This is a genomic window from Candidatus Tisiphia endosymbiont of Nedyus quadrimaculatus, from assembly GCF_964059235.1.
GTDB lineage: Bacteria > Pseudomonadota > Alphaproteobacteria > Rickettsiales > Rickettsiaceae > Tisiphia.
This window is the reverse complement of the sequence record NZ_OZ060452.1, coordinates 807,401-865,071: the sequence shown is the minus strand read 5'-3', so window position 1 is coordinate 865,071 and position 57,671 is coordinate 807,401. Positions and strand designations below refer to the sequence as shown.

General features: G+C 33.1%; 51 protein-coding genes, 2 tRNA genes and 3 pseudogenes (2 of these 56 running past the window's edge). 26 read left to right on the top strand and 30 right to left on the bottom strand.

Features of this window, described 5'->3' with window-relative positions; genetic code table 11:
• The 4 genes and pseudogenes from tgt to AB3211_RS04095 all read right to left on the bottom strand — a co-directional run.
• Positions 1 to 1,011: the 5' portion of a tRNA guanosine(34) transglycosylase Tgt gene (tgt, locus tag AB3211_RS04110; RefSeq protein ID WP_367363675.1), read on the bottom strand. 75 nt of this gene lie to the left of the window's left edge; the window shows 1,011 of its 1,086 coding nt (coding positions 1–1,011); the start codon lies at positions 1,009 to 1,011; the stop codon falls past the left edge of the window.
• Between the two features lie 2 nt (positions 1,012 to 1,013).
• Entirely contained in the window at positions 1,014 to 1,265 is a 252-nt protein-coding gene (locus AB3211_RS07885) for a hypothetical protein (protein WP_410521588.1), read from the bottom strand.
• A 112-nt stretch (positions 1,266 to 1,377) separates the two neighbouring features.
• Positions 1,378 to 2,415: pseudogene (locus tag AB3211_RS04100) on the bottom strand (acetyl-CoA C-acyltransferase); the annotation flags it as partial.
• Between the two features lie 162 nt (positions 2,416 to 2,577).
• Complete coding sequence (locus tag AB3211_RS04095; protein WP_367363674.1) at positions 2,578 to 3,564, bottom strand: hypothetical protein; 987 nt, start codon at positions 3,562 to 3,564, stop codon at positions 2,578 to 2,580.
• A gap of 171 nt (positions 3,565 to 3,735) precedes the next feature.
• On the opposite strand from AB3211_RS04095, the gene AB3211_RS04090 reads away from it, so the two are divergent.
• The 6 genes from AB3211_RS04090 (at position 3,736) to AB3211_RS04065 (ending at position 10,895) form a co-directional block, all read left to right on the top strand.
• Positions 3,736 to 5,235 (top strand): Npt1/Npt2 family nucleotide transporter, encoded by a 1,500-nt coding sequence (locus AB3211_RS04090; protein WP_410521587.1) that lies wholly within the window; start codon positions 3,736 to 3,738, stop codon positions 5,233 to 5,235.
• A 200-nt stretch (positions 5,236 to 5,435) separates the two neighbouring features.
• Complete coding sequence (locus tag AB3211_RS04085; protein ID WP_367363673.1) at positions 5,436 to 5,687, top strand: CopG family antitoxin; 252 nt, start codon at positions 5,436 to 5,438, stop codon at positions 5,685 to 5,687.
• Between the two features lie 17 nt (positions 5,688 to 5,704).
• Entirely contained in the window at positions 5,705 to 5,977 is a 273-nt protein-coding gene (locus AB3211_RS04080; protein WP_367363672.1) for a hypothetical protein, read from the top strand.
• A gap of 359 nt (positions 5,978 to 6,336) precedes the next feature.
• Positions 6,337 to 7,848, top strand: a complete 1,512-nt coding sequence (locus tag AB3211_RS04075) for a leucyl aminopeptidase (protein ID WP_367363671.1) — start codon at positions 6,337 to 6,339, stop codon at positions 7,846 to 7,848.
• A complete protein-coding gene (locus AB3211_RS04070) occupies positions 7,838 to 8,647 on the top strand; it encodes a division plane positioning ATPase MipZ (RefSeq protein WP_367363670.1) in 810 nt (269 codons plus the stop codon). Before AB3211_RS04075 ends, AB3211_RS04070 begins: the two co-directional genes overlap by 11 nt.
• A gap of 31 nt (positions 8,648 to 8,678) precedes the next feature.
• Positions 8,679 to 10,895: a Sca4 family protein gene (locus AB3211_RS04065; protein ID WP_367363669.1), complete on the top strand. Its 2,217-nt coding sequence runs from the start codon at positions 8,679 to 8,681 to the stop codon at positions 10,893 to 10,895.
• Here the strand turns inward: AB3211_RS04065 and AB3211_RS04060 are convergent.
• On the bottom strand, positions 10,892 to 12,136 hold the full coding sequence (locus AB3211_RS04060; protein WP_367363668.1) for an AmpG family muropeptide MFS transporter: 1,245 nt from the start codon (positions 12,134 to 12,136) through the stop codon (positions 10,892 to 10,894). The two genes, AB3211_RS04065 and AB3211_RS04060, sit on opposite strands and share 4 nt — an antisense overlap.
• 439 nt (positions 12,137 to 12,575) lie before the next feature.
• Here AB3211_RS04060 and AB3211_RS04055 point away from each other — a divergent pair, with 439 nt between their 5' ends.
• Both AB3211_RS04055 and ykgO read left to right on the top strand, forming a co-directional pair.
• Positions 12,576 to 13,604: an IS110 family transposase gene (locus AB3211_RS04055; RefSeq protein ID WP_367363657.1), complete on the top strand. Its 1,029-nt coding sequence runs from the start codon at positions 12,576 to 12,578 to the stop codon at positions 13,602 to 13,604.
• A gap of 526 nt (positions 13,605 to 14,130) precedes the next feature.
• A complete protein-coding gene (gene ykgO / locus AB3211_RS04050; protein WP_094648811.1) occupies positions 14,131 to 14,256 on the top strand; it encodes a type B 50S ribosomal protein L36 in 126 nt (41 codons plus the stop codon).
• Positions 14,257 to 14,331: 75 nt separating this feature from the next.
• On the opposite strand, the gene AB3211_RS04045 is transcribed toward ykgO, so the two are convergent.
• Complete coding sequence (locus tag AB3211_RS04045; protein ID WP_367363667.1) at positions 14,332 to 15,018, bottom strand: hypothetical protein; 687 nt, start codon at positions 15,016 to 15,018, stop codon at positions 14,332 to 14,334.
• A 20-nt stretch (positions 15,019 to 15,038) separates the two neighbouring features.
• Positions 15,039 to 15,764 carry a ribonuclease PH gene (gene rph, locus AB3211_RS04040; protein WP_367363666.1) on the bottom strand — a complete coding sequence of 242 codons (726 nt, stop codon included), beginning with the start codon at positions 15,762 to 15,764 and terminating at the stop codon, positions 15,039 to 15,041.
• 93 nt (positions 15,765 to 15,857) lie between these two features.
• Here rph and grpE point away from each other — a divergent pair, with 93 nt between their 5' ends.
• The 7 genes from grpE (at position 15,858) to AB3211_RS04005 (ending at position 24,224) form a co-directional block, all read left to right on the top strand.
• Entirely contained in the window at positions 15,858 to 16,439 is a 582-nt protein-coding gene (grpE, locus tag AB3211_RS04035) for a nucleotide exchange factor GrpE (RefSeq protein ID WP_341754047.1), read from the top strand.
• Positions 16,440 to 16,874: 435 nt separating this feature from the next.
• Positions 16,875 to 17,996: an AI-2E family transporter gene (locus AB3211_RS04030; protein ID WP_410521586.1), complete on the top strand. Its 1,122-nt coding sequence runs from the start codon at positions 16,875 to 16,877 to the stop codon at positions 17,994 to 17,996.
• Between the two features lie 332 nt (positions 17,997 to 18,328).
• Entirely contained in the window at positions 18,329 to 18,991 is a 663-nt protein-coding gene (locus tag AB3211_RS04025) for an HdaA/DnaA family protein (protein ID WP_341757631.1), read from the top strand.
• A gap of 126 nt (positions 18,992 to 19,117) precedes the next feature.
• Positions 19,118 to 20,536 (top strand): sigma-54-dependent transcriptional regulator, encoded by a 1,419-nt coding sequence (locus AB3211_RS04020; protein WP_367363665.1) that lies wholly within the window; start codon positions 19,118 to 19,120, stop codon positions 20,534 to 20,536.
• On the top strand, positions 20,520 to 21,098 hold the full coding sequence (locus tag AB3211_RS04015) for a biotin transporter BioY (RefSeq protein ID WP_367363664.1): 579 nt from the start codon (positions 20,520 to 20,522) through the stop codon (positions 21,096 to 21,098). The genes AB3211_RS04020 and AB3211_RS04015 overlap by 17 nt, the downstream gene beginning before the upstream one ends.
• Positions 21,088 to 22,998, top strand: coding sequence for a pentapeptide repeat-containing protein (locus AB3211_RS04010; protein ID WP_367363663.1), 1,911 nt, complete (start codon positions 21,088 to 21,090; stop codon positions 22,996 to 22,998). Before AB3211_RS04015 ends, AB3211_RS04010 begins: the two co-directional genes overlap by 11 nt.
• Positions 22,999 to 23,096: 98 nt before the next feature.
• A complete protein-coding gene (locus tag AB3211_RS04005; RefSeq protein WP_367363662.1) occupies positions 23,097 to 24,224 on the top strand; it encodes a patatin-like phospholipase family protein in 1,128 nt (375 codons plus the stop codon).
• A gap of 85 nt (positions 24,225 to 24,309) precedes the next feature.
• On the opposite strand, the gene AB3211_RS04000 is transcribed toward AB3211_RS04005, so the two are convergent.
• Positions 24,310 to 25,533 carry an IS256 family transposase gene (locus AB3211_RS04000; protein WP_367363661.1) on the bottom strand — a complete coding sequence of 408 codons (1,224 nt, stop codon included), beginning with the start codon at positions 25,531 to 25,533 and terminating at the stop codon, positions 24,310 to 24,312.
• 452 nt (positions 25,534 to 25,985) lie between these two features.
• On the opposite strand from AB3211_RS04000, the pseudogene AB3211_RS03995 reads away from it, so the two are divergent.
• Positions 25,986 to 27,437: pseudogene (locus AB3211_RS03995) on the top strand (IS4 family transposase).
• Between the two features lie 815 nt (positions 27,438 to 28,252).
• Here the strand turns inward: AB3211_RS03995 and AB3211_RS03990 are convergent.
• The 4 genes and pseudogenes from AB3211_RS03990 to AB3211_RS03975 form a co-directional block, all read right to left on the bottom strand.
• On the bottom strand, positions 28,253 to 29,230 hold the full coding sequence (locus AB3211_RS03990; RefSeq protein ID WP_367363660.1) for a pyruvate dehydrogenase complex E1 component subunit beta: 978 nt from the start codon (positions 29,228 to 29,230) through the stop codon (positions 28,253 to 28,255).
• A gap of 8 nt (positions 29,231 to 29,238) precedes the next feature.
• Positions 29,239 to 30,219, bottom strand: coding sequence for a pyruvate dehydrogenase (acetyl-transferring) E1 component subunit alpha (gene pdhA / locus AB3211_RS03985; protein ID WP_367363659.1), 981 nt, complete (start codon positions 30,217 to 30,219; stop codon positions 29,239 to 29,241).
• 67 nt (positions 30,220 to 30,286) lie between these two features.
• Positions 30,287 to 30,901, bottom strand: a pseudogene (locus AB3211_RS03980) (septal ring lytic transglycosylase RlpA family protein); the annotation flags it as partial.
• Positions 30,902 to 31,090: 189 nt separating this feature from the next.
• Positions 31,091 to 31,690, bottom strand: a complete 600-nt coding sequence (locus AB3211_RS03975; protein ID WP_367363658.1) for a BON domain-containing protein — start codon at positions 31,688 to 31,690, stop codon at positions 31,091 to 31,093.
• A 197-nt stretch (positions 31,691 to 31,887) separates the two neighbouring features.
• On the opposite strand from AB3211_RS03975, the gene AB3211_RS03970 reads away from it, so the two are divergent.
• Positions 31,888 to 32,916, top strand: a complete 1,029-nt coding sequence (locus AB3211_RS03970) for an IS110 family transposase (RefSeq protein ID WP_367363657.1) — start codon at positions 31,888 to 31,890, stop codon at positions 32,914 to 32,916.
• 866 nt (positions 32,917 to 33,782) lie between these two features.
• Here AB3211_RS03970 and AB3211_RS03965 read toward each other — a convergent pair.
• The 7 genes from AB3211_RS03965 to AB3211_RS03935 all read right to left on the bottom strand — a co-directional run bounded on the left by AB3211_RS03965 (position 33,783) and on the right by AB3211_RS03935 (position 37,686).
• On the bottom strand, positions 33,783 to 34,328 hold the full coding sequence (locus AB3211_RS03965; RefSeq protein ID WP_367363656.1) for a GNAT family N-acetyltransferase: 546 nt from the start codon (positions 34,326 to 34,328) through the stop codon (positions 33,783 to 33,785).
• Positions 34,329 to 34,331: 3 nt separating this feature from the next.
• Positions 34,332 to 34,883, bottom strand: coding sequence for a GNAT family N-acetyltransferase (locus tag AB3211_RS03960; RefSeq protein WP_367364779.1), 552 nt, complete (start codon positions 34,881 to 34,883; stop codon positions 34,332 to 34,334).
• 25 nt (positions 34,884 to 34,908) lie between these two features.
• Positions 34,909 to 35,547 carry a class I SAM-dependent methyltransferase gene (locus tag AB3211_RS03955; protein WP_367364778.1) on the bottom strand — a complete coding sequence of 213 codons (639 nt, stop codon included), beginning with the start codon at positions 35,545 to 35,547 and terminating at the stop codon, positions 34,909 to 34,911.
• Positions 35,544 to 35,996: a GNAT family N-acetyltransferase gene (locus tag AB3211_RS03950; protein WP_367364777.1), complete on the bottom strand. Its 453-nt coding sequence runs from the start codon at positions 35,994 to 35,996 to the stop codon at positions 35,544 to 35,546. Before AB3211_RS03950 ends, AB3211_RS03955 begins: the two co-directional genes overlap by 4 nt.
• A 324-nt stretch (positions 35,997 to 36,320) precedes the next feature.
• Positions 36,321 to 36,794, bottom strand: a complete 474-nt coding sequence (locus AB3211_RS03945; protein ID WP_367364776.1) for an NfeD family protein — start codon at positions 36,792 to 36,794, stop codon at positions 36,321 to 36,323.
• A 235-nt stretch (positions 36,795 to 37,029) separates the two neighbouring features.
• On the bottom strand, positions 37,030 to 37,557 hold the full coding sequence (locus AB3211_RS03940; RefSeq protein WP_367364775.1) for a c-type cytochrome: 528 nt from the start codon (positions 37,555 to 37,557) through the stop codon (positions 37,030 to 37,032).
• 54 nt (positions 37,558 to 37,611) lie between these two features.
• Positions 37,612 to 37,686: transfer RNA gene (locus AB3211_RS03935), tRNA-Gly, on the bottom strand.
• 200 nt (positions 37,687 to 37,886) lie between these two features.
• Between AB3211_RS03935 and AB3211_RS03930 the strand changes: the two genes are divergently transcribed.
• The 6 genes from AB3211_RS03930 (at position 37,887) to AB3211_RS03905 (ending at position 45,103) form a co-directional block, all read left to right on the top strand.
• Positions 37,887 to 39,509: a methyltransferase regulatory domain-containing protein gene (locus tag AB3211_RS03930; protein WP_367364774.1), complete on the top strand. Its 1,623-nt coding sequence runs from the start codon at positions 37,887 to 37,889 to the stop codon at positions 39,507 to 39,509.
• A 4-nt stretch (positions 39,510 to 39,513) separates the two neighbouring features.
• On the top strand, positions 39,514 to 40,053 hold the full coding sequence (gene ppa, locus AB3211_RS03925; protein ID WP_367364773.1) for an inorganic diphosphatase: 540 nt from the start codon (positions 39,514 to 39,516) through the stop codon (positions 40,051 to 40,053).
• Positions 40,054 to 40,249: 196 nt separating this feature from the next.
• Positions 40,250 to 41,776, top strand: coding sequence for a murein biosynthesis integral membrane protein MurJ (murJ, locus tag AB3211_RS03920; RefSeq protein ID WP_367364772.1), 1,527 nt, complete (start codon positions 40,250 to 40,252; stop codon positions 41,774 to 41,776).
• Positions 41,777 to 42,145: 369 nt separating this feature from the next.
• Positions 42,146 to 42,847, top strand: coding sequence for a TraX family protein (locus AB3211_RS03915; protein ID WP_367364771.1), 702 nt, complete (start codon positions 42,146 to 42,148; stop codon positions 42,845 to 42,847).
• Between the two features lie 238 nt (positions 42,848 to 43,085).
• The gene (locus AB3211_RS03910) at positions 43,086 to 43,295 is read left to right on the top strand and encodes a cold-shock protein (protein WP_341751689.1); all 210 of its coding nucleotides are present in this window, start codon (positions 43,086 to 43,088) and stop codon (positions 43,293 to 43,295) included.
• A gap of 593 nt (positions 43,296 to 43,888) precedes the next feature.
• Positions 43,889 to 45,103, top strand: a complete 1,215-nt coding sequence (locus AB3211_RS03905; protein WP_367364770.1) for a DEAD/DEAH box helicase — start codon at positions 43,889 to 43,891, stop codon at positions 45,101 to 45,103.
• 552 nt (positions 45,104 to 45,655) lie between these two features.
• On the opposite strand, the gene AB3211_RS03900 is transcribed toward AB3211_RS03905, so the two are convergent.
• The 8 genes from AB3211_RS03900 to AB3211_RS03865 form a co-directional block, all read right to left on the bottom strand.
• Complete coding sequence (locus AB3211_RS03900; RefSeq protein WP_341754210.1) at positions 45,656 to 46,054, bottom strand: DUF2660 domain-containing protein; 399 nt, start codon at positions 46,052 to 46,054, stop codon at positions 45,656 to 45,658.
• A gap of 230 nt (positions 46,055 to 46,284) precedes the next feature.
• Positions 46,285 to 47,616: a trigger factor gene (gene tig, locus AB3211_RS03895; protein ID WP_367364769.1), complete on the bottom strand. Its 1,332-nt coding sequence runs from the start codon at positions 47,614 to 47,616 to the stop codon at positions 46,285 to 46,287.
• Positions 47,617 to 47,709: 93 nt separating this feature from the next.
• Positions 47,710 to 47,794 (bottom strand) — tRNA-Leu (locus tag AB3211_RS03890).
• Between the two features lie 47 nt (positions 47,795 to 47,841).
• Complete coding sequence (dapE, locus tag AB3211_RS03885; protein ID WP_367364815.1) at positions 47,842 to 48,996, bottom strand: succinyl-diaminopimelate desuccinylase; 1,155 nt, start codon at positions 48,994 to 48,996, stop codon at positions 47,842 to 47,844.
• Between the two features lie 65 nt (positions 48,997 to 49,061).
• Complete coding sequence (locus tag AB3211_RS03880) at positions 49,062 to 49,490, bottom strand: universal stress protein (protein WP_341758711.1); 429 nt, start codon at positions 49,488 to 49,490, stop codon at positions 49,062 to 49,064.
• A gap of 30 nt (positions 49,491 to 49,520) precedes the next feature.
• Complete coding sequence (locus tag AB3211_RS03875) at positions 49,521 to 50,456, bottom strand: TAXI family TRAP transporter solute-binding subunit (RefSeq protein ID WP_367364768.1); 936 nt, start codon at positions 50,454 to 50,456, stop codon at positions 49,521 to 49,523.
• 140 nt (positions 50,457 to 50,596) lie between these two features.
• The gene (locus tag AB3211_RS03870) at positions 50,597 to 51,232 is read right to left on the bottom strand and encodes an epoxyqueuosine reductase QueH (protein ID WP_367364767.1); all 636 of its coding nucleotides are present in this window, start codon (positions 51,230 to 51,232) and stop codon (positions 50,597 to 50,599) included.
• Positions 51,225 to 52,481: an MFS transporter gene (locus AB3211_RS03865; RefSeq protein ID WP_367364766.1), complete on the bottom strand. Its 1,257-nt coding sequence runs from the start codon at positions 52,479 to 52,481 to the stop codon at positions 51,225 to 51,227. Before AB3211_RS03865 ends, AB3211_RS03870 begins: the two co-directional genes overlap by 8 nt.
• 290 nt (positions 52,482 to 52,771) lie before the next feature.
• Here AB3211_RS03865 and AB3211_RS03860 point away from each other — a divergent pair, with 290 nt between their 5' ends.
• A complete protein-coding gene (locus tag AB3211_RS03860; protein ID WP_367364765.1) occupies positions 52,772 to 53,470 on the top strand; it encodes a M15 family metallopeptidase in 699 nt (232 codons plus the stop codon).
• A gap of 258 nt (positions 53,471 to 53,728) precedes the next feature.
• On the opposite strand, the gene AB3211_RS03855 is transcribed toward AB3211_RS03860, so the two are convergent.
• The 3 genes from AB3211_RS03855 to rsmI all read right to left on the bottom strand — a co-directional run bounded on the left by AB3211_RS03855 (position 53,729) and on the right by rsmI (position 55,476).
• Complete coding sequence (locus AB3211_RS03855) at positions 53,729 to 54,019, bottom strand: type II toxin-antitoxin system RelE/ParE family toxin (protein ID WP_367364764.1); 291 nt, start codon at positions 54,017 to 54,019, stop codon at positions 53,729 to 53,731.
• Positions 54,019 to 54,297: a CopG family ribbon-helix-helix protein gene (locus AB3211_RS03850; protein ID WP_367364763.1), complete on the bottom strand. Its 279-nt coding sequence runs from the start codon at positions 54,295 to 54,297 to the stop codon at positions 54,019 to 54,021. Before AB3211_RS03850 ends, AB3211_RS03855 begins: the two co-directional genes overlap by 1 nt.
• A 327-nt stretch (positions 54,298 to 54,624) precedes the next feature.
• On the bottom strand, positions 54,625 to 55,476 hold the full coding sequence (rsmI, locus tag AB3211_RS03845) for a 16S rRNA (cytidine(1402)-2'-O)-methyltransferase (RefSeq protein ID WP_341758720.1): 852 nt from the start codon (positions 55,474 to 55,476) through the stop codon (positions 54,625 to 54,627).
• Between the two features lie 162 nt (positions 55,477 to 55,638).
• Between rsmI and AB3211_RS03840 the strand changes: the two genes are divergently transcribed.
• Both AB3211_RS03840 and AB3211_RS03835 read left to right on the top strand, forming a co-directional pair.
• Entirely contained in the window at positions 55,639 to 56,775 is a 1,137-nt protein-coding gene (locus AB3211_RS03840; protein WP_410521616.1) for a penicillin-binding protein activator, read from the top strand.
• Between the two features lie 213 nt (positions 56,776 to 56,988).
• A protein-coding gene (locus AB3211_RS03835; protein ID WP_367364761.1) for an ABC transporter permease crosses the window boundary here: on the top strand, positions 56,989 to 57,671 show its beginning. 1,048 nt of this gene lie beyond the right edge of the window; 683 of the gene's 1,731 nt are visible here — the first part of the coding sequence; its start codon is at positions 56,989 to 56,991; the stop codon falls past the right edge of the window.

The following is a 57,671-nucleotide window of genomic DNA, read 5'->3' as shown; positions in this document are numbered from 1 at the left end:
CAAATTATGCCACGTCATAAGTACCGCCCCTAGAATCTCTTTTACCTTTACCAAATGATGTAAGTAAGCTTTATTATAATTTTTACATGCTGGGCATGGACAATCATATTCTAGAGGTTCATGATCGCTACTATACTTACTATTGCGAATATTTACTATACCATATTTGGTAAAAGCTTGACCATTCCGGCCTGAACGGGTTGGAATAACGCAATCAAACATATCTATTCCTCTTGCAACCGCACCAATAATATCAGCTGGTTTACCAACCCCCATAAGATATCTTGGCTTATATTTAGGTAACAAATCCGGAGCATAGTCTAACACATTGAACATTAGTTCTTGCCCCTCACCTACTGCTAAACCTCCGATAGCATACCCTTCAAAATCTAATTCTACCAAATTCTGTGCTGACTGAACACGTAACTCCTGATATATACTCCCCTGTACAATACCAAATTGACCATAACCTTCTCTTTGAACGAAGGCTTTTCTTGACCTCTCTCCCCATCTAGATGTCAATTCCATAGATGATTTTGCTTGCTCAAATGTTGCAGGATATGGAGTACATTCATCAAACGCCATAGTAATAGTGCTATCAAGAAGATATTGTATCTCAGTTGCACGTTCTGGAGTTAACATATGCTTACTACCATCAATATGAGAGTTAAAAATTACACCCTCTTCGGTAATTTTACGTAATTTCGATAGGGACATGACCTGAAAACCACCTGAGTCAGTAAGTACAGGCTTTGACCAGTTCATGAATTTACGCAAGCCCCCAAGCTTGGCAATTCTTTCAGCAGTTGGTTGCAGCATTAAGTGATAAGTATTACCAAGTACTATATCAGCTCCGGTAGACTCCACCGCTTCGGGTAACATGGCTTTTACCGTACCTTTCGTACCGACTGGCATAAAAGCTGGGGTACGTATCTGACCGTGCCTAGTAGTGATAACACCAGTTCTTGCTTTTTTATGTTGAAACTTTAAGTCAAATGAAAATTTTTGCACTATTAATTTACCTTTTCAATACACATAGCTATCCCCATCCCCCCACCTATACAAAGTGTTGCTAGCCCTTTTTTCGCGTTAATTTTTTGCATTTGATGAATTAATGTTACTAAGATTCTTGCCCCACTTGCTCCTATTGGATGACCAAGAGCAATAGCCACAACTGTCGAAAGTTCGAAGGTAGAGCGGGTTTTAGAGAGATTTCGTGAATAAAAAAGTATAATATCTTTAATAAATTCCTTATCAATGAGCAAGGTAAATTATATTAGTCGGTGTATCTTTTAACTAATACTTGATTATATCTACTTTTTTACTTATGAAAATCCTCTAAAACCCGCTCTACCTTCGAACTTTCGACAGTTGTGGAGCAATAGCCCCTCCGTTCATATTAACTTTATTAATATCCCAATTCATATGTTGATTTACATAAATAGCTTGAGCGGCAAAAGCTTCATTAGCTTCTATTATGTCTAGATCTTCTACTTTCCAACCAGCTTTATCCAAAGCCTTCTTCGATGCTGGTACTGGACCTGTTCCCATAATATTTGGATCTACCCCTACTTCAGCATATGATACAATTCTAACAAGAGGTTTTAGATTATATCTCTTTAATGATTCTTCAGATACTACCATTAAACAAGCTGCTCCATCATTAATAGAAGAAGCATTACCAGCTGTTACAGTACCTTCTTTGTCAAAAGCTGGACGTAGTTTAGCTAGAACTTCTAATTTAATATCAGCTCTAATTCCCTCATCTTGATCAAACAACAATGTAACTTTTTGCATCTTAACCTCTACTGGTAAGATCTCGTCTTTAAAACGGCCTTCTGCTTGTGCTTCACGTGCTTTTTGGTGTGATCTTAGTGCAAAATCATCTTGCATTTCTCTAGTAATATTAAATCTTTTAGATATATTCTCGGCGGTAATTCCCATTAAATTATTAGAAAATACATCGGTCAAACCGTCATACTGCATCAAATCTACCATTTGTGTGCTACCTAACTTCTGGCCAGCACGAATATACGATCCATGTAAACCCAAAGACATATTTTCTTGCCCGCCAGCTATCACAATCTCATTATCACCTGCAATAATGCTACTTGCCGCTAAACATACCGTTTTTAACCCAGATCCACATACTTTATTAACTGTGAAGCCTGTAACTTCTTTAGGTAATCCAGCTTGGATTAGAGCTTGCCTAGCAGGATTTTGTCCTACGCCACCAGTGATTACCTGCCCCATTATTACTTCATTAATAATGGCTGGATCTAGTTTACTATCTTTTAAAATTGATTCTATAATGATAGCTGCAAGTTTGGTTGCTGGGATTGATCCTAGGCGTCCTAGCAGAGATCCTACTGCTGTTCTTTTTGCATGAGTTATATAAACTGCCTTTTTACTCATCGAATATACTCCACATTCTATGATTTTAATAAGTTGGTAGACGATAGTATAACTTCAAGAAGAGCTAGGCATTACCACCAAGTCGAGGGACTAGGCGTACATACTAGTACGTAAGTACCGTTAGAATCTTGGATAATGACGACGCAATTTTTAAAGTTCTACCTAATTATACTCCTTAAATAAGATATCTAAATTGCTATTAATCAAATAGCTAATATGACCACCTGCTACTTCAAAGATCATAGATTCTCTAAATAATTTGTGTAAGGATAAAATGGATGATTTTGGTACTATTTTGTCGTTACTTGCAATTATTTGATATACTGGTTTATTGATTAATGTCGGATCAATGGTGATATTATTAACTTTCCATTGAAGTTTTGCAAGCATATTATTGCCTACTACATCATCCATAATTTGTATATATGTATTTCTAGACAAAGCAGTTCCAGACATCAACCAATTTTCTACTCTAAAAGATAAATCTCTTATTTTTGGTACAGTTATGGTAAAAAATTTATCAAGTTTTATACTGAAATAATTTGGCATTAATAGAAAAAAAAGAATCTGAATATGTAGTTTAGGGATCATTGGCAAATTTCGTACATAATAATCTAGACCAAGATATTGGTATATATTCCTTGCTGTAGCAAAATGGGAGAAATCCCAAGGTGTTGAAAGTAATGTTAATGTTCTTATCATGTTTGGTACTATTATAGTGGCTGCCATTCCTATAATACCACCAATGCAGTGTCCCACTAAGTCTATTTGATAATTTTTTTGTCTTAAATTGCTAATAATTTCAACTACCCTCTTTACGTAGTCTTCTAACAAATAATCAGCTTCATCAACTTCAAACCAATCAACTAGAAACACCTCACCACAATGTCTTAAATTATCAACAAAGCTTTTTGATTTAGCTAAGAAGAGAATTTCCGGGGAGTTAAAGATCGAAGGAATAACTAAAAATGTTCTTTTATTACTAATAATGCAATCTTGCGATGCCAATGTTTTATAATATAAAATCTGATAATATTTTGTTTTAGTTATTTTTTTACCCAAGGAACAATACTTATTACCCAATAGATATTTGGATGAATAATCACTATATTGATCAAAATATTTTTGATATTTGTCATTGTCCAACATATTTTTTTATACACTAATAATTACTAGGACCAATTTAAATATCTTGACATAGGGAGGCTAATAATATATAAGTTCCTAACTTTCTTTGGTTTTCATAATAGCCTTAAGCCATTATAGAAAAACTCTTGAACATGTCCTCAAGTTTTTTTTTTGTCTTAGGGAATCCTTATTATGACTAGTATACAGTCAAACTTATTTAAAAGCAAATGCAGAACTATATTTTGGCCTATCCATAATCATGAACTTGGGAAATTCATACCTATGTGCGGTCTGATGTTTTGCGTCCTATTCAATCAAAACATATTAAGAATTTTAAAAGATAGTATTTTAATTTCAGAGATTAGTGCTGAAGTAGTAAGTTTTACTAAAGTTTATTGTGTAACACCTGCAGCAGCTTTATTCGTTATAATCTATGCTAAGATGCTTAATCATTTTAGTTTTGAAAAGATTTTTTGCTATTTAATCACTTTTTTTGTTGGATTCTTCATTCTTTTTGCTTTCATTATTTATCCAAATGTCGATATTTTCCATATTAGTCCAAATTCGCTAGAACAAATTATGGGGACTTATCCTCATCTTAAATGGTATATAGCTTTAATTGGTAATTGGAGTTATGTGATTTTCTATACATTATCTGAACTTTGGCCAAATATCTTTTATGTTTTACTTTTTTGGCAGTTTGCTAATGAACTTACTACAACAGAAGAAGCAAAAAGGTTTTACACGCTTTTTTCATTATTTGGCAATTCTTCTTTAATATTTGTAGGCTTTTTGATGATGAACTTATCATCTGAGAACACTATTGCTAAATATTTCTTAACCGTATCGGACAACAAAACTACACTTATAAAAATATCAACAAGTCTCGTGGTAGTTTCTGCTGTTATATCATGTTTACTTGTAAAATTTATTACCAAAAATGTTTTTACAAATCCAACATTTTATGCAAATGCTAAAGGTGGTAGATCCACTAAAGAAGGAATGGGTTTAATTGAAAGTTTTAAATATATAACAAGATCAAAATATTTATGGTTAATGCTAATTTGCTCTGCTGCCTTTGGTTTATCAATGAATTTAGTAGAAGCAGTATGGAAAGCAAAGATTAAGGAATTATACCCCACTGTTAATACTTATGCCGAATTCAATAGTCTTTACATTCTTTGGACTGGAGTTGCTATTATGGTAATGACTATAATAGGCAATAATATAATGCGTAGTCATGGCTGGTTTGTTGCTGCAGTAATTCCACCAATTGTCATGATGATTACTGGTATATTGTTTTTTATCTTAATCGTATTTGACCACCAAGTATTATCCATATTTGATAGTGCTATTCTCATGACACCATTAGCTCTTGCGGTGTCAATTGGTGCTTTACAAAACATTCTAGTGAAAGGTACTAAATATTCAATTTGGGATACCTCAAGAGAAATGTTATATATTCCTCTTGACCAAGAGTTAAAAACGAAAGGTAAGGCAGCTGTCGACGTCATTAGCTCGAAGGTTGGTAAATCTTCGAGCGGTCTAATACAGTCAATTATTTTCACATTAATACCAACAGCTACTTTTAGCTCTATATCACCATTTTTAATGGTGGTATTTACCATTGTTTGTATTGTATGGATTCACTCGGTAAGAAAAATATACTTTGAGTATAAGAAAATTGCCTAGCTTACTCACTATGCACTACTATTCGCTTATCCCTGCCCCTTCGAATGTCACCCCTGCGTAAACAGGGGTCTAAAAAAATAGCATAATATAAACTTTTCAAGAAGCATAACATTATTTGATCTCTTTCCAAATAATAAAAACATAATGTATTGACATAGTATGTACTATTTATTACTATATTAAATAAAATATATGAAACTATGAGCTACAAATTAGATAAATATGAGCAGGATATAGAGATTAATTTTGAAAAACAACCTAGTATTAAAAATCAAAATGATCTTAAACTATTGCAAAATGCAGCTAAAACACACCTAAAGAGAAAGTATCCTATTACTATAAGAGTAGCGGAGCAGGATATTGAAGCTATAAAAATTAAGGCTTCAAAACTTGGGTTAGCATATCAAACATATATTAATATGTTAATTCATAAAGAAGCCACAAAATTGTAGTTGTTAGGTAATTTAAGTTGATTAAATTTAGATATAATTATGAAAAGAATTCAAAATTGTTGCTTGAAAGAGGAATAGGTTTTGAAGAAATAATTCAAGCTATAGCAGATGGGAAGCTATTAGATATAACTAAACATCATAATCAGGAACAATATCCTGATCAGCAAATTCTATATGTACGGATACTAACTGAAATATATGCTGTACCTTATATAAAAGAAGATGATAAAACTATTTTCCTAAAAACACTATTTCCAAGTAGAAAAGCAAGAAAGAAATTTTTAGGTTAAGGGTTATAGATAAAATTATATTCAGACAAAATTAGGTTCTTATAACATGTTTTTTAAGATATAAGCACCTAAATCTAATTATTAGACATATTTTTATAATAAATATTATAAAAATAGCAATGATTTTATTTGAATTTTTATTATAAAAATAACGAGCGTTTTTACAGGGTAATTTAACACAAAAAAAATAATTGAAATTAATCACTTTTCTAGTTAGTGGGAGAGAATTTTGGAATATAATATTTAAAGACTTAAAGAATTACTTTATTAATTAGTGGGTTTTTTATATACTTCCATTATTCAGATTATTACGCTTACAAAAAGAATATATAAAATTAGCCTTTCAAAAATAGGAATTTATGCTCAATAACATTAACTTTATAAGTAAAGAATTATCAAATAATCAAGCAACTGTAGTTTTTATTAACGAACAACTGAAATTAGACAGTGAGTTATTGCTACTTGACCAACAACATCATGGTTTAATTTCTAAAACTATTCAGAATAAATTAGTATTTGCTGGAAAATTTGGACAAATTAAAATTGTTAATTCTATCGGTAAGGATGGAGAAATAAGATATTTAATTATAGTTGGCATTGGTGATGAAACAAAACTAAAGACCTCTTGTATTGAGGAGATCGGGGGAAAAATTTTATCCAGTAGTACTTGCTGTAAAATTAGAACTATTGGTATAAAAATCTCTCATAATATTGGACAATATGAGCCTGCTGTTGTGGCGATGCTGATAGCTAGCGGCTGTTTGCTTGCTTCCTATACATTTGATAAATACAAAACTAAACAAAGCGAAATAGAAAAATTCGTCGTAGAATCTCTTGAAATTTCTACAAACAACAACTCTAAAGCAGAAGAATTATTTAATGAGAAGAGATTATTAGCCAAAGCGGTATTTTTTGCTAGAGATATAATGAATGAACCAGCCAATATCAAAACTCCTTTATCTTATTCGGAAAAGATATTAGAGCATCTTGAACCATTAGGAGTCGAAATTACCATTATCGGTGAAAGAGAAATGAAAAACCTTGGTATGGGAGCTTTGCTTGGCGTTGGACAAGGTTCACAGAATGAATCTAAACTGGTAGTAATGCAGTATAATGGTTTGGATGATGATACTCCTCCCGTAGCTTTTGTTGGTAAAGGAGTTACTTTTGATAGTGGTGGTATTTCACTTAAACCAGCAGCAAATATGGGAGACATGAAATATGATATGGGCGGCTCAGCAGCAGTAGTTGGAGCAATCATGGCTTTGGCTAGCCGCATAGCAAAAGTTAATGTTGTTGGCGTAGTCGGTCTTGTAGAAAACATGCCTTCAGGTAATGCTCAAAGACCAGGAGATGTGGTAACCACTATGTCCAAACAAACAGTAGTGGTGGATAATACTGATGCAGAAGGCAGGTTAGTCTTGGCTGATGCAATTTGGTATACTCAAGAAAAGTTCAAACCTCAATGTGTAATCGATCTTGCTACCCTTACCGGAGCTATTGTTATAGCTCTTGGCAAAACTTATGCTGGTTGTTTTGCCAATAATGATGAGCTAGCTGATAAACTAATAAATGTTGGTAATAAAGTTAATGAGAAATTATGGCGAATGCCTCTACATAAAGATTTTGATGAAATGATTAAATCTGATATTGCCGATCTTGTAAACATCAGTACTCCGCCTAGAACAGCTAGCAGCTGTACAGCAGCTCAATTCATAGGAAATTTTATAAAGGAAGGTGTAGCTTGGGCTCATCTTGATATTGCTGGTGTTGCCTATAATAAAACAGGTAATCCTCTTGGCCCTAAAGGAGCAGTAGGTTACGGCGTAAGGCTTCTTAACCAATTTATCCAAGACAGTTATGAAAAATAATCAACCAAATCGCATATTTGTAGTTGGTAATGAAAAAGGTGGAGCGGGTAAAACTACCTGCTCCATGCATCTTATTACTGCCTTACTTTATAATGGTCATACGGTAGCTAGTATTGATACTGATTCACGTCAGGGTTCTTTAACAAATTATTTAAAGAATAGGGATGACTATAATCTAAAAAACCCGGGTAAAACGGTTGTCATTCCTCAGCATGTTCATTTAACTGAAAGTCAAGAACAAGTCATTGACCTTAAAGAAGAGGACGAGAGAACTAGGTTTGAACAAATATTTGAACAGGCAAAAAAAGCAGATTATGTAGTAATCGATACACCAGGAAGCTACTCTTTCTTATCAAGGCTAGCTCACTCTTATGCTGATACTATAATTACGCCAATTAATGACAGTTTCCTTGATTTTGATGTACTAGGTAAAGTTAATGCTAACAATTTGTCAATTATTACCCCGTCAATCTATAGCCAAATGGTTTGGGAACAAAAAATGCAGAAGGCTAACCGTAATGGCGAAACAATTAATTGGATTGTAATGCGTAATAGATTAAGCAACTTGGATGCAGTAAACAAAAGGAATGTTGCTACTTCTCTTGAACAATTAGCAAAAAGAATTAGCTTTAAAATTGCCCCAGGCTTTAGTGAAAGAGTAATTTTTCGGGAATTATTTTTACAAGGATTAACATTACTCGACTTAACAACAGCTAATCATGGCAAAACACTTAGTATATCTCACGTAGCTGCTCGACAAGAATTACGAAATTTCTTAAACTTTCTTGAAATTATTTGAGAGTATAATCAATATAACCCAAGAGGATAATATGGCAACAATACCATTAATATCACAATTTGTCGGTTGGAAATATTTGGCAAAGAAGTCACTTGGAGCTAATGATGGTGGAAAATTAGGAGGAATATACAGAAGTTCCGATGACCTTCTATCCATGATTAAAAGCGAAGGGGATTCTCGAAAAAATATATCAGAGTTTTTGGGTTCGCAAATTTTTCAAGCAACAAATCCAAATCATGGAGCTAAAGTTTCTTTCATTGTACCTGATCATCTTACCGAGAAAGTACATCAGGAAGGAGGACTTCAAAGTGATGGCTCTGAAGTATATGTACGGTCTGAATTTTTTAAGAATTATAGTGGTGACATGTATGTAGATATGGATAAACACATGTCTACAAAAACTAAACCAAGTGGTTGGCTTCGAAAAGATGGGGGAAGACCGATTTTCATGGGGACAAGAGAGTTATTATCTAATACTTTAAGCAAAGCTTTTGAAGAACTTCATTATAGTTCTTTTGATAAAATAGCCCCAACTAGCTTATTAATAGGTGACTTTGATATTCATACAGGTAACATAGGAGTTATAAGAGATCCAGAAGATTCTACCATTCCTCCCAAACTAGTTCGTATAGATTTTGCTGGAAGTCTTGACCAATTAGAGGATAACATACATCCATATTCTTGGTCTAGACATCTACCATTACTAGGCCCAACTAACCATTTTAGGGAATTCCCAAGTAAATTAAGGCATAATGATTCATTTGTAAAAGGTTTACTTGATACTGCACAAGTCGATTTAAATAAGACTATCGATGACAGTTTTGCAGAATTATCAAAATATTATAGTGACAAGCTTCTAGCAAATTGGGCAAAAATGGCAATGAGTCAGAAATTTAAGAATATACCCCTAGAAAACATAAAAATTACCGATATTAAAGATGCCTTTAAGGAAACTATGCAAAAGAGGCAACAATCATTAAAAGAGTATGGGTTGCAAATTAAATTGGGTCTTTTAGTAACAAAAGGAAAAATTAACACACTAAAATTAAGAGAATTAATCCAAGAACATCCCGATTATTTTAACAATATAATCAATCAAAGCAAAAAATTAAAATTAAGAAAAGAAACTAAAACAGAGTATATTTTAGGCTATAAAGCCCGAGAAGTAGCATTAATTAAAGAAATATCAAAAATATTACAAGAAGAAAAACAGCTACTGACCAAGAAAATAAGCGATCTCGAACCACCTATGCAAATATCTAGAAAAGCACTAGACGTTATGCATACTAGCGAAACAACAACTACTAATGTTCAATCTTCAACTTCAAAAGTAGATTCTATAACATTAGCCTTTAGACAAGAAATTATTGCCAAACAACAAGCAATATTACAAAACGTCCTTGCTGAAGCAAATATTAAGACGGATAAAGGAGTTGCAGTTGCAGGTCTTGCTACTAATTCTCAGGAGTTTAAAGAGTTTGTAAAAAATAACAACGGATTAATACAAAAGGCTTGGGCTGCTCCCAGTGTAAAAGCAAATATAGCACAAGCCATGAATGATGAAGTACAAAGTTATGCTAAGGTCCTTCAGGCTAATCATTTTAAACCTTTAACTTGGAACGAACGAGAAACAGTAACAAACACAACCTCTACTAGGTCAAGGGTTATTAAAGTCAAAGATGAAGAATTATTTAAATTAATAGAAACTAATATAAAGACCTCTACGAAAGTAATGTTAGAAGATGGCGTAACCGAGAGAGAGATTAGTAATTATCGAAATATTAATCTACCATTAACAATCAAGCCATCTAGTACAGCTGTCCATCTTTCATTCCCGGTGCAAAACGAGAAAGGTGAAAATATTGCAAGCTCGAAGGCACTTTATTTTACTACTCACTATAACGAGCAAGGAAAGTTAGTGGAAATAACCAACCCATTATCACTAAAGTTTGCTGGGGATGATAAAGATGCTATAGGATACATACAAAGAGGGAATAATATCTACACTATCCCTGTAACCAAATGTCAATATGAAGCAATGGTACAAGAAGTAGCAAAAAATAAAGAATGTAATATCAATATGTCACAAGCTATTGCAAGCGACTCTATAGGTGAATTAACGCAGATTCAGAGTAGCTTAAAACGTCATGTGAACAACACCCCACCTGAAACAAAAACAGTAGTATCAAAAACACAAAAGACATTATCCCGACAGCAACAGCGTGATAGAACTCATGGTTACATTTAATACTTCATTTTTGCTTTTAGTAGTGAGCTGATTTTTAGTAGCAGAAGTAGAGAAGGAATTGTGATTATAATAATAAATGTAAAAAAGCTTTTCCATCCGAATTGTACGACAATATATCCTGAAAGAGCTGGAAAAATCGATCTTGAAAATCCCATCATAGAAGAGAAAAATGAATATTGAGTGGCACGAAATTTGCCTGTGCATATTGAAGCTATAAAAGCAATGTAAGCTGTCATAGCCATCCCACAAGTTATACCTTCACAGGCTGCGGTAATAAAGAATAATGGTAAATTCTTGCCATAAATTTCTTGCAGAATAAATAAGGTATGTACTATTGCATGAATTACTCCAAATATCAGCAAGCTATCTAAGATATTCTTTTTTTTCATCACTAAGCTGGCTATTAGTCCGCCAATTATTGTAGATATTATGCCAAAAAATTTCCCTGCACTGGCTATTTCAAATTCGTTATAACCAAGATGTATTAAGAAGGGGTTCATCATCATAGTAATAAAATCATCTGGTAATCTATATAAAATAAGGAAAACTATTATTAAAAAGACTAAGGAAAAAGACCCTACAGGTCTTAAGATATTTTGTACAAAGTTTGAAATATTTATTTTATGATCTGGATAAGTTTTTGAGGATAAGCCGTGTTCTAACCGCAAGATACTTACAACCAGAATAGCAGAACAAACAAGTACAGAAATGGCAAAAATTTTATATATATTATTCCATCCTAAATAGCTTGATAGATAAATAGCCCCGGAACTTGAAATTAGCATACCAATGCGGTAGCCAAAAATATAAATTCCAGACGCTGCTCCTTGAGATTCTTTTGCAATAATTTCGGTTCTGAAAGCCCCTAGGATACTATCTTTAGCTGAACTTAAAAATGATATTATCAAGCCTACTAGTGCAAACAATATTAGACTGTGGTGAGGATTCATGGTACTTAAAAGAAAGATAGCAAATGCCAACAAAATCTGGATCAAACAAATCCAAGATAATCTATGACCAAGCAGTTTACTTAATCGACCTAAATGTATAGTGTCAAAAATAGGAGCCCATAAAAAGTTAATAGAATAGGGCATTACGATAACAGCAAATATACCAATATATTGTAAGTCAATATTTTCCTTGGCCAGCCAGTAGTTTAAAGTATTACCTGTAATCATTAAGGTAAACCCGCTAGTTAGTCCAAATAACCAAATAACGAATAATTTTGAAGGAGTTAACATAAAGTTAATATTGGAAAAAAGTTAGAATATAGTAATAATTTTTTTTATACAAGCTAGATTTCTCTACATCTATGCTAGGGCAGTTTAAAAGTCGGACTGCAAAGCTAATAGATAAAGGAAAAAGTGCTTAATATGCACTCGATGTCATTCCCGCGTAGGCGGGGATGACATAAACTACCATGAATTGTATCAGGGTAATTTAAAAGTCACAGTCATTAGTTGTTATAGATATAAGTTTAACCACTACCGATGTCATCCCTGCGAAGGCAGGGATCTATATTACTTAATAGTCTTTCAGGCTTATTTTTTTAGATTCCCGCCGTTGCTAAGAATGATGGTATGGACGAGTAAGTAAAAGAAACTTTACTTACTACCGTGATCACGAATATAATTCGGTCACATAATTATACTATTTAATAATTAAAAAGGAGTCCATACCATGAAAGATATTAACATACTAGGCATTGATTTAGCAAAAACAATTTTTCATATTGTTGCATTAAATAAAGATGGTGAAAAAATATTAGCTAAAAAATTACACAGAGAAGAATTTGAAGACTACATTTTAACAAACATTCCCAAGAATAGTTTATTGGTAATGGAAGCATGTGGCAGTTGTCATTATTGGAGCAATAAGTTTATGGAATCAGGTTTTACAGTAAAATTACTTAAACCATGTGATGTAAAAGCTTTTGCAAAAACTCGGCAAAAAAATGATACAAATGATGCTTTGGCAATAGCAAGAGCAGGAAAAGATCCGGAGTTAAAATCGGTTCGTATAAAAAATATATCACAACAAGAGATTAGTTGGTTACATAAACGTCGGCAACATATTATTAGACAAAGAGTACAATATAGTAATGGTTTAATGAGTGATTTACTTGAATTTGGTTATTACATAAAAATGAGTAAATCTAAATTTGCCCGTGAGGCATTAAATATAGTAGAAGATGCCAAAAATGCTGGTGTGATTTCAGAGAGAATGTATAAGGAAATGAAGGTAATAGCTGAAGAAATTGCTACGTTATTAATACAAGAATCAGCAATAGATAAACAGCTAATAGCAATAAATAAAGAATCTGAAACAGCTACTTTATTAAAAACAATACCAGGTATTGGAGAAATTAATGCTAATATACTAAGCATAGCAGCTTATGAAAATTATGATGATTGTCGAAGTTTTGCTGCAAGTTTGGGATTAGTGCCTAAGCAAAATAGCACAGGTGGTAAAACAAGTCTTGGATCTATCACTAAGAAAGGAGATAGATATGTTAGAACTATGCTGATACAAGGAGCAAGGTCTATTGCAATCAGAGCAAAAATACAAAAGGACCCCACTGATCATTTAGTGCTATGGGCAAAAAAATTGTTGGGAAGGATGAGCTTTAATAAGGCTGCTGTGGCAATAGCAAACAAATTAGCTAGAATAGCGTATGTATGTGTTACAAGAAAATGTGCATATGCTTGATAGTTGGTGGTGTATATAGATTTATCTGTATTTTATCTATATAAAAGAAGAAGTAAGTAAATAGGATTTAAGAGGTACGATATAAGCGAAAGTGATTGGAGATAATAAATGGGCATTCCAAAAACAAGTCCGAGATTTTATGTCAAGGCTCTAGAAGCCGTAAGAATGAGTGGATAACTCCAAGGATTGCGTGGAATGCGAAAACTATTATGGCACTAGATGCCGAATATATGACAGCTTATTTTTTTATTACTCCCGCATCATTTTTCTTATTGACTTACTTACTCGTCCATATATGACATCGAGTGCATATTAAGCACTTTTTCCTTTATCTATTAGGCTTACAACCCGACTTTTAAATTACCCTGGAATTGTATGCCTTAGAAAGAACTTGATTATCGAGTTTTAGGTTGACTGAATTGATAAAAAATATTATTATTACTTTTTTAAACTTAAGCTAGTGAAAGTTTGAAGGTTGATTTATCACTTTTTAGGTTTTTGCAAGTAATACCAAGGATAGTTTTATATGAAAGTTGTAAGCTCGTTAAAATCTTTAAAGAAAAGAGATAAAGATTGTCAGGTTGTAAAAAGAAAAGGTAAAATCCTTGTAATAAACAAGAAAATCAAAAGATTTAAAGCTAAGCAAGGCTAAACTGTATATTTACAGGGAGATTTGCACAGCCAAATAGTTAATGTGCATAGTAAGTATTAACTACGAACGATGATATTAACGTCCAATATGTTGAGTTTCTTTCTTTTTATCTTCTATTCTTTCTACAAATTTGGAAGTTGCAGTAGGAGTTTTCTCTTGTGTTTTTTCCTTAACTTCTTTAGCATTAAGTGTAATAGGTTTGCTGTCTACATGTTCTGAAAGACCATATTGTCCAACATTCTTGCCGGTTAATACATAAGTCACGTAATCTATCATATGTTTTACAAAATTGCTAAGCCCCCCTATAGAATGAGCTTCTAGTTGAAACCATGTTTTCCCGTCTTTCGTTTTTCCAACTAGAAATTCCCTAAATATTTCTCCAGCTTGCACTGATGCATCTGACTCAGCTTTGTTACCTCTATGATGTGAAGAGATTCGTTCTTTAACTAATCCCAAATCTTTTAAGGTGTCGTACATACTTCCATTGTCCTCAACCATTATATGAGCACCTTTTAGAAAATCACTCGTATGCTGAAATACAACTTTTTCCATTATATCTATTATTACACCAGCTTTTTCAAGACTACCCTTTGGATCAGTAGAATTTTTGGGTGTTTTGAGTATATTCTGTACAAGAGCTTTTTTGCTATCTAATGGGTTTATGGGGAGTAGGTTAACACGGTTAACCAAAAGATTTTTTAAATCTTCAACATTTAATTCTGAATATTCCGTAAATTTTTTAAATATTTCTTTAATAGTCATAAACATTCCATGTAAAAATATTAAATTGCACTATTTAATAATATTTGGTTTTGTAGCTTGAATAGATCAGAGGCGGCAGACCTCGCCAATTTTAGCATATCATAAAATTGCTCTTCGGAAAAGGGGTTTTTTTCTGCTGTGCTTTGAATCTCTATTATATTTCCATTGCCTGAGAAAACAAAATTGGCATCTACTTCCGCATTGCTATCCTCTAAATAATCAAGATCAACTATGGACTGTCCTTTATATATACCGCATGAAATAGCGGCTACTTGGCTAATTAAAGGATTAGTTTTAAGTATTTTTCTAGCAATTAATGATCTAATCGCTAAATGAAGTGCAATATAGCTACCAGTAATTGCCGCTGTTCTAGTTCCACCATCGGCATTAATTACATCACAATCAATGATAATTTGTTTTTCTCCTAAGGCTTTTAGATCAATTGCGGCACGCATCGATCTACCAATTAATCTTTGAATTTCTTGCGTCCTACCTGACTGCTTTCCTTGCGTCGATTCACGCTTTATACGCTGGTGGGTTGAACGTGGTAACATACCATATTCGGCAGTTATCCAGCCCTGATTTTGCCCGCGTAAAAATGGCGGGACACTTGTTTCATAGGTTGCACTACATATTACATGGGTATTACCGAACTTAACAAGACACGAACCATCAGCGTTAAGCAGAACTGAAGGTTCAATTGAAATATTGCGTAATTGATTATTCTTTCTATTAAAATCTCTCATTGGATTATTACTTAATTAAAATTGACTTGAAAATACAAAGATTTACACTATATGTTAAGAAAATAGATTTTTGCAAGAAAAAAGGCTGTAAATATGGAAAAACAACAGGAAAAGAATAATGATAACCAAGAAATTAAGGTTGATAATGATGCACAGCTACTAAATGAAATAGAGGAAGATCCTGCAGATACCCTGATTTTGCAAGATAGTTTGCAAGAGATTACTAGCTTGAAAAGTCAAATTGAAATTTTACAGGATAAACTGCTAAGGACAATAGCCGAATCTGACAATACTAGGAAACGTTTAGAAAAATTAATTGAAGATGCAAAAGACTATGCAATTTTCTCTTTTGCTAAAGATCTGCTCAGTGTTAATGATAATCTTTCTAGAGCTTTGGAGCATAAGCCACAAAATACGGAAGGTGATCTAGCTAGTATTATTACCGGGGTAGAAATGACTAAAAGTGAGTTGACTAGCATACTAAAAAAGCACGGTTTAGAATCAATAGAACCATTATTAGGGGAAAAGTTTGATTACAATATACATCACGCGATTTCACAAGTAGTATCAGATGAATATGATCAAGATAGTGTTATAGGTATTATGCAATCAGGCTACAAGATAAAAGATAGGCTAGTTAGACCTGCTATAGTGCAAGTATCGAAAAAAATATAGCTAACCTAAAGAAGGTTTTAGCTATATGCTAATCTCTCGCCTTCGATGTTATCCCAGCGTAAGCTGGGATCTAATAATGTTTAATAGTCTTTTAGGCTATTTTTTGGATTCCCGCCTACGCGGGAATGACAGCTCTAGGTAGTAACTACAACTGTAGTATTAGCGTAGTTAATAATGGGAAATGGTATTAGACCCCTGCTTTCGCAGGGGTTGTAAGATCGAAAGCATAGGGATGACCATAGTACCCTACATTTTTTATATAACCACTATTAAAATGGCTGCTGATCATCTATTAGCGAGGAGTCGCTGAAAGCGGCGACGCGGCAATCCAGGATACGCGAAGCGTACTAGAAAAAACAGCTTCGCTATTTACCTGGATCGCCACGGCCTCTAAAGATGCCTCGCGATGACGATTATAGAAAAATGTAGGGTACTATGAGGGATGACATACTACCGATCTACACAGAAATAACACACTTTGGGATAATTTATAAAAGAAGAGGAATCATCTTGGATAAAATTATTTTTTGGGTCATTGTTATTGGGACTGTTATAGTAACTTTGACTTTGATCTCTGATATATTGATGCCATTTTTTATAGCTGGGGTAATATCATATATATTACATCCTATAATTGATAATCTCTCATTACGATATAAACTATCTAGAACTATAATAGTTTCGGTAATTTCTTTGCTGTTTTTTAGTATTTTTGCTATAGTGGTTGTGGTAGTGTTGCCTATCATATATCAACAAACAACTCTACTTATTAGTAAGATTCCTGCCTATAAAGATTACTTACAAACCGAATTAGCACCGGTTATTACGGCAAAAGTTTATTCAATAGATCCAAATATTGCCGATAAGATAAAAGATTCTATTAGTAATTTTGTTAATGGCATATTTTTGCTTATCACAGGCCTTGCTAATAATATTTGGCATGTGACGAAGGTAACAGTCAATTTATTTGTGTTAATTTTATTAATACCGCTTATATTGTTTTATTTTTTACGGGATTGGCTAACAATGGCAAAGAATATAGACCTCTTGCTACCTTTAAAAGCTAAAAAGAGAATTCAAGAAATATTATCAGCAATTAATTATTCCTTATCTGCTTATATAAGAGGGCAACTAAATGTTTGTTTATTATTATCAGTTTATTATGGGGTCTCTTTATCGATTCTTGGCGTAGATCTAGGGGTATTATTAGGGATTTTATCTGGTTTCTCAATAATTATACCATTCGTTGGAGTTTTTATATCCTTTTCTCTTACCATGATTGTTAGTTATTTTGCTTTTGGTATGGTCAATAAATTATTTTATATAATAATTATCTATTTGATTGGTCTAATAGTTGAGGGGTATATTTTATCACCGAAAATCATAGGTGATAAGATAGGATTACATCCTCTTTGGATAATATTTGCGGTTCTAGCACTGGGTAACCTATTTGGCTTTATTGGTATATTTTTTGCTGTGCCAATTGCTAGTATAATAAAAGTTTTGTTTTTAGCCGCTATCGATTTTTATAAATCCAGCAAGTTTTATAAAAATTAACCACTCTCAATGTCATTCCCGCGTAGGCTTCAAAGGGGAATCAGAGGTGACGTCACCCCTAATGGGGATGGGTAAGAAAGCGAGAGTATTAAATCGATGTCTTATACCATTTCCCATTATTAACTACGCTATTTAGCACTACAGTTGTAGTACTAATGTCAAAACGATGTCATCCCAGCGAAAGCTGGGATCTAATAATGTTTAATAGTCTTTTAGGCTATTTTTTTAGATTCCCGCCGTTGCTAAGAATGACAACTCCGGGTAGTAACTACAACTGTAGTATTAGCGTAGTTAATAATGGGAAATGGTATTATATCTAATTGAGGTTAATTATGCCAAACTCCCAACAATATATATTACCATTATTTAGTAATGATCTATATGTTCTAGATAATTTTATTAATTCACTTTCTAATCAAGTCGCGTACAATTCAATCAAAAACTGGTCTGTATCTTGGGGAAGTAAACCGTATGAGTTTACACTTTTGATTTATGGCCCACCATCCTCTGGTAAGACCTATCTTAGTAAAATATGGCAAAATTTGTCGAATGCATTTTTTATAAAAAAAGATTTAGATATACTTAGTGCAGAAGATATCATGCAGTATAATGCTTTTATTATGGAAGATATAGAATTTTGGGATGAAAGGAAAGTTCTCCATTGTTTTAATTTAATAAGTGAGTGTCGTAAATATTTGTTGATGACTACAGGAAGTTTAGCTAGTAATTTTGCGTTACAGGATTTATCCTCTAGAATTAATTCTGTTGTAAGATTAGAAATAAACCAGCCTGATGATGAATTAATGACCAAGTTAATCTTTAAGTATTTTTCTGATCAATCGCTTAAAGTATCTGACTGTGTAATTGAATATTTATTAATTAATTTGCCGAGGCAATTTGATCAAATGATAAAATTATTAGGGGTAATAACGCATTTTGCATTAGTTCATAAGCGAGCTGTTACTGTTCCTCTTATAAAACAAGTTCTTAAATAGTATCGCCTTGGTGTGGGCTTAATATATATAATTTTGATTATGTGGTAAAAATGTTATAAAAACAGTTGATTTCTTTTATATAAGCTATTAACGTATAATTTCAATAATTAGTTTTAGGAAAAATCAATGTCTATAGATGTTCTTGTTGTTGATGATGAAGCAGATATTAGAGATTTAGTCTCAGATATTTTAAAAGAGGAAGGATTTACTACCAAAACTGCTGCTAATAGTATTCAAACTTTTAAAATACTCCAGGAAAGAACCCCCTCGGCAATTATTCTAGATATTTGGCTTCAGGGTAGTGAACTTGATGGGCTTGGGATTTTGGAAATAGTAAAAAAACGCTATCCACTAATGCCTGTGATAGTTATTAGTGGACATGGTACTATTGAAACTGCAGTAAATGCTATCAAAATGGGTGCATATGACTATCTAGAAAAGCCATTTAGTCACGATAAGTTAGTGATTTTATTAAAAAGAGCCTGTGAAGCAGCTAAGTTAAAGCGTGAAAATCTTGATTTAAAATCAAAGGTTATTGATAAAACTGAGCTTATAGGTAACTCTCACATTACAGCTAAGCTTAAGTCTGATATTGAAAAAGCTGCTTTAGCTACTAGTAGAGTATTGATTCAAGGTAAAATTGGTAGTGGTAAAGAACTAGCTGCTCGGTTAATTCATAAAAAATCAAAAAGGGCTAATGCTCCTTTCGTAATCTTTAGTCCAATATGCATGGATCCTGACCGGGTTCATCAAGAATTATTTGAAGGAATAGAGAACCAAGGCATTATACGCCCTTCAATATTAGAAATAGTAAATAATGGTACTTTATACATAGATGAAATTAGTGGTTTGCCAGTTTCGGTACAAGTAAAATTGCTTAAATTTGTGCAAGATCAAATGTTTCATAAGGTAGGGGGAAGCAAAGCAATAAAATTAGATATAAGGATTATTGCTGCAACTTCTAAGGTTATACAAGAAGAAATAAGTAAAGGTGAGCTATTGGAAGATTTATATCATCGCCTAAATGTTATTTCCCTAAAAATACCATCTTTATATGATAGAAAAGATGACATGTCTGTATTAGTGAAATATTTTGTTAGGCAGCTTGCTAAATTTTCTGGTTTAAAAGCACGTGAATTTTCTGATGAAACGATTGCAGCTCTGCAAGTTTATAGTTGGCCCAGTAATATAAGGCAATTACGCAATGTGATAGAGTGGACTTTAATTATGAATCCACTATCTTCAAATAATAATGAAGTAATAAAACCATCTATGATACCACCAGAAATTCTAGTTAATAATGCTAGTTCTGCAAAGCAGGAAGATAATGTTGATATGATGACCATGCCACTTCGAGAGGCAAGAGAGGTTTTTGAAAGGCAATATTTAGCTGCTCAAATGTATAGGTTTAATAATAATATTTCTAAGACCTCATCCTTTGTAGGTATGGAACGTTCGGCTTTACATCGTAAATTAAAATTGCTCCATTTACATATTCCTAATAATAAATTTAACGAGGAGGAAATTTATGACAGTTACGAATAAGAAAACTCTAGCAAATTTTATAGCTAATAAGCATGCTGTAATTGTTATTAAAGTGATGATGGGGGTAATAGCTCTCTTTGCTGGAAGTCAACTCAGTATTCCTATCAAGCCAGTACCAATATCTATGCAAACTGTGGTGGTTAGTATTATCGCTTTTACTTATAGCCCGCAACTGAGTTTTGCTACAGTTTTAACTTATCTTACAGCTGGAATAGTAGGGCTGCCAATGTTTGCAGATTTATCTAGTGGTTTACATTGTTTTTTTGGTACAACATGTGGTTATCTTATAGGAATGTTACTAGCAGCTCCTGTTATGGGTATACTTAATAGTAGGCTAACTGAAAAATTTACTAAGAGATTTTTAGTAGTGTTTTTTAGTTGTCTTATTGGTCACATTATAATTTTCTTTTTGGGAGTTAGCTGGTTGGCAACAATTATAGGAATTAAACAAGCTATTTATAGTGGGTTTATAATATTTATACCAACTGGTTTAGTAAAAATTTTAATATTTTCTTCTTTATATCATTATATAACAGGTGTAAACAGAAAGAATGCTCTGTAAACAACCTCAGTGTCACCCCTGCGAAAGCAGGGGTCTAAAAAAATACCCTAAGAGACTATTCAGTATTATAGGTCTCTGCCTTCGCAGGGATGACACTGAAGGAAGCGATAATGGGCAGGTTGTATTATTGGAGTATTTCAAACTAAAATTCTTTATTCTAATTTTTCTTTCATTCCTTACCGGATGTTCGGATTCTCCGAGAGATGCAGATGGTTTGTTATCTAATAGTCAAAGTCTTGTTATTAGGAATTATATAATAGAACAAAATAAAAATAAGGTACGAGTAAATATTAAAAGTAAATTTGGTTCAAATTTAAGGGGATTAAAATTATTAGGTGTTAAACTGATAGATGAAGATCTTTCTAGTGTTGATTTAAGTTTCTGTGAAATATCACGTGTGGATTTCTCAGGAGCAAATTTTGAGAATGCAATTCTAACAAAATCTGTAATTCAAGAAAGTGATCTCTCTAATACTAAATTAAAAAATATATCAGCTTATGGCTCAGATTTTCAAGCATCTATATTTGAAAATGCCCATTTGGAAAATAATAATTTTATTCAATCAAATTTTGAGGACACTGATTTTATCAAAGCTAATTTAGAAAATGTTAATTTTGAAAATGCCAATCTTATTAAAGTTGTATTTGATGATAGTATTATAAGTAAATCTAATTTTCAGAAAAGCAATTTAGGAAAAAGTAGTTTTAAAAAGGCAGTTATATCAAACTCTATTTTTTATGGTACAGATTTGCGGCAAATATTAGCTAATTACGCTAGTATCACTGATTGTTATTGTGAATCTGTAGATCTAACAGGGGTGGATTTTACTGGAGCGATTATTAATAATTCAGATTTTACTCATGGTATTATTAATCAGGCTCAATTAAAAAATATAAAGCTTACTAACTCGTTATTCTCTTTTTCTTCTTTTCAGTCTGCGAATTTTACCAATGCAATTATTGAAAGTTGTAATTTTGAAAATACCAATTTTAATAATGCACAATTGCAGCAAGTGCAAATTCAAAAGAGTATTATAGATAATACTCACTTTAATAACACTAGCATAAAGGACTTATCAATAAAGAATTGCAGTAGCATTTTGCTTAAGTTAAATAAAATTAATATTGTTAATAGCGATATTGAGAATAGTAATCTTACTGGTATATTACTGAATAATAGCTATGTCAAACAAGCAACTGTTATTAATTCTGATTTGACTAATAGTGAGTTAATAAACTCTAATTTCTCTAGTACTCAATTTAATAAGGTAAATTTTACTAAAGTGCTTATGCAGAATACTGTTTTAAATAGTACCAAATTTGTTGATAGTCATCTTTATCAAATGGCTATCATAAATTCAGATTTGTCAGAAGTGACCTTTGATAATTCATCAATTATAAATTCTCAACTAAATAATGTGAGATATAAAGATGGTAATTTTGTTAATTCAGATTTTAATAGAAATATTGTATTAAATAGTCAGGACTTTGATAAGCTTAAGTCAGCAAATATTATATATTCTGTAAAAGATTTAGAACAGGTAAAAGACTTATCAAATATGAATTTACAAGGTTTAAATTTACTAGATCTTGTATTTAATCAAACTATTTTTTCAGGTTCGGTTCTTAAAAGGGTAGATTTATCTAATTCTAAGCTTCAGAGTTGTATATTACAAAATACTGACTTATCCATGGCAAATCTAAATAACACAGATTTTAGTAAATCATCGCTTATCGGTAGCAAATTAGAATCTGCCAAACTTTATAATACAAATTTTAATGATACTGATTTAACAAATGTTAATTTCATTAGAGCTTTTGTTAGTAAAATATCTTTAGTTAATGCAAAGCTGGATGGAACTAAAGGCCTTGATGGTCAGGGCAGTAAAAATATAGAATAATATAACCTGAATTATCTTGACGAAGAAATACGTATTTTATAGTGTCTATAAAATTAAGTCTTAACTTTTACAAATTAATTAAATATTCTTAGGTTATTATGAAAAATGTCATGGCATTTTTACTTATATTAGTAGTATTTACTGCTTGTACTCCTAGGAAACAAATACAATATAGCAAAAAAGACTCTCCTTTAATTTCTAACAACTTATGTCCTTTAATAACAAAAAATATATCTATTCTTAAAAATAAGAAGAAAGCTGTTAGAATACTATCAATAGATGGCGGTGGGGTTAGGGGTATTATACCAGCACGTATTGTTGCAGAGTTTGAAAATCGAAGTGGTAAACCTGCCAGTGAGTTATTCGACCTTATGGTAGGTACTTCTACAGGTGGACTTGTGGTGTTAGCTCTCGCTACACCTAATGAATCAGGACAACCAAAACATAAAGCTTCTAATATTGTAGATCTATATATGCAAAAGTCTAAAGATATTTTTTACGCGTCCATGTTTAGAAAAATATATACTGGTTTTGGTCTTTGGGGACCAAAATACGATCGGAATCAATATGACAAGATATTAATGAGGTTTTTTGGTAATACTAGGATGAGCCAACTAATAAACCCTACTGCTGTTACTTCCTATAATTTGGATACTAATTCACCACAGGTGTGGACTAGAAAGCAGGCACTTAAAGACCCTAATAATGATTTTCTGATAAGTGATATTGCAGCAGCTAGCAGTGCTGCCCCTATATACTTTGCACCAAAGCTTCTAACTAATGCGTATAATAACAGCAGTTATCAAGTAGATGGGGGTATGTTTGCCAGTAATCCTGAGTTGACAGCTGTTAATTTAGCTTATGAGCTAGATGATACACTAACTCAAAAAGATATCGTACTTATATCACTTGGTACAGGATGGACAAAACTAGGCATAGAGTCAAAAGATTTATGTAAATCAGGGGTTATTGGTTGGGTACTAAAAGCTAATTTGATTAACGGAATGATGAAAGCTCAAGGTTTGTATAATGCTGAATTAGGGGAAATTTATGGTAATTCCTGTCGCTTACAATTTGAGCTTGATAAAAAGACAAGTGCTATGGATAATGCTTCTAAATCCAATCTGCTTGCGTTATTAAAGTTAACTGAAGATTACATTAATGCTAACTCTGATCTTATCGACCAAATTATTAGTATATTACTAAATACATCACCAAATTATTAAATTTAGTTTGGTAACCTCAGTTCGATATAAGAATTAATAATTCGGCTCTGTCCAAAAAACTGTGTAAATTCGAAAAAATAGGTCATTAAATTTTGTTAAGCCTATCCTCAAATTTAACCATCAAATGAGCCATAGCTTCATTCCAGTTTGGAATGGGCATAGTCCATTTTTTGGTCATATAGTCAATTGTCAAATATAAACTTTTAAAAACAGCATTATCATTAGGAAAAACCCGCTTATTATTTGTTACTTTACGCAATTGACTATTGACAGATTCAACTGAATTAGTTGTATAAATTACCTTTCTAATTGACTCAGGATACCCTAGAAAAATCATTAGATTGTCCCAATTATTATACCATGATTTGGCAATTTGTGGATATTGTTTATTCCATTTTTCTTCAAAAGATACTAAAGCTAAATGGGCTTGTTCTTCCGTTACTGCAGTATATATCGGCTTTAAATCGCTAGACAGTTGCTTCCTATCTTTATACGACACATATTTTAAACTATTTCTAATCTGATGTACAATACACAATTGATGTTCTGTTTTTGGATAAACTGCTTCTATTGCCTCAGACATACCAGTAAGATTATCGCTACAGGCAATCAGTATATCTTTTAGCCCTCTATTTTTCATTTCGGTAAAATTACCGAGCCAAAATTTTGCCCCTTCATTTTCACTGATCCATAATCCCAATATATCTTTTTTACCAGATAAATCAATTCCTAATGCAACATATACTGCCTTATTGATTATCCTTTTATCTTGCCTGACTTTTACTACTAAACAATCAAAAAATACTATCGGATATATCTCTTCTAATGGTCGACTCTGCCAAGCTTTAACCTCATCCATTACATCATCAGTAATTTGGCTGATTAAGCCTTCACTTATTTCAACACTGTATAACTCCTGTAACTGAATCTTAATATCAGATATACTCATGCCTTTAGCATATAATGATAGTACTTTATCGTCAAAACCATCAAAACGTTTCTGGCGTTTTGGTAGTATTGCGGGTTCAAAGGTATTATGCCTATCCCTTGGTACTTCTATTTCTACAGCTCCATGTTCGGAGATCAGTTTTTTGCTAGTTATACCATTACGAGCATTATCATTATCTGCACAACTGTATTTATCATAGCCTAGATGATTATTCATTTCTGACTGCAGTGCCTTCTCTATTAAACGTTTGGTCAATTCTTTTAATAAACCTCCTTCTTTCAGTATTGTACTTACATCTGTATCATTATCTATTAATAAATCTACTGCTTGCTTTATTGATTCATTAGTTTTTTTATTCATGTAATTTCCTTTTTTGTTATACTTTTATATATAACCTATTTCGAAATTTACACAGTTTTTTGGACAGAGCCAATAATTCTTATATCGAACTGGCTTTGTTATAAGGAAAAATGCACTCTTGAAGCGGCTGACGCGAGTGCATTTTAACTTTTTTCATCATTCAATATGTGATTTTAATTATTAAAATCACATATTGAATGGAGTGTTATATTTTAACAATCAGGTGGGTAGCCGCTTCAAACCTGATTGTTTCTATATATAACACTGAATTCGATGTAACAAGGAATTCAGGTTTTGGTAAACATTCAGGGTGGTTAGAGAGTAGACGTAAGCGTTACCACTTACGCCCCTCATTAGAACCCTTACTATTACCCACAAAATAACAATGGTGAAAAAGAAGTAAAAATAATATACTGATTTGCAATTAAAATATTACATTGTAGAGGTATAGTATGAGTCAAGAAATAATAAATAATTATTTGACCGAGGAATTTAGTGGAGCTATTTTGGGTGATAAAAGGCTGACAGATAGGTTAATAAAGATAGCTGATAATTTTGCGAATATACCTGAAAGCTCAATTAATCAAGCATGTGGAAATTGGGCAGAAACAAAAGCAGCATATCGTTTTTAAAAAAACGATAATGTTAAGGAATCAAAAATATTAGAATCCCATATTGCTAAAACAGTAGAAAGAATCAAAGAGCATGATAAAGTTCTTGTTATACAAGATACTAGTTATATCACATATACTAGTCATAAAAAAACTACTGGATTGGGTGTGTTATCAAGAAAAGAGGGAAAGAATGTTAAAAATATTGAATGTAAAGGTCTGATAATGCATACTGCCTTTGCGGTTGCTAGCAATGGGTTAGCACTTGGGTTGTTGGATCAAAAGATTCACAATAGACCAGCAGTGCCTGAAGAAATACAACAGTTAAAAAAAACTAGTCATGGTAATACGGTACATATTAAAGATAAAGAAAGTATAAAGTGGCTTAATGCATTACAGAACACTATTAATGCAACGAATAATGGTAATACCCAAATTATAACTGTTTGTGATAGAGAAGCTGATATATATGATTTTTTTGAATTGGCACAAGCTCAGAAATCTAAAGTTTTAGTTAGAGCTGCACAGGATAGAGAAATAAATAAAAAGTCAAAATATTCCAAAAAAGATAGACAATATTTGTGGAAGGTAGTATCGGGTTTCCAGTGTGCTGGAGAAATAGCAGTTAAAGATACTAGTCAAGAAAATAAAGCTAATAGGATTAGACATTTGGAAGTTAGATTTGGAAAATTTATAATGAATCCTCCTGTAAACAATGTAAGACATAAAACAGAAACATTGCCAAATTTACCAGTATATGCCATCAATGTTATTGAGCGTCGTCCCCCTAGTGGAACAACACCATTAGAATGGATGTTACTAACCAATATAGTTATCAATAATTTTGAAGAAGCTATAGAGAAAGTAAGATGGTATTGTTTAAGATGGAGAATTGAAATTTTTCATAAAATTTTAAAATCTGGATTTAGGGTTGAACAATGTAGACTTGCAACAGGAGAAAGATTAATAAAATACTTGACAATCATGAGCATAATTGCTTGGAGAATTTTTTTTATTACTTTAATTGGCAGAACTAATCCTAATCTACCATGTAGTGTAATATTAGCTGAAGAAGAATGGCGAGTTTTGTATGTAAAGATACACAAAGCAGCTCCCCCTAATAATACAATTCCTACAATAAAAAATGCTATAATATGGGTTGCTAAATTGGGTGGGTATTTAGCAAGAAAAAATGATCCAGAGCCTAGTCCTATTGTATTGTGGAGAGGATGGCAACGGTTATTTGATCTAGTTCAAGGTTATCAATTAGCTAACTATAATATTTGTGGGTAATAGTAAGATTAGAACCTCATCGTGCGGTTTTCCCGCAATGGGCTCAAGATAAATTCCTTCACCTGATTATTTTTAATCTAGCTATCTAACACAGTTTAGTTGTCGTCAATTATTGAAAGTCTGTGCTTTCATAACGTTTCTCTGTGTTAGTCGAACTTACCCACCAGCCTTCCCTCCATTGGCATTACCCAATTTCATCAGTACTATGCTGGATCTGACTTCCTATATTTCTTTTTAGCTCCCTTGCGTTTTATACTTGTCGGCTAATACTTCTTAAAAGAAGAAAATATAGGATCTCCCACGTTTATAAATAAACTTTTATTACATACCATGCTCTTAGACCCCGGAGATCTAACACATACCTGCCTATTTATGGTATGTATTATGTTGCATTCCTGCCTTTTAATACAGTCTGCGATCCCAAAAGAATTGCTTAACGAGGCTCAATCACTTTAACCTTTCGGCTTACGACCTATAATATTTCTGTCTACGCTTAACTGACTTTGTTACCAAAATCAGCTCAAGACTCGATACATAGTGTGCTAGGTCAACACTTCTATGGCTGTTCTTTCAACCGCTAGCTTATTTACACTTCGTGGCGCACTAAAAGTCGCAATCAATAGTTGGTATTTATTTTGTAATCAGAAACAATACGGTAAGAAATAGTGTTTACATGGCAAAAAGATGCCATGCCTAGCTAAAAGCGGGAATCCAAAAAATGACCTGCAAAGGCTATTAGATATTATGGATTTCCGCCTACGCGGGAATGACATCGGTAGTGGTTAAACTGACGACGCCAATTCTTAAAGTTCTACCTAAGTATAACACACTTTCTTCACAGCACTAATAACATCTTCTATAGTTGGCAGTGCTAATTTCTCTAGATTAATAGCATATGGTAGAGGAACATCCTTACCCGAGATAATCTCTATAGGAGCATCTAGATAATCGAATGCTTGGTTCATTACCATACTAGCTATAGTTGCACCAACACCTGCAAAAAACCAGCCTTCTTCTATAACAACCAACCGATTAGTTTTTTTAACCGACTCTAATATAGTTTCTATATCTAAGGGCTTGATAGTTCTTAGGTCGATTACCTCACAGTTAATGCCACTATCATACAAACTATTTGCTGCATCTAATGCCAACTTAACTTGCAAAGAAAATGTTACTATTGTGACATCATCACCTTCAATAAGTTTCTTAGCCTGACCAAATGGAATTGGTTCTATTATTTCGGGGACTTCAAAACTATGGCCATAGAGAATTTCATTTTCTAGAAAAATAACCGGGTTATCGTCACGAATAGCAGTCATTAGAAGCCCTTTGTGATCTTCTGCACTATAGGGAGCTACTACCTTAAGCCCCGGAATATGACTATAACAAGCTGTATAATTGTGACTATGTTGGGCAGCAACTCGACTTGCTGCCCCATTTGGTCCACGAAATACTATTGGACATTTAATAGTTCCACCAGACATATAATGAGTTTTAGCTGCAGAGTTAACTATTTGATCCATTGCTTGCATGGCAAAATTAAATGTCATAAATTCAACAATGGGACGAAGCCCAGCAAATGCCGCTCCGATAGCCACACCAGTAAAACCATGTTCTGTTATTGGCGTATCAATTACCCTTTTTGAACCAAACTGCTCTAATAACCCTTGGGTTATCTTATACGCTCCTTGGTACTGAGCAACTTCTTCTCCCATAATAAAGATACTATCATCTCTTAACATTTCTTCTTGCATTGCTGCACGTAAGGCTTCCCGTACCGTCGTTTGTAACATGTTTCTACTCATTCAACGTAAATATTCGTATATAGCTCTTTTTCATCCGGTAAGGCTGATCTTTCTGAGAATTCAACTGCTTCTGCAATAACCTCTTTAACCTCTTTCTCAATTTCTTTTAACTGCTCTTCACTAGCATATTTATTAGCCAAAATTATATTTTTCACTTGTGATAATGGGTCTTGTTCTTTATAGTTTTCCACTTCTTCCTTGCTACGGTATTTACCTGGATCAGACATTGAATGTCCTCTGTAACGATAAGCATCCATTTCTAATATTATTGGTCCACCATCATTTCTAACAAACTCCGCAGCCTGCCGAACATAATCATAAACTGATTCTAACGACATACCATTTAGTTTAAATCCCGTAATACCACATGACTCCCCTTTCTTGTAAAGGTCAGTCATAAAGGTAGAACGAGCTACTGAAGTACCCATTGAATATTGATTATTTTCAATAATATAAACTACAGGTAAGTGCCATAACGCCGCTAAATTAAAAGCTTCATATACTTGACCTTGATTCACTGCCCCATCTCCCAAGAAAGTAAAACATACATTATTAGTATTTCGATATTTTTCAGCAAAAGCTAGGCCAGTACCTATAGGCACTTGAGCCCCTACAATACCATGTCCACCGTAAAATTTGTTTTCTACGTCAAACAGATGCATTGAACCACCCTTGCCTTTCGAGCAACCAGTCTCTTTACCCATCAGCTCTGCTAATACGTATTTTGCTTCAGTCCCTGCTGAAATAATATGAGCATGATCCCTGTAACTGGTAATAGTACTATCACCAACCTGTTTTACTAAATCCACACCAGCAATTATTGCTTCTTGCCCAATATATAAGTGACAAAACCCACCTATTAGACCCATACCATAAAATTGCCCACATTTTTCTTCAAATCTTCTAAGCAACAACATTTTCCTATAAGACTCAAGACACTGAGGACTATTTAATTTATATTTTCCAGAAACAATCATGTATACTCCTATAAAAGCTTGAAGAATTGGTTTTCCAATTTGGGCATACACTATAATACAAAAATCATCAAGGGTTAACTGCCAATTTATGTTTTAGATTTACTAATTTAATATGACAATTAACGCTACATTTAGGATTGGCTACTTTCTTTTTTGCAATACAATTTTCCTTAGGCTTTAAAGCAATATTATTCAAAAATTCTTTAGTCTCCTTATTCATATATTGTACTCTAACCTTTGCTATACCTTGTTTTTTAAATCCTAAAATTTCAGCAGATTTTTCCGAAACATCTATAATACGGTTCTTTTTAAAAGGACCGCGATCATTAATCATAAGAATCAGGGATTTATTATTACTTAAGTTAGTAACTTTAACCAAACTAGGTAATGGCAAACTAGGATGAGCTGCACTTAGCATATGTTTATTATATGTATCACCATTTGCTGTTTTTTTTCCATGAAATTTATGCTTAGAACCATACCAAGACGCTATACCTACTTGGTTACAATTAATATCTTCCTTAGGTTTATAAGTCTTACCTTTGATAGTATATTTATTGCCTATCTTATAATGCCCCTTATAATGAACATTTTTAGGATCTTCCTGCGATAATTTACGATATAGACTAGGCTTAGTAGAACAAGAGCTAAGCCCTATACAATAAACTAGCAACAAAAGAATATATCTAAGTTTCACTTTCATTTATATCATATTTAACCTGAATTTGATATAACAAGTTATATCAAATTCAGGGGTTAAGTAGAAACAATCAGGTTTGAAGCGGTTTAGCACCTGATTGTTAAAATATAATATTCCATATAACAAAGCCAATTCGATATAAGAATTAATAATTCTTATATCGAATTGAGATTATTTTTTATCATTTTCTTCAGTTTCTTTTATTTTAACATGACAGACAACCCTTGCCACACCATTAATTTGGGAAGCAATAGAAGTAACTTTTTCTAATTCTTCCTCAGACCTTGCTATACCAAATATATATACTATATCATTCACTGTAACAATGGTATAATTTACCCATTTTACATCTCGGTTAACAAAAGTTCTAGCCTTGATCTGACTAGTAATCATAGCATCTTTAGTATATTGCACTAAGTCAAAATGATCACTTTTTTTATCTATTATTAGTTCGTTAATAACTTCACGAACTCCTTTTTCACCCCACACAATTTCTACAGCTTTTAATGCATCTTCTTTTTTGTCTATGATTCCAGTCAGTAGTACCCTACCCTGATTTACCTCAACCTTAATCTTAGTATATAATTCCCTGAAATTATTTTTTATAAAAGAAGCTTTGATTTTTGTAGATATTTTTACGTCATCAATTGTCTCCGCAATTGATTGATCTTTTGCAACCGCAAGAGTAGAGGTAGTTGCTGCAGTAAAAATAGCTGGCAGACAACCTGTAAGCATGAAAGATAAGATTATAATAATAAAGTTTCTATACATAACCCTCCTTAAATCTACTAATTTAACCTCAAGTATCGATGTAAGACATCGGTTTAATAGTCTAGGGTTCATTCCCGCCGTTGCTAAGAATGATGGTATGGACGAGTAAGTAAAAGAAACTTTACTTACTACCGTGATCACGAATATAATTCGGTCACATAATTATACTATTTAATAATTAAAAAGGAGTCCATACCATGAAAGATATTAACATACTAGGCATTGATTTAGCAAAAACAATTTTTCATATTGTTGCATTAAATAAAGATGGTGAAAAAATATTAGCTAAAAAATTACACAGAGAAGAATTTGAAGACTACATTTTAACAAACATTCCCAAGAATAGTTTATTGGTAATGGAAGCATGTGGCAGTTGTCATTATTGGAGCAATAAGTTTATGGAATCAGGTTTTACAGTAAAATTACTTAAACCATGTGATGTAAAAGCTTTTGCAAAAACTCGGCAAAAAAATGATACAAATGATGCTTTGGCAATAGCAAGAGCAGGAAAAGATCCGGAGTTAAAATCGGTTCGTATAAAAAATATATCACAACAAGAGATTAGTTGGTTACATAAACGTCGGCAACATATTATTAGACAAAGAGTACAATATAGTAATGGTTTAATGAGTGATTTACTTGAATTTGGTTATTACATAAAAATGAGTAAATCTAAATTTGCCCGTGAGGCATTAAATATAGTAGAAGATGCCAAAAATGCTGGTGTGATTTCAGAGAGAATGTATAAGGAAATGAAGGTAATAGCTGAAGAAATTGCTACGTTATTAATACAAGAATCAGCAATAGATAAACAGCTAATAGCAATAAATAAAGAATCTGAAACAGCTACTTTATTAAAAACAATACCAGGTATTGGAGAAATTAATGCTAATATACTAAGCATAGCAGCTTATGAAAATTATGATGATTGTCGAAGTTTTGCTGCAAGTTTGGGATTAGTGCCTAAGCAAAATAGCACAGGTGGTAAAACAAGTCTTGGATCTATCACTAAGAAAGGAGATAGATATGTTAGAACTATGCTGATACAAGGAGCAAGGTCTATTGCAATCAGAGCAAAAATACAAAAGGACCCCACTGATCATTTAGTGCTATGGGCAAAAAAATTGTTGGGAAGGATGAGCTTTAATAAGGCTGCTGTGGCAATAGCAAACAAATTAGCTAGAATAGCGTATGTATGTGTTACAAGAAAATGTGCATATGCTTGATAGTTGGTGGTGTATATAGATTTATCTGTATTTTATCTATATAAAAGAAGAAGTAAGTAAATAGGATTTAAGAGGTACGATATAAGCGAAAGTGATTGGAGATAATAAATGGGCATTCCAAAAACAAGTCCGAGATTTTATGTCAAGGCTCTAGAAGCCGTAAGAATGAGTGGATAACTCCAAGGATTGCGTGGAATGCGAAAACTATTATGGCACTAGATGCCGAATATATGACAGCTTATTTTTTTATTACTCCCGCATCATTTTTCTTATTGACTTACTTACTCGTCCATATATGACATCAACACTCACGAGGATGATACTGAGGCTAGTATACTACTCGTAAATGAAGAGTTGATAGACGAAGATCAAAATTATGAAGTGCTAGGAGTCAAAGGGTCGAGGAGCGGAACGTACATTATAGTACGTGAGCACCGAAGATCCCTGAAGACGACAACGCAATTCTTGATTTTCATCGAGTATATTAACTTATTACATAGAACTCAGGTTAATTTAGAGTCAGTAATATTTGTGCCTTAAGATAACCTCAGGTTAAAATAAAGCCTTTAAATAGTTCATTATAATAAAATTCATAATAAACACAACTGATTTCATTGTTTTAAGTTAGATTTGGGGAGTAACCTGATCGATACAACTTGTTATCAGTATCATCCCTATTAGGGTTGATGTTACCCCTGATTCCCCTTCGATGTTACCCCTGCGTAGACAGGTATCTAGAAAAGTCTAAATAGTTTTTTTGGCTATTTTTTTAGACCCCGCTACCTTCGCAGGGGTGACATCGAAGGCACTTAGAATAATAATTACACGTAATCATACAATTCACGCGAATTCGGGATAAGAATTAACTAATTCTTATCCCGAATTGGGGTAATTCCTCCCACATACCATTCAGAAGCTACAGTTAAACCCATGCTTTTAAGGAAACTACGTTTGGGTTCGTCATATGCACCACAAACGACAAGAAACTGAGTAGCATTTTTAGTTTTTGCGAGTTCCTTGATTTCCTTAATCAATTTCTGACCAATAGAATTCCAATCGTGTTTACTTTCCACACAAAAATCATCGATCATAAGTGTTAGTCCACCCGGGTTATAGACTTTCGGTGCTGACATTAATCTACCGATGATGAAACCTAAGACTTTTTCTTTATAAACTGCAGCCAGCATAATGTGATCGTCTAACCTCAATAATTCTTTGAACCATTGCTTTTGAAATTCCTCGGATTCAGGACCAGCATATTTCCAAAACTGTGGCTGAGCTTTTTCATAAGCACGACGCTTTTTATATGATAGAGCGACAAATGATGAGATGTCAGTAGTTTCAGCAAGGCGGATTAAAATATTTTCCTGAAACTTTACTGTATTCTTTACTTTGGTATTAATTTGAACCATTGATTACAATCGCTTTACTAAAAAATGGGTTTTGCGTCCAGCAAATACCCCCTCTCCTTCCATAATAAAATCATCGACATATTTAAATCCCGCCTTTTCATAAACATGTCTAGCCCTTGGATTTGTAACATCTGGATCGATAAAAAAAGTATCAGCTTGGCTATCATAACTACTTCTAATAAAATCAATAAATACTTCTAAAGTCTTTGCTCCTAATCCCTTGCCAAAATAAGCTATATTACCAATGGTATAATCCATGCTATAGGTGTGACCATGCTTTGAAAGATAAGCTTTTTTGAGTAGTGGTATAGAATATTCCTGCTTTTCTTGTAGTGTCATGACCAAGCAATAAGGTTCGTTATAGACACACCCAATCCAATATGTGTATAGGCCATCTGCGTAGCTTGAAGGCTTTATACGACCGTTGATGAAATTTAAAATATCATCTTTATGTTCTTGGCTATTATCCCAAAACTCCTGAACATGGGGTTCTTTTAACCAGTTAAAAATAGTTTCTTTATGACTTAAGTTAGCTTTTTCAAAATGAATATTCATAACATGTCCTGTAACAAGGTTTATCTTATTTCTTCTTGGCTATAACTTCATAATAATGATCAATTTTCCCATCCTCTTTTGGTGAAGTCTTCACTTCTTTAAAACTAATAATGTTAAACTCTTTAAAAAGATCAATTGTTTGCTCTTTTGTATGAAAAGTCATATTTTTCTTATCCTCCTTACAAAAAGTTACAATTTCGGGATCAAAAGTGTTCCCAACAAAATAACCACCTAAATCAATCTTATTTACAATATTACTCCAAAATTTTTCAAAATATTCAGGTTTACAAAACGGTACAGAAAAGCTAGCAACTATGATGTCTACATTTGGTAATTCTTGAGAATCTAACTCTTCAAAAGAAGATATTAAAGTTTTAAAATGATCTTTATATTTAACAATTTCTGGATACTTAATAAGCATAAAATCAAAAGCCATTTTTTGGTTGTCTATTGCAATAACATTGAAGCCTTTTTCTAATAACAAAAATGTTTCATGTCCTACTCCTGCCCCTAAATCAATGGCTGTACCTCGCATGTTTTGATTATCTAGTAATTCAACTTTTTTAAAGAATTCAACAACAAACTCTCTTGCTGGTTTATGAAGTTTTTCTTTGTAATAAGCCTCCCATGCATTTGGCTTTAAAAGAGATTTTGATTTACTCATTCAATTTCTTTCTTTAAATATAGTTTTGCCATCAGACCATCATTCTGATAACCAAGGCTTTTATAAAACTCATGGCTTCCATCCTTGGCACGCCTAAGACCAGAGGTTAAATCAACGATGCTTGGACTAGACTGTTGTGCAACGTTCTCTACAAAATCCATCAGTCTTTTTCCAATAGCTTGACCTCGGTAACATTCATCAACCACAACTCCTTCAATATGAAATCTTGTTTTATCTGATATAAAAAGTTGAGACTTAGACCATGCAACCCACCCAACAATTTGGGATTCTAAACATGCTACAGCAACACCATAACCATCATTTTTTGTGAATCTTTGAAATCTTGCTTTTAATTCATCCTCTGAGGCCTTATACCCAAGTTGTTCCATGAGAGGTAACATGCAAGAGAGGTCCTGCATTGCACAGTAACGAATTTTGATATTACTCATAAATCTCCTCCTCGCAACTACTGACTATTACCCACATCTTTTAAAAGCCATAAACTTTGAAGCTATCGACATCATCCTGAACTTGTTTCAGGATATAGATTATAGCATTTTTAATATATCCTAAATTCAGGATGACGTCCCACAAATCTAGAGATGTGGGTAATAGGAAATACTTTCGCAGGGGTTATTTTTACTACTAGACTTCCTACATAAGTCAAAAAAGCTCTTGGGATTTTTAGAAGAAACGAAGCCAGTTACCTTCGCATACACAGACGATTGTTATGGAGCAAAAGCAAATTTTGACGACAAAATTACCAAAAAGAATCAGTTCGTAACACTCCCATTTTTTGCAGTACATATAAGCACATTACCATCAACTTGCACTATGCGAAGTAGATCTCCTTTATGTACCGATTTTATAGTATCTTTGCTGAGTTTAGCGTTCATAATAGTTCCTGACCACAATACCTGTCCTGTTTCCCCTGCTAGAAGTTCATTGCTGTATACCACTACTTCCTTACCAAGCATATCAGAATATTCGTACTTATCATATTTCTTGTAAACATAAAATTTTAGCGGATACCATAAGGTAATCAGCCACATAAAAGAAGCAAAGCCAAAAATTATATACTGGTATTTTAAAAGACCCGGGTAATTGTTTAATATTATTGCAGTAGATACTCCACCTAGACCCAAAAATAAAAAACCAACATTTGGAATGTTAGCAAATTCTATAATTATACAAATAACGCCAGCGATCAGCCACCATTCTACTATTGAAATTTCAGATAGGATCATAGAATACCTTCAACTAATATAACCTCAAGTATCGATGTAATAAATTAATAGTAGGATAATCATCGCCATTAGGGGTGATGTCACCGCCATTATGTCATCCCAGCGAAAGCTGGGATCTAAAAAAATAGCCAAGAAAACTATTAGACTTTTTTAGACCCCTGCCTACGCAGGGGTGACATCCGAAGATGCAGGAACACCCTAGGCTATTAACCGATGTGTTACACCGAGGGAGAATTTAGTCATGAACAAATGTCTTTAAAAACATTATAACATTAGCTATATCTTGAGGTTTATTTAAACCAGCAAAAGTCATCTTTGTGCCAGGTATATATTGACTAGGTTTATGCAAAAAATGAAATAAACTTTCTTCATCCCAAATTCCCCCTTTGCTGGATAAAGCACTTGAATATTTATAATTCTCTGCTTTAGCTTTTTCCGTCCCAACGATATTCCATAGATGTGGTCCAACCTTATTAGCTTTATTCTTATCAAGAGAATGGCACATTAGGCATTTTTTTGCTATCTCCCTTCCTGCTTCAGCATTAGCAGTTTTCATCAATTCTTCTATATTCACTGGTGCTTCTACAACAGCTTTAGCGTCAAGGTCACTATGAGAATCTTCTGTTACTTCTATACTGTAACCTCGAGATTTAGGATGTAAAACAGGCTTATACAAAATATTTGTTATAAACCCTACCATCATTGCAATTAAACTGGCTAACAAAATAGAAGCGGCAATTTTATTTAATTCTATTCCAGACATATCTAGGTCGTCTCCGTAGAGAGAATATGTATTATCTTAGAACCATTTTTATACTGGAGCGGGTGAAGGGATTCGAACCCTCGACTTCGACCTTGGCAAGGTAGCGCTCTACCCCTGAGCTACACCCGCTTTTAAAAGGCTCACTTATACAAAAACAAGTCATGAATATAAGGAAATACTGTAAAAAGATCAAGAAGAAATAACATCAAAAGAAATTTAATTTTAATCGTAGATACTTATTAATTAGGTTACCCTACAGAAATGTAGAAAACTCTTGCTTAAAATAACTAAATCCACTAGAAATTATTACTTTTATCATGGAGCAAATTATGGGACAAAAAAACAATCCTAATAACAGTTTGCTAGAAAAGCAAACAAATAATATTAATTATGATGATTTTCCTTATGAAAGTTTTCCTTTTACTTATACAAGACCGGAACATTTAAGAACTATTGGCCTATTATTTAACATGAAACCTCCTGCTATAGAAACCGCTAGGATACTTGATATTGGTTGTGCTGAAGGTGCCAATATGATTGATTTTGCTGAAAGTTACCCAAAATCTTATTCTTTAGGAATTGATTTGTCAAAAGTCCAAATTGTTAATGGCATAGAAATAGTTAAGAGTTTAGGGCTTAAAAATATTGAACTAAAACACTTATCTATACTAAATCTTGATGAGTCAGTTGGTAAGTTTGATTATATAATTTGCCATGGAGTAATCTCGTGGGTGTCTACTATAGTTAAGGACAAGATTTTTGAAATTTGCCATAAATTATTAAACCCTAACGGTATTGCCTTTATTAGTTATAATACTCTGCCAGGTTGGAATATGCAAAAAACTATCAGAGATATGATGATGTTTCACAGTAGCACTTTTACTGACAACCATAGTAAAGTACAACAAGCTAAATTATTATTAGATTTTGTTAATGATTCTTTAGAAGGTTCAGATAGTTCTTATTCTAAATTCTTACAACACGAAACTAAACTTCTTAAAACTACACATGATTCATATTTACTACATGAATATCTTGGAGAAGAAAATACAGCTTTTTATTTCCATGAATTTATAAGTACAGCTAGAAAACATAATTTAAATTATCTTGGAGATTCTGCACTTTCTGCGATGTTTGTTGGTAATTTACCTGCCAAGGCTGCAGAGCAATTACAAGCGATAAATGATATTGTTAGAACCGAACAATATATGGATTTTATCACTAATCGTAAATTTAGGACTACTTTGTTATGCCACAATAATATCACTATAGATAGGAAAATTGAACCAAGTAAGTTAAGTGATTTTTATACTACTACTAATATTATACCAGTCATGCCTGAGAATGAAGTGGATATGAATAATACAGTAGAAAGTTTGGGATTTCATTATAATAATTCAGAATCCCCTAATATTTCGACGTTTTCTCCTATAATAAAGGCAGTTTTCTATGTTTATGCTGATAATATTGGTAATCCTTTGACTTTGGATCAAATTTGTAAATTGGCTATGAAAAAATTAGAAAAATTACAGCTTAAAGATATTAGAGAAGAATTAGATTCTGTAATTATAAAACTAGTGTTACAAGGGTACGTACAAATATTTGCAACAAGGCCTCAGTCAGTATATGAAATCTCGTCAAAACCAAAAGTAAGTGATTTAGCAAGATATCAAGCTCAAAAATTAGACTCAACTAATTTGTTTGTGACAAATCGAATTAATGCTATTGTTTTATTGCAATTGCATGAAAAATATATTATTGAGCTATTAGATGGACACAACTCTATCCAGCAGATTGAAGAAAAAATATTTGAAAAATTTGCTTCTGGAGTATTAGTGGCATCTAATGAAAATGGTAAGATAAGCGACGAAAACCTTTTAAAGCCATTTATTAGTCATTATGTAGATGTTTGCTTGCAAAAATGCAAAAGAAATTATTTATTAATTGGATAAAGTGATGTTAGTTGATAAAATTAAGACCAAAGTCGATCATGAAGAAATAAATGTGATTATCGAGATTCCAATGCAAGATAGTCCTATAAAATATGAGATGGATAAGGAATCAGGAGCAATATTTGTTGATAGGTTTATGCAAACTGCTATGTCTTACCCATGTAATTATGGCTTTATTCCGCATACCTTATCAGAGGATGGAGACCCGGTAGATGTATTAGTTGTATCACATTATCCTGTCATACCTAGCTCTGTGATTAGGTCACGCCCTATTGGTGTTTTAATGATGGAAGATGAATCTGGATTGGATGAAAAAATTATTGCTGTGCCTAGCTCTAAGCTAGATATTACTTTTGATTCAATAAAAGATTTAGATGATCTTTGCCCAATGTTGAAACAACGTATAGTACATTTTTTTGAACATTATAAAGATCTAGAGAAAGGTAAGTGGGTGAAGGTAACTGGCTGGGAAAATGCTCAAAAAGCTAAGGAGTTGATTAATGAAGGTATATTAAGGGTATCTACTACCAATTCCGAAAACTAATCATCACGTCGTCTTACTTCGCGATCTCCGCTCCTCACGTACTAGTATGTATGCTCCGGTACTCGACACTCGTACTCCTAGTGCTAATTTAGTTTTGGGAATTGGTATAAGATAGAAAATCAATAATTGGTATTTGCTTTATGATCGGAAACGATAAGGTGCAGAATAGTGCTTACATGACATCAATACGGCTTAAATGAAAGGCAACGGATATACAACATTATTTCGTTCTGGAATTATAGTAGCTGCCTTTACTTTCATCTCCCGTATATTTGGTTTGGCTCGCGAATTATTCATTGCTTCATTATTTGGTGCTGGTAATATTGCTGATAGTGTTAATGTTGCTTTTAAATTACCCAACCTATTTAGGCGTATTTTTGGGGAAGGGGCACTTTCAGTCGTTTTTGTACCTATTTTTAATACAAAACTCATAGAATCTCGAGAAGCAGCACGCCATTTCACTGGCATTATCTTTACTATTTTACTCATTACTTTAGTAAGTGTAGTAGTGTTAATGCAGGTTTTCATGCCATCATTAATGTTCATTATTGCTCCTGGTTTTCATGAAGATCTAGACAAGTTTAATTTGACAGTGATTTTGTGTCGCATTACCATGCCATATTTAATTTTTATCTCGGTAAGTGCTTTACTAGGGGGAATTTTAAATTCAGTAAAAAGGTTTGCAGCTTTTGCTTTTTCTCCGATCATTTTAAGTATTACTGTTATAATTACAACGGTAATATTACAAGAACATATATCTACTCCTATATCGATTAGTTTATCTTTGTTGATTGCTGGGTTATTACAAATTATCTTTATGTTTTTTTGTGTAATTAGGGTTGGTTTATCATTCCCACTAGTTTTTGACCCATGTAATAAAGATGTAAAAAAGTTTTTGTTTGGTATGGGTCCAGCGACTATTAGCTCTGGATTTCAGCAACTTAACTTATTTATCTCGCAATCAATAGCTAGCTTCATCGAAGGGACAATTTCAATATTATCCTATGCAGATAGAATATACCAATTTCCTTTATCTATAATAGGGGTAACTTTTGGTACTATATTATTACCAGAATTATCAAAAACATACCAAATGAATGATTTAGAAAAAGCGGCAAGGATTCAAAATAATGCTATTAAAGTTGGGCTTTTATTATCTTTGCCAGCTGCGTTCGGTATTATCACTTTATCAGAATCAATCATTCATGTAATATATGAGCGTGGAGCTTTTACTTATGCTGATACAATTAAAACTGCTGAAGCTATTTCCGGTTTTGCCCTTGGTTTACCAGCTTTTATACTTGCCAAAATTTTGATACCTATATTTTATGCTAATAGTGATACGAAAACTCCTTTAAAAATAACATTATATTCTCTTACTGTGAATACTATATTAAATATCGTTCTGATGAAACCATTTGGTCATCTTGGTATCGCTCTTGGCTGCTCTATTACTGCTTGGTATAATGTTTGGTTGTTATATATATATACAAAGAAATATGGTCATTCTTTCATTGATTCAAAATTATACTCTTTTTGTGGCAAGATTTTATTCAGCTGCGTAATAATGGTACTAGTAATTTGGGTGATTAAGCACTATTGTTCCGAATATTATTATTCCGAATTGTTATTAGTAAAAACTTTTATGCTGGCAGCCACGATTTTAGCTGGAGCGATAACGTTTTTTCTAATGGTTTTTTATTTTAGACTTTATCCAAAATAATTTAACCTGAATTCGATGTAACAAGTTAATGCTAGACCCAGTATCATCTCTATTGTGGGTGATGTCACCCCTGCGTAGGCAGAGGTCTAAAGAAGTAGCAAGGATTAAGTGCTTAAACATTTTTAGATCCCACACCGAAGCAGGGATGACATCGAGCGTGCAGAGAATAATAATTATTCTTACATCGATACTCGAGGTTACGTTGGTTTTTTGATCTACGTTGGCAATGCCGTAGCTAGTATGACATCAACCCTAACGAGGATTATGCTCAACCTACTAACTTCACCGAATTCGGGATAAGAATTGACAAATTCTTATCCCGAATTCGCGTAACTTGTTACATCGATACTTGAGGTTAATTTATTAATGATGAAAACTGAATCTAATTATCAAGATTTTTTGAAAACTATAGCCATAATAACCATGGTGATAGATCATTTAGGGTTATACTTTTTCCCTGAATACGAAATAATGCGGATTATCGGTCGTATTAGTATGCCGATTTTTTGCTTTTTTGTTGGCTATAATTTTCATAAAAAACCAAAAATTAAAATTCTTGTAGTCGGAATTCTACTACATATTTTTACTACCATATTATTTAAGCAGTTCACCACAACTAACATACTTATTCCTATTTTTCTAGGTCAGTGCTATCTTTATTGTTTTCAAAATAGCCTAAATAATTTTTTCTATAAGGGTTATTGTCACGTTGTCTTCCTTGGAACTCTTTGGTTCTGCACTTGGTTCTTGGTTGATTATGGTAGCATAGGTTTAGCTATCATGTTACTTGGCTATATAGCTAAACATGATCTAGGTAATCTTAGGCTTACCCTTGCAATATCTATGATTTTGACTGTACTGCATACCATTGCTGTTTTTCCCTTGTCGTATATCTATGTACTTATAGTAGTTATATTTGGAGTTTTGCAATATATATTTATGGTTGCAAGAAATTTTGAGCAAAAAATTGCTATAAATTTGCGGATTATAAGCCATAATGCTTTATATATCTATGCTATACATCTAGCAATTTTACAATTTTTATTTTTCAAATTCTACTTACAGAATTGATAAATCAGTTAATAAACTGTGCTAAAATGTCTACGTTTCAAAGAAAAATATAGAATCTACGCATATTTTCTTATCCCTTGTTGACAATTATTAAGAAAAAGAGTAACATATCGCTTGAGTTTAATAATTAACTCTTTAATAGCATGAAAACCTTGTATCTATTGATTTATTTGGTTTAATTTCTACGGAAGAGTTGCGAATTAAGTTCAAGTAAGTAACTCTATACTAAAAGGTTTTTATGGCTACTAAAGTAGGTAAGGTTAAATGGTTTAATACAACCAAAGGTTTCGGTTTCATCCAGCCAGACGATGGTGGGAGTGACGTTTTTGTTCACATCTCGGCTGTAGAGCGTGCCGGTATCCGTAATCTTAATGAAGGTCAAAGTGTTGGCTTTGATCTAGAAGATAATAAGGGGAAAATTTCTGCTGTTAATCTACAAATAAAATAATATTTATTTAAAACTACAAGCAACTACTCAAAATTTATGAGTGGTTATTAAACTAGTGAATTTTGGGTAGTATCATCTTTTTATACACTTCATGGATTATTTTTTGTAATTCAGTGTTTCACTGTAAGTTAAAGTTATAATTTTGTTGGATCATGTGAGTATATTTTGTTGCATTATAATACAACAGTTTTTTACTACACAATTAATTGACAACTCACGTTATAACGTAAGAACTTAATCATAAGCTTATTCTTTTAAAATATAGAATATATGTTTACTCAAATGCTTTGACTAACCTGAATTTGATGTAAGACATCGGTTTAATAGCCTAGAGTGTCCTTGCACCTTCGGATGTCACCCCTGCGAAAGCAGGGGTGACATTGTTCGCAGTTGATGCTTAACAATGTAACTTGTTACATCGATAGTTGAGGCTAGCTACTTGATTTTCTAGATACTGAAATAAATTCAGGATGACGCATGGTTTAGTTTTAGATGACAACCGACTTAAAACGAACACCTATTGCTTTTGCTGGGGTGATACTCAAAGCATTTGAGCATTTTTAATTTAAGATAAATAATATTGGACTTATATAATGAAAAGTTTTAATTTACCAAATGAAGTGATTATATCACTTGAACGCATGAACATAACCTCTCCAACGGAAATTCAAAGAGAGGCCATACCGGTTGCTATGCAAGGTAGTGATGTTCTAGCTTCTAGTCAAACTGGCTCGGGTAAGACCCTTGCCTATTTGCTACCAATAATCAATTCTTTTATACAGACTAAATCAATGTCTTTGGTACTTGTTCCAACTCGGGAATTAGCTACTCAAGTGCGTGATACTTTAACTAAGGTAACTACTCAAATAAAACTTCCCAGTGCGGTTTTGATAGGCGGTGAACCAATGCATAAACAATTTACACAACTAAAAGTAAATCCTAAAGTTATAATTGGCACACCAGGTCGTATCATAGATCATTTACTTCGTGGTACTTTAAAATTAAATACTGTTCAATTGGTAGTACTTGATGAAATGGACAGAATGCTTGATATGGGTATGAAAGAACAATTAGAAGAGATAAATAAATATATACCTGCAAAACGCCAGGTTTTAATGTTTTCAGCTACTATGCCAAAACATATTATTGCATTATCGCAAAAATACGTGGTTAATCCTCATCGTATTACTGTTGGATCAACTACTAAGGCTGCATCTCAAATAAAACAAGAAACTTTGCGTGTTTCTGATAAAGAGAAATTTCCTGAGCTTATAAAGCAATTAAATGAACGTGATGGTTCTATAATTATTTTTGTAAAAACTAAGCGTGGTGCTGATCAGCTTGCAAAAATGTTAAAATTTGAAGATCATAAAGCTGAAGCTATACATGGTGATTTAACACAAGGTAGACGTGATCGTGTAATTTCATCATTTCGCTCTTCTCGTCATAGGATCATGGTGGCAACAGATGTTGCAGCTCGTGGCTTAGATATACCTCATACACAGCATGTTATCAATTATGACTTACCAATGGCTCCAGAAGATTATTTGCATAGAATAGGTAGAACTGGTAGAGCCGGTCTTTCAGGTTGTGCATTATCATTCATTTCGCCAGAAGATAATATTAGATGGAAAGCTATTGATCGCCTAATAAATCAAGGCGAAACTACTTCAAGAGAAGATATGAGGGAAAGTAAGAATCGCAGAAAACCATTTAATGGCCATAATGGCAAAAAAAGTTATTTTCCTCGTAATAATAATGATAGGAAACCTTATGCTGGCTCTGCTAGAAATAATAAAGCATTCTAATATACTACTCGTAAATGAAGAGTTGATAGACGAAGATCAAAATTATGAAGTGCTAGGAGTCGAAGGGTCGAGGAGCGGAGCGTACATTTAGTACGTGAGCACCGAAGATCCCTGAAGACGACAACGCAATTCTTGATTTTCATCGAGTATATACAATTGTAGTTACTGCACAGAGCTGTCATTCCCGCGTAGGTAGAGGAATCTAAAAATACAAAAACACCTTAGACTTAAAGGTTTTTGATATCCCCGCCGTAGCTCGAATGACATCGTTTTGAGATAAGGTGATTAGTAGCATTATTATTGAATAATCAGGTAGTATACTCTTCATCATAGCACCCTACATTTTTTATATAACCACTATTAAAATGGCTGCTGATCGTCTATTAGCGAGGAGTCGCTGAAAGCGGCGACGCGGCAATCTAGGATACGCGAAGCGTTACTCTAAAAAAACAGCTTCGCTGTTTACCTAGATCGCCACGGCATCTAAAGATGCCTCGCGATGACGATTATAGAAAAATGTAGGGTACTATGACTCTTCATTTACGAGTATACTTATTTACCCAAAGTTTTCTGAGATTGGGAATGTGCTTGTTGTTCAATGCTTGCAACCCTTGATATAGCCTGTTGTTTGATACCAAGATCTACTACATGCTCGTATCTCATTCCATTATCTAGTAGGATATGACCAAGTTTATTTACTAACTCTACATCCTTTTTAGAGAATTTACTAATAATTAATTCTGTAATTTCATATAAAAACTTCCAAGATAGCTCAACTCTATCCTTGAGAGAGAGGTTCTTTTTATTATTTTCTTTATTAAATGGTTCTGCATTATTAGGATCATCGACAAGCGTTCTAACCGGTGTTTTCTTGCTCTTTTTATAAATAAAGAATGTAACAAACACTAAAAATAGACCTGCTACAGCGATTATCAAATTAGTATTTTGCATAAAACCCTCCAAATATATCTTACTGATAATGCCCTGCTACTTGACTCTATACCCATAGTACCATTTTTTGTATAATCGTCATCGCGAGGCATCTTTAGATGCCGTGGCGATCTAGTAAAGTGAGGCGTATACTGCATAAAGATTGCCACGTCGCTGCTGTCGCAGCTCCTCGCAATGACGATTGCAGTGTCTGTAGGTGCGATTACACAAAAAATATAGGGTACTATGCTCTATACCACACGATCTTCTTCTTGTGCTAAAAATTCTTCAAGCTTTTCTTTCGTATAATTTTTTTCCTCTAAGATCACTTCATTGTCAAAAATATGTTGTACTGTTTTTTCTTCTAATAACGGACCCTTTAAATGTTCAAGAGCATTAGGATTTTTTTTATAAAAATCAAATATTACTGTTTCTTGACCTGGAAACTTCCTTGCTTGAGCCATAATAGCACTTACAAGATCTTTCTGCTCGATATGTAAATTCTTAATTTTCATATATTCGGATAACATTAGACCTATTCTAACACGACGTAAGACTAGCTTATTATAATACTCACTAATTTCTGCTTCTGATTTATCTTTAAATATCGAATCTGAATCACTATTTCTCTCCGTTTGAGATTTCAGAATACTTATCTCTTGGTCTATTAAAGATTTAGGAACATTAAACGTTAATAGCTTTTCTAATTGATCAAATAAGCTCATTTTCATTAAAGTGCGTATAGACTCACTATATTCATTTTCTATGCTTTTAGAAATATTATCACGTAACTCTTCTAGTGTTTCACAATTAAATTTCTTAGCAAACTCATCATCAACAACTACCTCATCAGCAGAATGTGCTGCCTTTACTTGTACAATAAACTTAGCCGGTTGACCTGCGACTTGCTCCATATGATAATCTTCAGGAAACTTAACGTTGACTTCTACCTCATCTCCAGTCTTAGTTCCAATAAGCTGATCTTCAAAGCCCTCAATAAAAGCTCCACTACCAATTACTAGTTTATAATCTGTAACCTTACCACCTTCAAAAGCCTCATTATTGACATAACCAATCGCATCAATAGTAACTTCCTGCCCCTTTTTTACTTTCCCTTTACTTTCTTTATTATAAATTTTTGATATAGATGCAAGCTTATCTATTTGCTTATTAACATCATCTTCTTTAATTACTAACTTTGGATGAGTAATTTTCATTTTTTTAAAATCTGGCAATTCAATATCAGGTAATAGCTCAAATTTTAGAGTAAATTCTATATCCTCATTCTCTTCATTACGTAAATTTTCTAACTGTGGATCACCTACTGTTTTTAGTTTATGATCTTTAATAACATGCTGTACTGCATGATTAATTTCATGGTTTACCACATCAGACCTAACAGATTGCTTATATTTTTTATTAACAATGCTGATTGGCACTTTACCAACACGAAATCCATCAAGCTTAACTTTTTTTGCTAAACTATCTAATTCTTTTTGTACTTCATTGGCAATTTTAGAAGAAGGAAGGACTACTTTAACTTCAAAATCTAGACCTTCATTTTTAAGTTCTGTGACTTGCATACTAAAAAACTCATTAGCAATATTAAAACCTTACAAAAACTTGAAGAGCTACTAAATTAAATCAAGCTCTCCAGTTTTTGTATTATTATTTTGTGGTGCGGATGGAGGGACTTGAACCCCCAAGCCTTGCGGCGCTAGAACCTAAATCTAGTACGTCTCCCAATTTCGTCACACCCGCATAGCTGTACCCCTGACTACTTAACATAGATTGTTTTAACAACTTAATTAAGTAGGTTCAGTTAGGAATTTTATCAGAGAATTATAATACACATGATACAGCCTTTGTAAATCGTTAATTTCTGTGTATTCATTAATTTTATGAGCTGTATTAGATTGTAAACCAAATTCCACAACAGGACAATAATTTTGGATAAACCTCGCATCAGAAGTACCACCACTAGTAGATAATTTTGTATATAGTCCTGTTGTATTAGATACTACCCGAACAAAATCGGCAATTAGCCCTACTGGTTTTTGGATAAAACAAGCTGCTGAAGTTACATTCTTTAACTCATATTTAACATTGTATTTAGTACAATAATTGTTAATTATCTGATCTATCAAATCTGTTATGCTCGATGGTGAATGAAGATCATTAAAACGAATATTAAACTTTGTTGTAATTTTTGAAGGAATTACATTAGTCACATCATTACCTACATCAATAGACGTAACTTCTAGATTCGACTGTTGAAAAAATTCACTTCCTTCATCCAGTCGATAATTAACCAACTCATTGAGTATCTGAACTAAAGGAGTAATCGGATTATTGGCTTGTAATGGATATGCCACATGTCCCATTGTACCATATAGAACTAAGTTAAAGTTAATACTTCCTCGCCGACCAATTTTTATGGTATCGCCTATTTGATGCTCATTTGTTGGTTCACCTACAATAGCAAGATCGATCAAATTATTACTATCCCTATGCAAATATTTTAACATTTCCACAGTGCCATATTTGGCGTTTCCTTCCTCATCGCTAGTAATTAGAAAACTAATTGAACCATGCGGAGTTAGATTTAACTTAATAAAATCTAAGCTAGCAGCTAGGAAACATGCTATCGCTCCCTTCATGTCAACAACTCCCCTACCATAAATCTTATCACCTACGGTAGTTGCTATAAAAGGGTCGTTAAGCCATAATGCCTTATCACCTGTTGGCACGACATCAACATGTCCAGCAAAACAAATATTAGGTCTTGCATTACCATAAACAGCATAAAGATTGGTTACTTTATAATTATCCTCTCCAAATATTTTGATTTCAGTCTTAAAACCATTTTTTTCTAATAAATCATTAATATATTCAATACAACCGCCACTCTCAGGAGTTACTGATTGAAAACTAATTAAGTCTTCAAGAAATTTTATCAAGATAACCTCCAATAGTCATCAGCTTATAGCTTTTTCTAAAAATTCCTCTCTCATATCTAGCCAATGTTTTATTCTCTGACAACCAAAACAGACATACCCGAGTGCCGCACAATCTTGGACGCATTAGGGCCTAACATATAGTCTCTAAGCTGTGGTCTGACTGCTGAAATAATGATTAAGTCAGCTTTCACTTCATTGGCATATTGTATTATTTCATCATAGACTGCCCCTCGACCAATATGCAATTCAACTTCGATCTCCTCCGGCACATATTGTCTAATTAATTCTGTTACTTGTACCCGATATTTTTCTTTTTGATCTTTTGCCCAACTTTTAGGCAAATAATCCTCAACCATTTTCATACCAAAATCCGAGATGATATAAAGAAAATGTAATTTGGCACTAAAGATAGTAGCAAAACTTAAAGCCTTTGGTAATATCACCTTAACTGATTGTTTATCCGACAAATCTATTGGTATTATTATATTTTTAAACACAATTAACACTACTCCGGTGCATTTATATTATTATCTATTTCTTACTACTGAATGTTTTGGCAAAACAAAATTATTAGTATCAGCAAAATGCTTAATATCTATATTATATAACATATAATTAGAATGTTTAAAATGTTTTACGTTTTTGTGAAACATTCCGATAAATTTATCCAATAGTTTAGCATCCATATTGCTATTAGTAACTAAAATTGCTGTTACTGCTACTGTATTCTGATCGAGAGTAATCCCAGGATATAATCTTTTATCCAGTAATGCCTTATGAAAAGCTTTATTAGTGGCAATTAATTGTGCAATTTTATTATCTTCAATAGGCACAAAATCAACTTTACAGCTATTAGCAGTAAATCCCACCAGGGCATTAGGATGACCTACCGTCATCATTATCACATCAATTTTACCGCTACAAAATTCTTTTATTGACTCTTCATAATTAATTTCATCAACATCTATTGGTTCTTTAGTAAAATTATATAACTTCCTTATAGCATTATAGGTAATAGTATTACTAGAGAATGACAAGCCATTTGATATTCTCTTACCCTCAATATCTGAAAAAGTCTTTATCTCATCCCGATTTTTTACAACAACAGTAAAAAACTCATCATATAGATTAAGTACCTGACGCATTTCTTGCATTTTTTCTGTATTAGAGTAATATCCAGTACCTTCAAAAGCCTCAAGTGCTACATTAGATTGAACTAAAGCTAAATCTATCTTACCTTCTTTTAGCAAAGCTAAATTTTCAACACCTCCACTGGTAGGTACTACTTCGCAATTTACACTTTTATCAGCTAAAGTAAAGGTTTTACACAAATCCAATCCGATAGAGTAATAACCCTTCAAAATAGAACCAGACCCAATTTTTACTGTTTTTTGCGAAGCAAAAACACAATTACTAGTAAAAAACAGGAAAAAAACTACCAATAAAATTCTGAAATTATTCATAAATAACACTATACACTAAAAATAATTGACCACTAATACTTAAAGACTTAAAATTTAATAAATCATTTTCCCTATCCAAAGTACCTTTACTATTATTGATAATCAAGATAATTGTTACAATTCATGTGTAAAAAAAATCCTTATTCCTTATAATATTCTTCTCCAATTTCAATTTCACTACGGTTATTTAACTTACGCCAATTATTGGTGTCCCTAAGTGAGTAGATGCAGCCACAATATTCTTGCTTATAAAAATTTTCACGTTTAGCTATTTCGTACATTCTACTGCTACCTCCATTTTTACGCCAATTATAAGTCCAGTAAGTTATTCCATCGTAATGAGAAGCAGCCTTGATCCCTGATTCATTAATTTGATCCATATCTTTCCAGCGGGAAAGACCAAGAGAACTGGTAATAACTTTAAAATCATTCTCATAGGCATAAAGAGCTGTCCGTTCAAAACGCATATCAAAACACATAGAACAACGTTTACCTCTTTCTGGTTCATATTCCATACCTTTACTTCTCGCAAACCAATTCTGCACGTCATAATCTGCGTCAATGAAACTGATACCCATTTTCTCAGCAAAACGGATATTTTCATTTTTACGAATTTCATACTCTTTTTTAGGATGAATATTAGGGTTATAGAAAAAAATAGTTAAATTAATACCGGATATTAACATTTTTTCCATCAGCTCTCCTGAACATGGAGCACAGCATGAGTGTAGTAGCACTTTACTTTCACCATTTGGTACTTCTAGAATTTCATTCATAATTATCTGCTAAATTTTTTCTGTAAGTTTCTTTATAAAATCTTAAAATAACATACGATACTACCGCAAGGGCAATCAGATAATAAGATATTGCATATTTATCACCAGTATAGGTAGTTAACATCATGCCAACTACTGGTGCTGACCCGCCAAATATGGCAGCAGCTAAGTTGTAAGAAAGAGCCACACCAGTAAAACGAACACTAGTTGGAAATATTTCCACTAAGACAGTAGGAATTGGTCCCATATAAATAGCAATTATTGCGGCAAACACTATCTGAGACACGACAGCAATCACAAAGTTCATCGACCCAAGTCCTAATAATATCGGGTAAGATAATAATATAATTAGTAGTATCCCAGTAATTAGAACAGGACGCCGACCTATTTTATCAGAAATTGTCGCAGAAATGGGGAATATAATCATCATTGTAATCAAAATTACACTACCAACAATGGAACTCTGACTTTGACTATAACCTAGTATCGTCATGAAGTTACCGATAAAAACCGTCGCCGTATAAAATGGTGCTGTAACTGTAACATAAAGACCAATTGCTATAATTAACTCAAGCCGATATTTTGAAAAAATTTCACGAATAGGGAATCTAGATAAGCAACCATTTTCTTTGGCTCTTTTATAAATAGGACTTTCTGATAAATTGCTTCTGATGTACAAACCTATAGCACCGATAAATAACCCAACAATGAAGGGTATTCTCCACCCCCATTCTATTAGAGATTCTTGTTCCATAAAATATGAAAACCCAGCTGCAGTAGCAAGACCAAGTAACATACCCCCACACATGCTAACAAAAGAGCTACTACCAGCAAGACCACGCTGCTGCGCTTCAGCATGCTCGACAATATAAGAAATACACCCACTAAATTCTCCACCAAGAGCAAAACCCTGTAATAACCTAATAAAAGTTAAAATTATTGGTGCAGCTATTCCAATAGTGTCATAGCTTGGTAGTAATCCAATAGCAGCTGTTGGTACTGCCATAGTTGTAATGCCTATCACTAGGGCATTACGTCTGCCAAATCTATCACCTATATTACCAAGGACTATACCGCCAAGTGGTCTCACAATAAAACCAGCAGCAAATACAGCCAATGTGAGTGTCTCACGCATTGTCGAGTCTGGAAAAAAATGCTTACCAATTATAGAAGCAAATTGTGCATATAAAGCATAATCATACCACTCTAAACCATTACCAATCATTCCGGATATTACAACTTTCTTCATCAGATACTTTACATTATTAATGAGTGCAGAAAAAGGCATAATAAATTATTATTTTACATTGGCAATAATTTAATCTACAATTATTTGATATAATCTCAAATATCGATGTAATAATAGTAGGCTCAAGTAATCATCGCCATTAGGGGTGATATCACCCCTGCCGCCATTATGTCATTCCCGCGTAAGCGAGAATCCAAAAAATAGCCTGCAAAGGCTATTAGATATTATAGATTCCTGCTTTCGCACACTAGTGTCCGGTTTAAAAATATAATTTTAATTAGAAGGTTATTATGTTGAATGAAACAGTCAATTTACCGGAAGGTTTTGTGTATTTGGATCAAATAGATTCTACTATAATTCAACAGATGATGTATTATGATACTAGAAATTTTGTAGGAAAGCGGATCGATGGCTATAAAGCTAATAGAGCTGTGCTAACTAAAGAAGCAGCTACTGCCTTAAAAAATCTTCAGCAAGATATAAAAAATGATAACTACTCTTTGGTAATTTATGATGCTTATAGACCTAATAAAGCTGTACAATATTTCGTTAGCTGGGGAGAAGATATTGCTGATCAAAAAATGAAAGACTCCTATTATCCATACATTAATAAGGCTGAAATTTTTCAATTAGGTTATGTTGCTAAACGATCACCTCATAGCCGTGGAAGTACTGTAGATTTAACTATTATCGAACTTGAAAAACAATTAAATCCACACCCTAAAATGATAAAAAGACCTCTAAAAGATGGTCGTCTAATCCCTTATTTTGATGATAATACGGTTGACATGTATAGCTCTGTAGATCTTATGGATCTAGTATCCTCCCATGATACTAAACTAATTGATGAACTTTACTTACAAAATCGTAATTATCTACGTGAGAAAATGAAAAAACATAATTTTAAGGAATATTCGGTTGAGTGGTGGCATTATACCTTACAAGACGAACCTTATAAGGATCAGTATTTTGATTTTGATGTTGAATAAACTTCTTGCATTAAGTATAACCTCAAGTATTGATGTAAGACATCGGTTTAATAGCCTAGAGTGTCATCCCTACCCCTTCGGATGTCACCCCTGCGAAGGTAGCGGGGTCTAAAAAATTTTAACAAATTCTCTCGGTTTATTTTTCTAGATCCCAGCTTTCGCTGGGATGACACAATGGTGGTGATATCACCCCTAATGGCGATGATTACTTGAGCCTACTATTAATTTATTATATCAATATTTGAGGTTATACTCAAATCATTTAAATTCTATTTCCTTATCATGTCTAATATGGACTACGTAGATGGTATCATTATATATTCGATATCGTAGTATATAACCTGATAAGCCAAATCGAATAAATAAATCCCTATAATCTATTAGATTAGTCACCGGTTTACCTGTCAAAGGAAATTCTATAAGTTTGATAACTGCTTTCTTTATTGTTTCTGCTGCTCTCTTTGCAGCATTAGGATTATTTTTATCAATGAATTTTCTCAGTCGTACCAAATCTACAATTGCTGATTCCAACCATACTAATCTTTCCATTAAGGTCTTTCCTCTTCTTTATCACTTCCCCATCTATCAAGCCACTCAGTTATTTTGTCATTTCCTAAAAATTTACCTTCTCTTGCTTCTTGCCAACGCTGTATCGTCTCTTGTTTTAATTGCTCTTCATGTTCCTCTGATTTGAGATAATTAGTAATTGCTTCCTTCATCAGCCAGTGTGCTGAACGTTGCTTAATTTTACCAAGCACTTGCAACCTCTTCTTAATTTGCGGTGCAAGTTTCACGCTTACTACAGTATTATCCTCAGCTCTTTTCATACTCTGTCTCCTTTATAGTATTAAGTAAAAGTAACCTGAATTCGATGTATAGCTAACCCGAAAAGGTTTTAGGTATATGTTAATCTTAGCTTAGTTAGAAGCGATGTCCCTGCGTAGGCAGGGATCTATAATATCTCATAGTCTTTTAGGCTATTTTTTTAGATTCCGCACCGAAGCGGGAATGACATCAATTCTATCACCATTACTATGCCTTAAACCTTTTCGCGTTAGCTATAACAAGTTACATCGAACTTCCGTGAAGTATTTATAAGTAATACTATACACTACTTATTTTGTGTTTGCAACTTTCGAAGTAGGAGAAGTATATTAATCACTTGAGTTCTTGATTTTATTAACTATAGAATATATTTCTTTTTTGCTGTAGCTTCTTCCAAAATTTTCATTAGCTATATCTGTGACACTTTTTGCACTCCATCCTTTAGATAAGTATAAATCTATAAATTTTTTTAAGTCATCTGCAAGAAGAGCTTTATGAGGTTCAGAAGTACCGGAAATTAGCAGCACTATTTCCCCCTTGATAATGTTCGAGTTATAGAAATTTATCACATCTTCTATTAACCCAAACTTTACTTCTTGATAAAATTTAGTAAGTTCTCGTGCTACACATACCTCCCTATTACCAAAAACAGTAAAAGCTGTATGTAGCGATTGTTCTATTCTGCTAGCAGTTTCAAAAAAAATCAAAGTTGCTTTTATATTAGATAATTCTGTAAAAATCTTCTTTTTACCTTCAGTAGTTTTTGGTAAGAATCCAGCAAATAGAAAGCGATCTGATGGTAATCCAGAAATGGTTATAGAGGTAGTTAATGCCGAAACGCCCGGCACTACATCTATGTGATAATTAAGTTTCCTTAAAGCTCTTACTAGTTTATAACCAGGATCAGCAATTAACGGTGTTCCAGCATCAGATATTAGACTAACTATTGCTCCATTATCAATTAATGTGCGGATAAATTCTCTTTCTTGATAATCACTATGATCATTATATACTTGTAACTTAGTCTTTATATTATGTTTTGCTAGTAATTTTCTTGATATTCTAGTATCCTCACACAGTATAATTGTGGAATTTTTTAACGTTTCTAAAGCCCGGAGTGTTATATCATCTAGGTTACCAATAGGTGTTGAGACAATGTATAGTCCTGGTTTGAAGATCATAATTTAATCCTATAAGTAAGCATTATGAGCAATATAAAAGACTTCCTGCATAAGTCAAAGAAGCTTTCGAGATTTTTAGGAAAAACGAAGCCAAGTACTAGAGCGTACTTAAATGTACGTGAGGAACGAAGACGAGTTTCGACGACAAAATCACCCTCTAGATTGAGTTATGCACAAAAATTTTTAAAGGTCACCTTATCATTTATATGTCTTGTTTCTTTATTTTCTTGCCAATCTAATAAGGAGGTTGTTGTTCTTAGACCAAAAGAAGTTGCTCAGGAAACTCTAGAAGTGGCTATTTTAATGCCCCTAACAGGAGAACATTCTACATTAGGTAAGCAATACAACCAATTAATTAAAATGGGTCTAGAAGATGGCTTAAAAACTTATGTTCATGTTACCTCTTATGATGGTTCTAATGAAAAGCAGGTACTTGCTGCAATGGATAAAATACTGCTACGTAAAACAAAAATTATACTCGGACCATTATATTCAAATCTTACTTCTCTAATTGCCAATAAAGCTAAAGCACATGGTATTATTGTCATTACCATGTCTAATAATCCTGTATTGGCAGACAAAAAACTTTTTGTATTTGGTCATGCTCCGTCAAAGCAGCTCACAAAAATAATTAATTACTTTGCCGATAATGGTTATAACAATTTCATTGCACTTTTACCTTCAGGTAACCATGCACAAACTATAAACCAACTTATCCAAAATATACTAATTCAAAAAAATTCTACCTTAGTGCGGAGTGAATTTTATGCTAATATACCGGAATCAATAGAAAAGGCGGTTTTAACTGTCTCAAATAGTGTTGATAATTTAAATGAAATGGAGGATACGGCAACTAAACCTGTAATTTTTCTGTCAGATGATAGTAAAAATTTAGATTTGCTTTTTGATAGTATTCATAAGCATAATTTAGATAAGAAAGCAGTTATAATAGGTGATAACAGAATTGATATCGATCGTTCTGAACCAGTAAGTATTATCTTCACCGGTTCATTGAATATTGTCAATAGTAATATAATAGAAAGGGCTAAGAATATAGGTATTAATCATTTGTCTTTCATGCATGCTGTAGCTTATGATCTAGGAAGGATAACATCAAAATATATGGGTACTAACTTTACCGAAGAACGATTTTTAGCAGCTATTAATGGTAAAACCCCGTATACTGGTATATCAGGTAATGTCTACTTCATCGATTCAATAGCTCAAAGAGAGTATGATATAATTAAGAAAGAAGATGGTCTGTATAGTACTATGGCAAAAAGTGATAACAAATTCTGATTTAGATATAGTTAACCTCAAGTATTGATGTAAGACATCGGTTTAATAGCTCCGATGTCATCCCTGCACCTTTGGATGTCACCCCTACGTAGGCAGGGGTCTAAAAAATAGCATAGAAGGTATGTTATATAATTTTAGACCCCTGCTTTTGCAGGGGTGACATATACTTTCACAGGAATGATGGTAGAAGCTGCTTAAGTTAAGGTTAAATTAATGATACATTCTATAAAATATTCAAAAAAAACTCATTCCAATTTTATCTTCAATTTATTAACATTTTTGATAATCGCTAGCATCCTTATCTTTATTGCCTGGGGTTTAAAGCAGATGGCAGCACCAATAGATGTATTAGAGCAGCAACCAGTAACTCTAGAGTATAGTAATCTTTTTCAGTATTCTCTTAGAACACTTTTGAGGATGCTAATTGCGGTAATTGTCTCATTAATTTTTACTTTTATTTATGCCAGCCTAGCTGTTAAAAGCAAGAAATGTGAACAAATATTAATTCCGTTACTAGACATTCTTCAATCTCTTCCTATTCTTGGATATATTTCTTTTACAGTTACAGTTTTTTTAGCTCTTTTCCCGTCAAGTATTATGGGAGCTGAATGTGCAGCGATATTTGCCATTTTTACATCGCAAGTTTGGAACATGACATTTAGTTTTTATTATTCGCTTAAGAATATCCCACAAGAATTGCATGATGCAGCATATATTTTTAGAATGTCAAAATGGAGGCAATTTTGGCAGGTCAGCGTTCCATATGCAGTGCCAGGATTAGTGTGGAATATTGTAGTATCAATATCTAGTGGGTGGTTTTTCGTAGTAGCTTCAGAGGTTATCACAGTTGGCAATACCCATATAATCTTGCCTGGAATAGGATCATATATTGCTTT

Coding starts and splice junctions, on each gene's coding strand:
- AB3211_RS04095 (WP_367363674.1), bottom strand. CDS start 3,564: ATGTTGGACAATGACAAATATCAAAAATATTTTGATCAATATAGTGAT.
- AB3211_RS04090 (WP_410521587.1), top strand. CDS start 3,736: ATGACTAGTATACAGTCAAACTTATTTAAAAGCAAATGCAGAACTATA.
- AB3211_RS04085 (WP_367363673.1), top strand. CDS start 5,436: ATGAGCTACAAATTAGATAAATATGAGCAGGATATAGAGATTAATTTT.
- AB3211_RS04075 (WP_367363671.1), top strand. CDS start 6,337: ATGCTCAATAACATTAACTTTATAAGTAAAGAATTATCAAATAATCAA.
- AB3211_RS04070 (WP_367363670.1), top strand. CDS start 7,838: ATGAAAAATAATCAACCAAATCGCATATTTGTAGTTGGTAATGAAAAA.
- AB3211_RS04065 (WP_367363669.1), top strand. CDS start 8,679: ATGGCAACAATACCATTAATATCACAATTTGTCGGTTGGAAATATTTG.
- AB3211_RS04060 (WP_367363668.1), bottom strand. CDS start 12,136: ATGTTAACTCCTTCAAAATTATTCGTTATTTGGTTATTTGGACTAACT.
- AB3211_RS04055 (WP_367363657.1), top strand. CDS start 12,576: ATGAAAGATATTAACATACTAGGCATTGATTTAGCAAAAACAATTTTT.
- ykgO (WP_094648811.1), top strand. CDS start 14,131: ATGAAAGTTGTAAGCTCGTTAAAATCTTTAAAGAAAAGAGATAAAGAT.
- AB3211_RS04045 (WP_367363667.1), bottom strand. CDS start 15,018: ATGACTATTAAAGAAATATTTAAAAAATTTACGGAATATTCAGAATTA.
- rph (WP_367363666.1), bottom strand. CDS start 15,764: ATGAGAGATTTTAATAGAAAGAATAATCAATTACGCAATATTTCAATT.
- grpE (WP_341754047.1), top strand. CDS start 15,858: ATGGAAAAACAACAGGAAAAGAATAATGATAACCAAGAAATTAAGGTT.
- AB3211_RS04030 (WP_410521586.1), top strand. CDS start 16,875: ATGAGGGATGACATACTACCGATCTACACAGAAATAACACACTTTGGG.
- AB3211_RS04025 (WP_341757631.1), top strand. CDS start 18,329: ATGCCAAACTCCCAACAATATATATTACCATTATTTAGTAATGATCTA.
- AB3211_RS04020 (WP_367363665.1), top strand. CDS start 19,118: ATGTCTATAGATGTTCTTGTTGTTGATGATGAAGCAGATATTAGAGAT.
- AB3211_RS04015 (WP_367363664.1), top strand. CDS start 20,520: ATGACAGTTACGAATAAGAAAACTCTAGCAAATTTTATAGCTAATAAG.
- AB3211_RS04010 (WP_367363663.1), top strand. CDS start 21,088: ATGCTCTGTAAACAACCTCAGTGTCACCCCTGCGAAAGCAGGGGTCTA.
- AB3211_RS04005 (WP_367363662.1), top strand. CDS start 23,097: ATGAAAAATGTCATGGCATTTTTACTTATATTAGTAGTATTTACTGCT.
- AB3211_RS04000 (WP_367363661.1), bottom strand. CDS start 25,533: ATGAATAAAAAAACTAATGAATCAATAAAGCAAGCAGTAGATTTATTA.
- AB3211_RS03990 (WP_367363660.1), bottom strand. CDS start 29,230: ATGTTACAAACGACGGTACGGGAAGCCTTACGTGCAGCAATGCAAGAA.
- pdhA (WP_367363659.1), bottom strand. CDS start 30,219: ATGATTGTTTCTGGAAAATATAAATTAAATAGTCCTCAGTGTCTTGAG.
- AB3211_RS03975 (WP_367363658.1), bottom strand. CDS start 31,690: ATGTATAGAAACTTTATTATTATAATCTTATCTTTCATGCTTACAGGT.
- AB3211_RS03970 (WP_367363657.1), top strand. CDS start 31,888: ATGAAAGATATTAACATACTAGGCATTGATTTAGCAAAAACAATTTTT.
- AB3211_RS03965 (WP_367363656.1), bottom strand. CDS start 34,328: ATGGTTCAAATTAATACCAAAGTAAAGAATACAGTAAAGTTTCAGGAA.
- AB3211_RS03960 (WP_367364779.1), bottom strand. CDS start 34,883: ATGAATATTCATTTTGAAAAAGCTAACTTAAGTCATAAAGAAACTATT.
- AB3211_RS03955 (WP_367364778.1), bottom strand. CDS start 35,547: ATGAGTAAATCAAAATCTCTTTTAAAGCCAAATGCATGGGAGGCTTAT.
- AB3211_RS03950 (WP_367364777.1), bottom strand. CDS start 35,996: ATGAGTAATATCAAAATTCGTTACTGTGCAATGCAGGACCTCTCTTGC.
- AB3211_RS03945 (WP_367364776.1), bottom strand. CDS start 36,794: ATGATCCTATCTGAAATTTCAATAGTAGAATGGTGGCTGATCGCTGGC.
- AB3211_RS03940 (WP_367364775.1), bottom strand. CDS start 37,557: ATGTCTGGAATAGAATTAAATAAAATTGCCGCTTCTATTTTGTTAGCC.
- AB3211_RS03930 (WP_367364774.1), top strand. CDS start 37,887: ATGGGACAAAAAAACAATCCTAATAACAGTTTGCTAGAAAAGCAAACA.
- ppa (WP_367364773.1), top strand. CDS start 39,514: ATGTTAGTTGATAAAATTAAGACCAAAGTCGATCATGAAGAAATAAAT.
- murJ (WP_367364772.1), top strand. CDS start 40,250: ATGAAAGGCAACGGATATACAACATTATTTCGTTCTGGAATTATAGTA.
- AB3211_RS03915 (WP_367364771.1), top strand. CDS start 42,146: ATGAAAACTGAATCTAATTATCAAGATTTTTTGAAAACTATAGCCATA.
- AB3211_RS03910 (WP_341751689.1), top strand. CDS start 43,086: ATGGCTACTAAAGTAGGTAAGGTTAAATGGTTTAATACAACCAAAGGT.
- AB3211_RS03905 (WP_367364770.1), top strand. CDS start 43,889: ATGAAAAGTTTTAATTTACCAAATGAAGTGATTATATCACTTGAACGC.
- AB3211_RS03900 (WP_341754210.1), bottom strand. CDS start 46,054: ATGCAAAATACTAATTTGATAATCGCTGTAGCAGGTCTATTTTTAGTG.
- tig (WP_367364769.1), bottom strand. CDS start 47,616: ATGCAAGTCACAGAACTTAAAAATGAAGGTCTAGATTTTGAAGTTAAA.
- AB3211_RS03875 (WP_367364768.1), bottom strand. CDS start 50,456: ATGAATAATTTCAGAATTTTATTGGTAGTTTTTTTCCTGTTTTTTACT.
- AB3211_RS03870 (WP_367364767.1), bottom strand. CDS start 51,232: ATGAATGAAATTCTAGAAGTACCAAATGGTGAAAGTAAAGTGCTACTA.
- AB3211_RS03865 (WP_367364766.1), bottom strand. CDS start 52,481: ATGAAGAAAGTTGTAATATCCGGAATGATTGGTAATGGTTTAGAGTGG.
- AB3211_RS03860 (WP_367364765.1), top strand. CDS start 52,772: ATGTTGAATGAAACAGTCAATTTACCGGAAGGTTTTGTGTATTTGGAT.
- AB3211_RS03855 (WP_367364764.1), bottom strand. CDS start 54,019: ATGGAAAGATTAGTATGGTTGGAATCAGCAATTGTAGATTTGGTACGA.
- AB3211_RS03850 (WP_367364763.1), bottom strand. CDS start 54,297: ATGAAAAGAGCTGAGGATAATACTGTAGTAAGCGTGAAACTTGCACCG.
- rsmI (WP_341758720.1), bottom strand. CDS start 55,476: ATGATCTTCAAACCAGGACTATACATTGTCTCAACACCTATTGGTAAC.